Consider the following 57,671-nt stretch of genomic DNA (forward strand, 5'->3'; position numbering starts at 1 on the left):
TCGGCCTGCGCTTCCATGAGTTCTTCAAGCTCCGTGGGCTCCACAGCCGCAGCAGCCGTCATACCGCACACCTCCATATCGATATCAATTCAGCAGTATCGATAGTAGGAATCGCGGCTCATACGCACGTGAGCACATTGTCAAGTGTTTGTAAGGGCACGCTAGCTATGCGGCGGGCAGCTCGATGGTGAATATCGTGTGTTCGGGCGTCGATTCACATGCAACGGTACCGCCGTGTGCCGCGATGATCTCCTTGGCAATAGCAAGGCCCAAACCGGCACCACCGCGATTGGTCGCACGCGCCGCATCCAGGCGATAGAACTTCTCAAAGATCACCTTGAGCTTAGCCGCAGGGATAGGATCGCCCTGATTGATAAAGCGCACGCGCACGCCGCCATCGTCTTGGCGCCTGGCCTCAATCATGATAGTCGAGCCCTCATAGCTATAGGCGACGGCATTTTTCATGATGTTGTTGAACACGCGGGCCATCTTATCGCCATCCACGAGCACCGTCAGGTCCTCGCGAATATCAACCTGGGCTTCCTTATGCTGCTCGTTGAGGATGGGATAGAACTCGTCAGCCACCTGAGCCAGCAGCAACCCCAGATCAACATAGCCGCGCGTGAGCACGATATCGTGGAAGTCAAAGCGCGTGATATCGAAGAACTCTTCGATGAGCGCATCGAGCCGGTGCGCCTTGTCGAGCGCCACGCCCGTAAAGTGTGCACGTTGCTCAACCGGCAGCTCGGGAGCCTCTTGCAGCAGCGAAAGATAGCCCACCACACTGGCAAGCGGGGTGCGTAGGTCATGTGCCAAGTACGTGACCAGATCGTCCTTGCGATGAGACTCGTCACGCAAGGCCTGCTGCACCTTGCGCTCGCGATCGCGCACACGGTTGAGTGCGCCCTCGACCTCCAGGAAGTCGCCGTCGATGTTGTCCCAGGTGTCGGGGTGATCGATCAGGCAATCTTGAATACGAGCGGCCAGCACACAATCGGCATGCTGCTCGCCCTGCTCGTAGCCCTGGCAGTACAGGGCGCGGCCGCAAAAGAACAGCACGCACACGGCAAGCGCCAGCACAAAGCCAAGCATGTTGAATACAAAGCCGGCATCGAACAGCACCGGCCCTTCGATGCCGCCGAGTGCCATGGCGCCAATCGCCAACGTCATGGCCCACGCGGCACCGCCAATCACCACGCAGCGGCGTACGATTTCAAATCGATCGATCAGCAAAAAGCCGACAAGCAGCACCGCCAAGATTCCAGCGATGTTATCGATGCCAATCAGCAGCAGGCTCAGCAAAAAGAGCAGCACCGTTGCAAGCGCGCGGTTGTCGACGACCGACCTCACGTATTCAAAGAGTCGATCGGGCACCTCGAATGCCTGCCTATCGTCTTTTGTCATATCCACTTCCCCACCATCAAAGGCGTTATTCGATTATGTAGCCGACGCCCCAGACGTTTTTGATAAAGCGCGGCTTTTGAGCGTCGTCACCGATCTTTTCGCGCAGGTGGCGAATGTGCACCATCACCGTATTGTTGGAGCCGGGCATAAAATCCTCGTTCCACACCGCGCGGAACAGATCCTCCACGGCCACCACACTGCCGCGATGCTCGACCAGATACAGCAAGATGGAATACTCGATGGGCGTGAGGCGAACCGGCGCACCGTCCACCGTTACGGAACGGGCATCGCGGTTGATCTCTAGGCCGTCGAACTGGATGGTCGGCGACTCGGCCGCCTGCGCACGGCTACCGTAGCTGGTGTAGCGACGAAGCTGAGCGTGCACGCGCGCGATGAGCTCCAGCGGGCGGAACGGCTTAACCACGTAATCGTCCGCGCCAAGCGAAAGGCCCTCGATCTTGTCTTGCTGGGCATCGCGCGCCGTCAGCATGATCACGGGATAGGTATGGCTGGAACGGATCGTGCGCAGCAACTCAAGCCCATCGATATCGGGCAGCATGACATCCAGCAGCGCCAGATCGAACTCCTGCTCCAAGATTGCCTTGGCAGCATCGGCCCCGCTATAGGCGACCTGTACGTCAAAGCCTTCTTTTGTAAGGTAGATACCAACCAAGTCGGCGATGGCCTTTTCGTCATCAACTACCAAAATGCGCTCGTTCATGCGTGCTCCTCTCGCGCTCCATTATGCCCGAGGGGGCGCATGCCACACACAACAAGCGTGGGTGATTAAGTCGGCCTTAAGCACCCTTGTGCCCGTTCGGGCGCGGATGTGGGCCACGCACGCACGCGATGATCGCCGACGCCGGCAAACGATATACTCTAGTTCCAGAAGAGACCATCCCGTCGAAAGCGAAATCCGTGAAGTCCCTCACCTCTTTTGCAAAGCGCTCAGCCCAGCTTGCCGCCGGCTTTGTCTGCGCTATCGCCCTTGCCGCTGGCGTGCCCACCGTCGCCGGCGCCCAAGTACTCACGACCGACAATGTTTGCGGCAAAACCGCCGATGCGCGCGGCATCACGGCCGAAAACCTGCCCGATATCGATGCGACCAATGCCCTCGTCATGGGCAAAGACGGCACCGTCTACTATGCCCGCGGCGCCGATGAGCAGGTCAAGATTGCCTCGATCACCAAGGTCATGACCGCAATCCTAACCGTCGAGAATTGCAAGATGGACGAGAAGGCCACGGTGAGCAACGCCGCAGCCACCGTGGGCAATTCAACAGCCGGCCTACTCGAAGGCGACGAGCTCACCGTGAAGCAGGCACTGCGCGGCCTGATGATTCCCTCGGGCAACGACGCCGCCATCGTGCTCGCCGAATATGTGGGCAAGAAGATCGACCCTAAGACCAAAGACGCCGAGGCAACCTTTGTGAAGGCCATGAACGAGCGCGCTAAGAAGCTCGGCTGCACCGGTACGCTTTTTGAAAACCCGCATGGTCTGGACTTTGATGAGTGGGCTGGCGATATGCACTCAACCGCACACGACGTAGCGCTGATGATGCAGGAGGCCATGAAAAACGACACGATCCGCGAGGTCGTAGCGAGCGAGGATTCCTGGATCGAGGTCACGGGCGCCGACGGCACCGACCATTCGCATTCCATGGACACGCATAACTATTTGCTGGGCCAAGATGGCAACATCGGTGGCAAGACCGGCACCACCGACGACGCGGGCTATTGCTTTACGAGCGCCTACAACCGAGACGGCGACGAGATCTACACCGTCGTTTTGAACTCCACCACCACCGACCAGCGCTTTACCGATACCGCAACCCTTGCCAATTGGTACTACGGTCACAAGGTGACGGTCGCAATCGCCAACACACAGGAAAAGACCGCCAACGGCAACCCGCTTATGGCGCGCATTGGTCAAACCGACTGGACGGATAAGACGATCGACGCCACACTCGCCGATCCCACGGCGCAAGCGACCGTGTTTTCCCTTGCCGGCGAGGTGACCGAAAAGGTTAGCTACGACGATCTTTCGGGCACGGTGCATGTGGGCGACAAGGTGGGCAGCGTCACGCTCAAGCAGGACGGCACCAAGATCGCCGTCATGGACCTGGTTGCCGACGAGGAAGGCGCAGGGCCGAATCCCATTGAATGGCTGCTCGTGAAGCTCGATCGCTTGGGCCGTCGCATCGACAACCGCCCACTCACGGCAGAAAGCGAGACCGTCGCCAAGGCGCCCGAGGTGTAGGGCGCAAGAATAATAAGTCCACTGAAAGGAGGCGTCCGAAAGGATGCCTCCTTTTTTTGAGGGTTCGAATCCCCAGCCGCCATTCTTGATAATAAAAAGGGCCCCAAATGGGACCCTTCTTCAAATTCGTACTGGCGGAGAGCTGGGGATTCGAACCCCAGATGCCCTTTTGGGGCATACTCGCTTAGCAGGCGAGCACCTTCGGCCTCTCGGTCAGCTCTCCGTAACAGCCGTTCTATAGTAACCAAACAGCCAAGGATGAGCAAGAGGAAATTTTCTAATTGCCTAGCAGCCTTTCCTTCTTGAAAGCTTCGCCTACCCCAGCGAGCGGTTGAGGGAGCCGAGCTCGTCGTTGCCCATGGTGCGCCACATTTGGAAGATACAACCGCGCGCCAGGAAAAAGAAACCGTTGTCGACCAGTTGCACAGCGGCATCTGCCAGCTGATTCGTCACGGCGGACACTGGCGGCAGCTCTAGTCCAGCCTTATGGATGGTCTCGACCGCTTCCTCGAACGTCGGAGGCTCGCTGACGCCCATCTCGTTCATAAGGCCCTGCATTTCTTCCAGCGCGCTGCTGCCCGACTCCTCGCCGCGCGGCACCAGACGGTAACAAGCCAGCGCCAGGTCGAGCTGATCGCAATTCCAATAGGCAAACGCCAAGCGATAGAACAGGTAGCCGATTGCAGAACGATCGCTGGCAATACGTAGGCCGTGGCGCGCCACCTCGATAATCTCGTCAAAGCGCTCCAGACGCGCAAGCACGTTGATGAGCGCAAAGTGCGACTGCATGGACGAGCGCGCCAGATCGTAAAGATGGCGCACCTCGGGCAGTGCTCGTTCAAAGTCCTCTTGCTCGGCGTAAAAGCTGCAGATCTCGTGCTGGGCAAAGTACAGCGCATCGGGCGCACGAAGGATTCGCACAGAGCGGTCTTCTTCCAACACCGGTAGCACCATGCGCACCAGCTGGTTATCGCAAAACTGCGTTTGAACCGGACCTGTCGCCAAAAGCTCGGCGACGGCGCACTTAGCCTCCAACTCCTCAACAAGACGGGAAAAGCCTTCAAAAGCACCTGTACGGTCGACTTTTGCCTGCTCGCGCAATTCAACAACACGGGCCACGTATGGGTCGTCGTCCTCTTCCATGACCTCCAGCTCGTCAGCCGTATCGGCAAGCAGCAGATCGCGCAGCGCCGGCGGCAGCATGCGATGGTCATCACGCGGACGAGCATGAACCTCCGCAGGTTCAATCGTCTCCGGAGCGGTTGACTCATATGCCTCAAGCACACGCTTGCACGGCATATCGTCCATGTCTATACTCTCAAGATCCTTGGCGACAGGCACGCAATCGGCCAGATAGGCCGCGCGCCCAAAGAAATACGTTGCAACAACGCGCTCGCCCTGCTCACTGTCGGGAGCAGCAATCTGCACATAGCAGCGCGTGATGCAGGTGCCCGCGGCAAAACACGCTGCCGCAAGCGTGAGCGCCACGCGCGCATCGTGCTCCGCGGCCCAGATCGTGCGCGTGTCCTCGTCCAGCTCGTGCCAGGCGTCATCTTGAGCGTCGTATTCACGTTGCGGCATGGCATCAACGACAGACTGCCCAAACCGAACGAGCATAATCCCCTCGGCAACGTTTGCCCGATAGGTATAGTCGAGCCGCGTGACCACGTTAAGCGCCTCGACAATACGCGCGAAGCGGGTACGCACATCCCACTCACCGCCCGGTTGGCAAGCCACCGTACCCGGTTCGCCCCACGGGTTATCGCTCGAGGCCGTATCGAGCAGTCGGGGAACATCGTTGGTCGTCTTAGCGATATGCCACGCATCGAAGAGCGCGCAGCCCTCAAGGCTCGGCGACGAGGCCGCGGGGACCAATCCAGCCCCGATGCGCTCAAGGATGCCGGAGAGGCGGTTGAGACGGCACTCGATGGCGAGCAGCGTGTCAATTTCGTCCTGCTCCAGCAGACTACGATCAAAATTGAGATAGAAAAGCTTTGAGCGATCGATGCGAGCCAGGCTCATCTCGGACTTAGCGGCGATGGTGCGCAAGCGGGGCAAGTCAATTTCACTCATAAGGGCGGCGGCATAGCGCTCGATACCGCTCGGATTCTCGGCATGGTCAACGCGGTAAAGCAGCGTCTCGATAGCATCAGGGAGCGGTGCCGTGTTAAAGCCCAAAAACACCTCGACCGGCTCGGGCAACTTTACGAGCTTGATCTTGTCGATAACATTTTGCATACCCTCGTCGAGTCCGCCGGCGTCCGCCGTGCTCGCAATGGCATTTTCGGAGTCAGCGAATATCACGTAGCGCAGGAACATCGATGCCATGAACTCGCCGTAAGGAAGGGAGCGGGTCGAATTCCATGTCTCGTGGTCGGACTGCTCGCGCATGGGGCCTTCGGGAGAGCCGACGGTTCGCGCGCACGCGCGCATCGTGCCGTTTGCTCCCCTCACCATAATCTCACCAATACCGGAGTCCGACTCGTCAAGGACCAGTTCCATGTCGGGATCGTTGGGCAGCGGAGCCTCGCTAACGGGGCGGTCCACCTTGTACACCTCACCCGAAACGCTTACGTAGCCCAAAAGCGACACATGGCTTTTGCCAACGAATTCGACGACATAACAAGATTCATGCTGATCCTCGCCAAAGAGTTTCCAGACCACGCCATACGAGCGTCCCGCTGGCTGCTCGGGCATCGCCGGAAAGCGCTTCTTGGGATCGAGAAACCTGAGCTTGTATGTCGGACGCTCTGCCACGAAATATCACCCTGATCGGTCGCTTGAGAAGGAGTGGTCGCGAATAAGTCGCGACATCTACTCGGAATCTTACACGAGTCGACAGGAAATCGTCCCTTTGGACGAAAGCACTCAAGCTGGCGTAAAAGAAAAGCCCCCGTTGCCGGGAGCTTTAATCTCAAATGGTGCGGCGTATAGGATTCCGCGCATCCGCTGCGCGGATCCGCACCGGCTTCGCCCGCCTGCCGGCGTGCTCGCCCGCGGGCTAAAAACGCTCCGCGTTTTCTTTACGCCCGCGCCTCGACCGAGGTTCGAATCAATGCGGTGTTTACGTAAAAGAAAAGCCCCCGTTGCCGGGAGCTTTAATCTCAAATGGTGCGGCGTATAGGATTCGAACCTATGACGTTCTGATTCGTAGTCAGACCCTCTATCCAGCTGAGGTAACGCCGCGACTTGTTGATTATTATGCACAGAGACTGAATAATGGTCAAGCATTTTTTCAAAAAAAGTTATCGAATTTGATTTTTAATCATTTGGAGGGCTTGGCGCGATCTTCGACGCATCGCGATATAAGAAAAGCCCCCGTCGCCGGGAGCTTTAAAGTTCAGTTGGTGCGGCGTATAGGATTCGAACCTATGACGTTCTGATTCGTAGTCAGACCCTCTATCCAGCTGAGGTAACGCCGCAACGCACGGATTATTATGCACGTGACCCCTCGATGGGTCAAGCGACAATTTGGAAAAATTTTACGAAGTGATGATTAAGACGCTCGCGCCTCGACCGAGGTTCGAATCCATGCGGTGTTGCCATAAAAGAAAAGCCCCCGTTGCCGGAGGCTTTGAATTTCAATTGGTGCGGCGTATAGGATTCCGCGCATCCGTTCCGCGGATCCGCGCCGGCTTCGCCCGCCTGCCGGCGTGCTCGCCCGCTCGCTACGGACGCTCCGCGTCCGCTTCACGCTCGCGCCTCGACCGAGGTTCGAATCCCTGTCTGGTCTCCAAAAAAGAAAAGCCCCCGTTGCCGGAGGCTTCAAGTTCAATTGGTGCGGCGTATAGGATTCGAACCTATGACGTTCTGATTCGTAGTCAGACCCTCTATCCAGCTGAGGTAACGCCGCAGCGCAAGATATATAAAACCACTTTAGCTTATTGGAGTCAAGCACAATCTCAAACTTTTTTGTGAAACGCAGTTTTGTCATGCTGCTCCGCATATACCGTCGTTCCCCGTACGATCGATTGGCTTTTCGATCACGTCAAACTTAGCATCAAGTTCCCTCAGGAGCGATCTCACCCGCTGGGCACAATCATAATCGGCAAACGAGATACTCAACATGCGAGCAACCTGGTTAGATGTCCGGACCCCATAGAAATGCTCCAGGGCCACAAGCCCCTCGTGCGCCACAAACGTCTCAACCACATGCGGCGACTCCTCGTAGCACCATTGGGTCAACGGACCCTCGCTCGTCTGTCGAACCACCAGGCCACCCATGCCAGACGGCTCACACGTCACAAGCAGGTACTCCCCGCCCTCGTCGCTCTCAAACAAAACCACCCGATCATCAAACAGCTCCATCGCGTCCCCTTTCTCTCGCTCTTATTTAGCAAAAGCATAGCAGGTAGATGGCTGTATACAGAACAGTTGTTCGTGTGTTTTCTATTGAGCTGTCCGCACAGCATGGTATGGCCGCACACAAAAAGGGCACCCCAAAAAGGAGTGCCCTAGCAAATCGCTTATGCAGCCAATCTACGCGACCGGCTCGATCTTCTCGAGGCCGCCCATGTAGGGACGCAGGACCTCGGGGATCGTGATGGTGCCGTCGGCGTTCTGGTAGTTCTCCAGAATGGCAGCCATGGTACGGCCAGCCGGCAGGCCGGAACCGTTGAGGGTGTGCAGATAGCGCGAACCCTTGAAGTTCTCGGGGTCGCGATACTTGATGTTGGCGCGGCGAGCCTGGAAGTCACCGCAGTTGGAGCAGGAGCTGATCTCCTTGTAGGCGTTGTAGCTCGGCAGCCAGACCTCGATGTCGTAGGTCTGACGGGCAGAGAAGCCCAAGTCGCCGGTGCACAGGCTAATCACGCGATACGGAAGGCCCAGCTGCTGCAGCAGGTACTCGGCCTCGGCGGTCATGCTCTCGAGCTCCTCGTCGGACTCCTCCGGCTTAGCGAACTTGACCATCTCGACCTTGTCGAACTCGTGCTGACGGATGATGCCACGGGTATCGCGACCGGCGGAACCGGCCTCCTCGCGGAAGCAGGGGGTGAAGGCGGTGTAGCGGCGCGGCAGGGTGTCGGCGTCGAGGACCTCACCGGCGTGCAGGTTGGTGAGCACGACCTCGGCGGTGGGGATCAGGAAGTTGTCGCCCGAGACGTGATAGGCGTCGTCCTCGAACTTGGGCAGCTGGCCCGTGCCGAACATGGTCTGACGCTTGACGACGATGGGCGGCCACCACTCCTTAAAACCACGGCTGGTGTGCGTATCGAGGAAGAAGTTGATGAGGGCGCGCTCAAGACGGGCGCCGGCGCCACCGAGAACGGTGAAGCGGCTGCCGGAGAGCTTGTTGCCGCGCTCGAAGTCAAGGATGTCGAGGTCGGTGCCCAGATCCCAGTGCGGCTTAAAGTCGAAGTCGAACTCGCGCGGGGTGCCCCAACGACGGCGCTCGATGTTCTCGTCCTCGTCCTTGCCGTACGGCGTGGCCTCGCAGGGAATGTTGGGCAGGTGAGCCATGAAGTCGTACTGCTCCTGCTCGAGGGCGGTGCGGCGCTCGGCCAGACCGTCAATCTTCTCGTTGACGGCGCGCACGGCCTCCTTGGCGGCCTCGGCCTCGTCCTTCTTGCCCTCCTTCATCAGGGCGCCGATCTTCTTGGACTCGGCATTGCGCGTGGCTTGAAGTTCCTCAACCTCGGTGATGACGGCACGACGCTCGTCGTCGAGCTCAAAGAACTTCTCGCGATCCCAAGACGTCTGGCGGTTAGCCATGGCGACATCGATGGCATCGGGGTTCTCGCGAACAAACTTGATATCAAGCATTAGATCCTCCGGCGATATACATTCCATTTAGGTTGCAACCTTGTACATGTATGGGCAAGTATATACTTATGAGCGTTTACGACCCAACTCAACTACGCAAGAAGGCACCCAATGGACGCAGTTTTTTCCTTTTTGTTTGGCACCCGCACCGGTTTTGCCATCCTTTTCGCCGGCGGCATCCTGCTGTTTGCGATTATTGCCTTTGTAATGGAGAAGCGCACCCATAAGATGTATGTCGACCGCGGCCCCAAGTCCGAGGACGAAGAAGACAGCTTCTGGGACTAACCTGCCAAAAAGGGACAGGTTTATTTTGGTCGGTTTTATCTGGGCAAACGCAAGTGCCCCGCAACTGGAATTGAGCCAGTTGCGGGGCACTTTTCGCTAAAAGGACAAAACCGCAGGAAAAACCTGCCAACATAAACCTGTCCCTTTTTTGGTCGGTTTTACTGGAGGGTTGCGTCGATTGCCTTGACCAGGGCGCTGCGCATGCCGGCGTCCTCGAGTGCAACGACGCCCTTGATGGTGGCACCGCCGGGCGAGCATACGGCATCCTTCATCGCCGCAGGATGCTGGCCAGTTGCAAGCTGCAGCTTTGCCGTACCCAGCACCATCTGGCTCACAATGCGATAAGCATCCGCACGCGGGATACCGTGCTTGACCGCCGCATCGCCCAGGGCCTCGATTGCCATGGCGACAAACGCCGGAGCGCAACCACCCACCGTGCCGCCCACAAACAGCAGGCTCGAATCGAGCTCGACCACCGTGCCAAGCTTTCCGAGCAGACCGAGCACCATGGCACGCTGCTCATCGCTAAGCGTGGAAGCCTTCTCGCAGGCGATAACGCCCTCACCCACCGAGACCGGCGTGTTGGGCACCGTCGAGATGTGAGCGACATCTGGCAGGACCCGTTCCCACTTGGAACTATCCCAGGTCCAGGCGACCGAAAGGACGACCTTGTCGGCAAGCGCATCCTTGAGTGGAGCGAAGACCTTCTCAATCATGTACGGTTTGACCGCAGCGACCACGATATCGGATGCGGCGACAACCTCCGCCGCATCGTGGCAGGCAGCCATGCCCCGCGCCTCGCAACGCTCAACCAGAGCATCGTAGCGGCCCGCGCAGGCGCACATGTCGCCCGCTGCCACACCGGCAACAATCCAGCCATCGGCCATAGCGCTCGCCATATTGCCAAAACCGACAAATCCAATCTTCATATCACACAGTCCTCTCAGATGCGTTCCTCAAAACGAAGGCTATTGTCCCACGGCATTGTTTCGTATTGCCGACCTACTTGTGATACGGCTCGCCACGGCTAATCTTGCAGGCGCGGTAGATCTGCTCCAGCAGCACCACGCGCGCCAGGTTGTGCGGCAAGGTAATGCGTCCAAAGCTGAGCATCTCATCGGCGCGGGCGCGCACGGCATCGCACACGCCGTCCGATCCGCCGATTACAAAAGCGATGTCGCTGTTGCCTCGCAGCATGAGGTCATCAAGACGGGTCGAGAGCTCCTCGCTCGAACGCTCCTTGCCCTCGATAGCCAGCAGAATCACATGTGCCCGCGGTGGCAGAGCAGCAAGAATCGCCGCGCCCTCTTTGTCGCGCGCGGCATCCACGCCGCCCGCCTTGGCCGGATCGATATCGGCAACCTCGCGTATATCTACCTTGGCATAGGCGCCTAGGCGTTTGGTGTATTCGGCGCACGCGTCCTTCCAAAAGCGCTCCTTGAGCTTACCGACGCAAACGACGGTGTATTTCACGCGCGTCTACTCCTTCGAATCGTTTTGAACTTTGCCGGCGGTCAGCATCTGCTCGAACATCGAGGCCGACTGCGAGAAATCGCTCGGCAGCACGACCGTCGAGGTTTTACCCGTGCGAGCGAACTCCGTCATCATCTCGGACCACTGCGTAAACATGAACAGCTGGTTGGCCTCGTCGTTGCCGACACCCGTCTCCTGGATGATTTCGAGCGAATCCTTGATGCCCAGCGCAATGGCCTTGCGCTGGTTGGCAATGCCCTCGCCCGCCTTTTCCATCGCCTCGGCCTCGGCGGTCGCCTCGGTGACACGCTTGATGCGGTCGGCCTCGGCGAGCTCCTGCGCAGCAGCGCGCTTGCGCTGGGCGGCGTTGATGTCGTTCATGGAGTTCTCGACCTCGGTCGGCAGCGCGATCTTGGTGATAAGTGTCGACACGAGAGTGAAGCCGTAGGCGGCCATCTGCTCGGACACGGTGGCGTTGACGTCCTTGGCGATATCGTCTTTTTTGGCAAAGACCTCATCGAGCGTGTAGACGGGAATGGAAGAGCGCAGGGCATCGGTGATGAAGTCACGCATTTGGTCGACGGGCTCCTGCAGCATGTAGTAGCTCTTATAGATGCCCGAATCTGCCGGGCCGGCGCCCATGTCATAGCTCACGTGGTACTGAGCGGAGACCTCAAGACCGATGGTCACGTTGTCCTGGGTCTTAACGTCGATGCCAAAACCGTTTTTCATGGTGCGCAGGCTCACCGTGGCGGCCTTACGGTCGATCACGGGTACCTTCATGTGGAAGCCCGCGTTGACGATACGGTTAAACTTGCCCAGGCGCTCGATGATCACAGCGTGCTGCTGTTCAACGACATAGCAGGCGTTGGGAAGCAGGAGCAGCAAGATGATGATGGGAAGTAGAAGGCTCGTAAGGGCAGCGATGATACCGGATAACAGCATGGTCTCTCCTCTGATAGGCACACGTTGGATCTAGGATACCCGCACGGAGCAGCAACGTAACGCCAACAAGAGGGCCCGTGGGCAAAAAAGACCAAATATGAGTACTGTTACCAGTTTAGTAACAGCGTATTTGGGTCAAAATCGCGTCTTTGAACCCGAAGCGCGGATCCGCACCGGCTTCGCCCGCCTGCCGGCGGACTCGCCAGCTCGCTAAAAACGCTCCGCGTTTTCTTTACGCTCGCTCCTTCGCAGGTTCAAGTCCCCGCGATGGGCACATAACAAAAAAGCCCCCATTGCTGGGAGCTTTTTCAATCAATGGTGCGGGCGAAAGGACTTGAACCTTCATGGGGTTGCCCCCATACGGACCTGAACCGTACGCGTCTGCCAATTCCGCCACGCCCGCGTGCAGGAATTAGAATAACGGAGCGCCACCGTGAACGCAAGAACTATTTTTGAAAAAGTTTGCAGGCATTTTCCCAAGCTGCTCGCGCGATTGTTTCGGCATCCTCACCAGCGCGATCGACACGGTCGTTGACCAGTGCGTTTGCCGTAATGGAGATCATTGCGGGCTCGCATTCAAGACCACGGATGGGCTCCGGAGCCATATACGGGCAATCCGTCTCGAACAAAATTCGATCGAGTGGGGTTGCCGCAAATGCCTCGCGCACATCGTCATTGCGCTTAAAGGTGGCCGCACCGCCATAGGCGATATAGCAGCCCAGCTCCACAAAGCGCTCCATCGTGGCACGATCCTCGCCAAAGCAGTGCAGCACGCAACCGGCCTGAGGCACGCCCACCTCACGAAGCACGTTGTAGGCGTCAACGTGCGAGGCACGCTCATGGTCCGTGTCCTCGTGGCGCAGATGCAGCTCCACCGGCACGTTACGGCACACGGCAAGCTCGAGCTGGCGCGCCATGCAGTCAATCTGCACGTTATGGGATGCCGGCGCGATATCGTCGTCATAGTCCATGTGGTAGTCCAGGCCGATCTCGCCGATACCGACACACAAGGGGTCATCGAGCGCAGCAACAACCTGCGCGTGAACGTCGTCGGTATAGTCTGGCGCGCCATACGGATGCACGCCGGCAAGATATTTAATCTGCGGAATATTCTGCATTGGCAGAATCTCGTGCGTTAGCCAGTCGCTATAGTCCGCCACACTGCGCTTATCGGCAATGGGGTCGAAGATCGTCACCAACAGGTCGACGCCCGCGGCTTTAGCGCGCACGAGCGTCTCGGGCACTTCCTTGCCCCAAAACGAAAGCAGGTGCGCATGAGTGTCAGCAAGCGGCGCCAGCGGCTCCGGACAGGCGACCGTTTTCTTTTTCTTGGTAAACGTCACACGTTCGGCATTAGGCGTCATGGATGAGCTCCTGGGCCAGACGGACAAAGTCGGCAACATCGAGTGTCTCGGCTCGCGTGGTCGGCGCGATACCGCAAACCTCAAAGGCGGCATCGAGCACATCCTTGGCAAAGCCGTTGGCGCTCATGGAATTGCGGATAGTCTTGCGACGCTGAGCAAATGCGGCGTCGATCACACGGGCCACAAACTCGCGATCGAGTCCCTCGGGCACCACGCCTTCAACGCGGTCGATGCGCACGACGGCTGAGTCCACATGCGGCGCCGGCATAAAGCAGCGCGGCGGCACCTCAAAGCGACCCGTCACCTGCGCATACAGGCCGAGCTTTGCCGTATAGCCGCCATAGGTCTTGTTGCCCGGCATCGCGGCAATGCGATCGGCAACCTCCTTTTGAACCATGACGACGGCACGCTTGAGCGCGGGCATCGTCTGGAAGAACTGCAGGATGATCGTCGCCGCCACGTTATAGGGCAAGTTCGCGACAAATACCGTGGGGTCACCGCCGGCAGTCTGCTCAATCTGCTCCGGCGTCACCTTGAGCGCATCGCCCATAATGAAGCGAAAGTTTGCATAGTCGGCAGCATGGGCATCGAGCACCGGCTCGAGCTCGGGATCGGCCTCGATCGACGTGACGCACGCAGCCTCCTGCAGCAACGCAAGTGTCAACGTACCGCAACCCGGACCCACCTCGAGTACGCGCTCGTCACCTGCAAGCTCGGCAAGCTCGCAGATACGCTCGATCACATGATTGTCGATTAGAAAGTTCTGGCCCAGGCGATGCTTGGTCGCAAGGCCAAACTCCTCCAGCAGCTCCCTGGTAGCCGTGGGGTTTGCCAAAGGCGAAGTTGTCATGGTTGCCTCCTTAGCATGGTGGCGACGTCTCGAAGCAAAAGGGCATGGACCGTTGCGGCCATGCCCTTACATCTAAACAGCAAATTGCCGATATGGCGCCCGCGCGGTCTCTACGCCAGACGCGGGAACAGCGGCTCGCCCTTCTCGACGGGAGCGCCGCCGGCAAGCAGGCCCCAAGCGCAAATGCCCTTGAGGTCGTCGCTTGCGGCCTCGTCCTCGCAGGACAGACGGCGCAGGGCCTCGGCAGAAGTCTGGGGCATGAGCGGCATCAGCAGGTGAGCGGCAATGCGGATGGCCTCGAGCAGGTTGTAGATCACAAACGCGAGCTCATCAGCCTTAGCCTCGTCCTTGGCAAGCGCCCAGGGCTCGGAGTCCTCGATGTAATGGTTGGCGGCGTGGATGAGCTCCATGACCTCGTCCTTGGCTCCACCGTAATCGAGCACGTCCATCTTGGCCATATAGCGCTCGACCAGGCCATCGGCAATCTTTGCCAGCGGATTGTCGAACGCATCGAACGATGCGGGCTTGGCGGGCGCGCAGCCGTCAAAGTACTTGCCGCTCATGTTGAGCGAACGCGAGATAAGGTTGCCCCAGCTGTTGGCCAGGTCGGCGTTGTAGACCTGCTCCATGCGATCGAAGCTGATGGCGCCGTCGGTGCCGGGCACCACGTCGGTCATGAAGTAATAGCGATAGCCCTCGACACCCAGCATGTCGATGACGTCCTGCGGAGCGATGGCGTTGCCGCGGCTCTTGGACATCTTCTCGGCCTTGCCGGTCTCGGCGTTGCGCACGGTCAGGAAGCCGTGGGCAAAGACATGCTCGGGCAGGGCCTCGCCGATGGCCATGAGCATGGCGGGCCAAATGACGCAGTGGAAGCGGATGATGTCCTTACCCACGATGTGGAACTGCGCGGGCCAGCGATAGGCCAGCTCGGCACGGGCCTCGTCGGTGTCGACGCCGTAGCCGACAGCCGTCATATAGTTGAGCAGGGCGTCGAACCACACGTAGGTCACGTGGCCCTCATCAAACGGAACCTGAATGCCCCAGTCAAAGCTCGTGCGGCTCACGGAAAGATCGTTGAGGCCGCCCTCGACAAAGCTGCGCACCTCGTTCATGCGGAACGCAGGCTCGACAAAGTCGGGGTGCTCGTCATAGAGCTTGAGCAGCTTGTCCTGGAAGGCGGAGAGCTTAAAGAAATAAGACTCCTCCTGCACGCGCTCAAGCGGACGGTGACAATCGGGGCACAGGTGCTGACCGACGCTGCCGTACTCCTCGTCACCCTTCTGGACCTGCGTATCGGTGAAGTAGGTCTCGTCAGGCACGCAATACCAACCGTCGTAGCTGCCCTTATACAGGTAGCCGGACTCCTTCATGCGCTCCCACAGGTACTGCACGGCATGATGCTGGCGCGGCTCGGTGGTGCGAATGAAGTCGTCGTTGGAGATCTCGAGCTTGCTCCACAGCTCCTTGAAGTGCGGGGCTTGGCTGTCGGTCCACTCCTGCGGCGTCATGTTGTGCTTGGCTGCGGCCTCGGCGACCTTCTCGCCATGCTCGTCCATGCCGGTCAGGAACTTGACGTTGTAGCCGGCAGAGCGGCGATAACGAGCCTGAACATCGGCGATGATGGTGGAATAAGCCGTACCCAGGTGCGGATCGGCGTTGACGTAGTAGATGGGCGTCGTGATAAAGAACGAAGGCTTGCTTTGATCCATGGGGTTTGTCCTCCAGAAAAACGTTGCATACAGGGGATGATTCTAGCGCAAGGGCTGAATATCCTCCATCTATTGCATATCGAGCACCATGGCATAGACATCGCGCTTGCGGCGCGAATACTTCTGAGACAGGCGCTTGGCCACCGCAGACGCGGGCTCCCCCTCCTCGAGCGCGGCGCGGATATCCTCGCGCAGGGCCTCGTCGGGATCCGCTGCCGTGGCGCCGACCGGCACGATACCGGCCTCCTCATCCTCGCTCGGTGGCGCGATGACCAGCGCAATCTCGCCCTTTACCTCGCCGCGAGCACGCAGCTCCTCGGCAAGCTGGTCAGCGGGCCCGCGCAAGACCTCCTCGTGCAGCTTGGTGAGTTCGCGGCAGACGGCAACCTCACGCTGGGGAAAGACCTCCGCCACGGCCTCGAGCGTCGCCACGATGCGATGTGGAGACTCGTAGAAGATGAGTGCGCCGGGCACCACGGCAAGGCGCTGCAAACGGCGCACACGGTCGCCGTGCTTTCGGCCCAAAAAGCCCTCGAAGAAAAAATGCTCGCAAGGAATACCGGACGAAACGAGCGCCGTGACGCAAGCAGAGGGCCCGGGAATAACCTCGACGGGCACATCGGCCTCACGCGCCGCCTCGACCAGCGCCTGGCCGGGATCGGACACACTCGGCATGCCGGCGTCCGAGGCAAAAGCGAGGGTCTCCCCCGCCAGCAGGCGGTCGACCAGGCCGGCGGCGCGGCTGGCGATCACATTCTCGTCGCAACGGACAAGCGGCTTGGAAATGCCCAGGTGCATCAGCAGCTTTGACGTCACACGCGTGTCTTCGCAGCAAATGGCATCGGCGGCGGCAAACGCCTCGCCAACGCGCGGGGACAGGTCGCCCAAGTTACCGATGGGCGTTCCGACCACATAGAGTTTGCCCGTATGGGCGCTGTTCTGCGTCATATCAACCTATTCAATCATGCCGCGCTCGAGCGTACCGAGCGCCGCGCGGGCGTCCCACGCCGCAATGCGCTTCTCGGTCTTCCACGTTTGGAAGAACCAACCGGCAGCCGGTGCAAACGAAGCCAACTGGTTGGCGATAAACACGCGCTCGTAGGCATTGCGGCCCTCGGGCGTAACCGACGAGTTGGCAAAGATTGCCGCACCCGACCATTCGCCCACCAGCACGGGGAACCCCGTCGAAATCGCCTCTTTGAGCTCGCGCTTGTTACGCGAAATCGCCGTCGTCAGTCCGCGGGGGCTCGTGATGTCGAGCGCATGCTCGTCGCGGTAATGGTACAGGTGAAGGTCCATATAGACGTTCTTGTACTTGGCGCCGCGCATAAAATGCTTCCACTCGCTGGGATACCCCGAAGACGAGAAGACGACGATCTTGTCCTCTGGCATATACGAACGGACGAGCTCATAGGCATCGCGATAGAAGTTGCGCAGGTAGTGAGCCGGAATGCCATCCGTCATGGTAAAGAGGCTCTTGCGGACGCTCATCTGCGGCGTGTCCAGCAGCTCGATGCCCAGCAGGCTCTCGGCCTCGCCGTAACGCTCGGCCAAGCGCTCGAGCACGTCGAGCGCGACATGACGGCCGTTGGTGGACGAATGCCACTCGGCAACAGCCTCCGGCGTGGTGGGCGAATCGTTGGAATCGCCCTGGCCACCTGGCACTGTCGCCAGGTCGAGCAGAACACGGATGTTGTACTTGGCGGCCCACTCAATTGCGCGATCGATGTAGTCGACAACCGAGATGTAGGACGCATCGGACTCCTGCGAGCCGAAGGCATACCAGGGCACCGGCAGACGCACGGCATTGAGGCCAATCTGCGCCATGCGGCGAAAATCGTCCTCGCTCACAAACGTTTCGTAATGACGGCGCATGCGCTCGTTATAGGCGGCGGTGCCCATAGCCTCCTGCAGCTCGGCCGCGTTGGATGCACCGGTCGCTGCATACAGCGACGGGGTCACCCAAGGCTCGGGAATAAACCAGCCAGAGAGATTAACGCCGAGTATCCTCTCCATCACTGCCCCCTTCGAATCATGCAGGTCGAGCCTGCATCGTATTGCATAGGAAAAGTATCGTTTTGAGTATACCCGCGCGTGCGGACAGGCGAGCGAACGGTCTGAAAAGTGGCGCAAAAGCGGGAGGAATGTCTGGGATGCGTTTTCCGCAGAGCCCTCGATAAAAGAAAAGGACCCCTTTGCAGGGGTCCTAGTCAATTCAAGGTGGCGGGGAAGGGAATCGCGTCCGCGCGCTGCGCGGACGGACCGCTGCGGCGCTTGCGCGCCTTGCGAGCTGCGCTGGCAAACGCTTACGCGTTTACTCAGCTCCGCGCCCTCACGGGGTTCGATTCCGTGCAGGAGCCATATAAAAGAAAAGGACCCCTTTGCAGAGGTCCTAGTCAATTCAAGGTGGCGGGGAAGGGAATCGAACCCCTGACACGAGGATTTTCAGTCCTCTGCTCTACCAACTGAGCTACCCAGCCATTTGAGGTGTGCCTTGTTTCAAGGCTTGATTAGTATAACCAAGGACGCGTTCCGGTCAACCGAGAATTTTAAAAAAGTTTTTGAGCACAGCCTCGGTTCTATAAATCGGCACGTCAGAGGCATCAGCCGGCAGCAAGAAGTTTTTCACTCAGAGCCGCACGGGCAAACTCACTTGGCGTCATCCCCTCGGCAGCCGCCCGTCGACGAATGGCCTCCTTCATTCCCAGAGGAATCTTGACCGACAGCGTTGCCGTCCCCTCACCTGAGAGTGGGGGCCGTCCATGCACAATCCCACCAACGGTGTGTTCGCCATCCGGAAACTCTCCGCGCTCGTACGACTCGCACCACGCGTCAATCATTTCATCCGTTACAACCTGACCATTAGCGGCCGTATACGTCTTGCCCATCATCGACCCCTTCCGTCAGGTGCTTTTTGGCGTTGGGATGGATCTCGACATCCATGCATCTCCTCCCCATCTTACCCAATTTCGTATGACGAAAGTCCGCTGTCGCCAATTCTTAAGCCGGCACGCGTTGGAGAGCAGGGGTCGAAACAATGATTGAAGGACGCTCTAGTACGGCCCAGGCGCCGGGGCAGGAGCACATACGCCAGGGACGTACGTTTTCGTAGCATACGAGGACATAGCCACGTGCATCGATAAAGGCGATATCGATGGGATAGGCCATAAAACACGTATGGACCGAAGAGCAGCGTGGAAATGCCATGACGAGCGGCAGACCGTTGGCGGCAACCGGACACCGTCCCAGCATGCCGCGCAGGCGCACGGCAAACGACTCCGCCACCGCAAACTCGGCCGACGTCCAGCCCAGCCTATTGAGTGCCCGCGCGTAGGCGATGTAGGACGAGACCGCGGTCACATGACCACCCCCGGACGCCATGGATCGACCGTCACCGCGCGCTCGTGCGACAACGTTGTCGGCGCCCCCAGCGGAACGCCAGCGATGCTGAGAGAAGTCGGCCACGGCTCATAGTGCATGGTGCAGGTGTAGGTCCTAAACGTACCGGATAGGGAGAGCAGGCCCCCATCCGATGCCTCCGCGCCTTGCTCGCTCGACACTTCGATCTGCAAGTCATAGCCTTCCATGGCATTCAGAATTTGAGTCCGGACCGTCGCCGAGGCATCGACAGAGCTTTCGTCGCCCTCCCCGCTCGGCGCCACGGCGTGCGCCAACACGATGTCGGGCACCACGCGGTCGAAGCGCGCGACAGCGCTGGCATAGATCATGACGTTGTATACGATGAGTGCCAGCACCAGCAAAACGGGCGTAACCACTGTTATCTCCACCGTCGCTTGGGCGCGCTCCTCGCGCAGACGCATGCGGATACTCATTACGACCCACCGCCCAGAGCGCCAACCAGCGTGGCGACATCGACGGTGAGCGGGATGGAGCCGCCGCCGGGCAGAGGAATCTCCGCAAGCGTGAACACCGTACCGCTGATGGTGCGTTCGACTTGATATTCCAACGCCTCGCAAAGCGCCTTGGGATCGGTCACGCCCAACGGAATACTTCGCAGTTTGTCTTGCGCTTGAGAGAGACCAGCAATGTCAGACCCCGGGCTCTTAATGACGTTGGCGGAATCAGTCAGCACCGGCTTTCGCAGGCGCAAGTCGCACGGTTCCAAACCCAGCGCCGCCACGGACGCCGAAACGGTATCGCCGAGCCACGATGCGATGGAGCCCAACGCGCCGCTGCCCCCTCCTAGGCCTTTAATCATCTCGTCCATAAGTTCGTCGGCCGAACCTTGGATGTCTCCGTATCCCACAAGCAGCCGTCCCCAGACATCCATGACGCCATCGAGTACGCCGGCAACGCCACCCGAGCGTTCCTTCAATGTCGAGAAAAATCGCGAAAGCACGTTGTTTTGCGCCGTCGCCTCATCGGGCGCCAGCACCGCGGCAGAGATGGCACCGCGATCGCCAAGCCTGACTGCCGTGTTAAACGAAGAGTTGAGCTCATCGGGGCTCGAGATGGCACCCGAAACCGCAAAGGCAACCACGCCGTTGCGACCGGGCGGAGCGATACGCGGACGCTCGCCCAAAAGCGCTTTAATGGCCTGGTCAAACGCATTGCCCGCACGGTCGGCTTCGTCCTCGGTCTGACGCTCGAGCTCGAGCTCCTTGTTGCGACAGTCGACGTAGTCCTCCAGGGCGTCTTTAAACTTGTCAAAGTGATACTCGAAGCCGTTTTCGATAGAGGTTGAAGGCGCCGCAACAGCACCAAGCGACAAAACGCCAAAATGGCATTTGCTGCATTTATCCTGTCCATCGTAATCGGCAACCGAAGCAAATCCGCTCGGCGTCCCTTTCTTATAGTTAGGGCAGGTCGTCCCGTAATGCAGATACGCCTTGTCATCGTTTACGCTAGTCGGCCACACCGCATCGGTATAGAGTTCCGTCGCCCGAACCTCATCAGAGTTGCGCGGCAGCAGCGGAATATAGGAGGAAACCCTGTCTCCGTTCTCGGTTATATATGCCCGATCGACCTCCGCGTTCGCATAGGTATAAAACGCCTTACGCGCCGCAGACTCTGCCTTCATCTCGACACTCGAGCCGCGGGGCTTCTCATTTGTCAGACGCCAATGGTAGTAGTCCTTCGCGCGATCAAGGGCAACTTGAGGCTCCCACGTAACGCTCGATGAGTAATGCGGATTTTGAACACCGGAAAGATCCGTTAGGCTTTTTGCGCGCTCCCACATACAAGAACAGCTGCCGACCGAGCCCTTGTCAGACCCACCACAATCCGCCAGCCAAGCGCGCTCCTTTGCCTTCGCCGTCTCCTCCGAGGCCTTCCGCAGCTCCTCGGCCGCACGCTCTAAATCATCTGATGTGTCTTTAATGGTATCGGTCGAGATCTCTGACCCTTTGAGCGCAGCAAAGTCCGACTCGGATGTCCTGGGCACGGCAAGCGCCGTACCGGTATAGGTCACACTATCGGTATCCTGCGCCGACACCGCCTGCGTGGCACGCGCGGCGATCAGATACGGCAGAGCCGTCTCGATTTTCTGTAAGCCTTCCGATGCGCTTTTGGCAAACTTGTTGCGCGTTTTAATGATCTCGATCCCGGTGTCGACCATATTGCCGGCAACCGGCTCGGCACCCGGGATGAGGATGGCGACCAGGCCCGTCCCGATCGTGGCAAACCCCGCCAGCCCCAGACTCAAGATACTCGCATCAACCACCGTGGCAGCCGTGTGATAGGACGACACTACGTTGGCACCCGCCAGCGCGCCGCTATCGGCCGCCACCTGGGTGTCCCCGGCACGCGACATGCTCCATATCGCCGCGGTCGACGAAAACAACAATGTGAGCACCACTAGGATGACCACGGCAGAAGAAAGCGTGGTATAGGCGCCGTCTTCGATAAACAGATCGACACCGGCTCGACCCATAAAGCCGCCTCGCTTGCAATGGCAGCTCGGACGGCGCGTCAAAACGCGTCTAGACCAGAAACGCTTAATCCCATGTAGCAATCCACGAATCATAATCTCCCTCCAGCCATTCGGGACGCGATTGATACGAGACATCGACCTTGAGCTCAACGTAGCCGCCCTCGGCGGCACCACCCATAGCCTGCGCAAACGCACCGATCACGGGCAACGGCTTGACCTCGCCGGAAACGGACACGGACGAGACGCCACCCGCACCGGCCCGGCCAAGCTCGATATCCCACGACAGCGGCCCGCCGGCATGAAAGATCGAAACGTTGGGCACTGCGGCAAGCCGGCGGCGGGTGAACTCCTTAAGATCGTCGTCCTCCGCCGTCGTCGTGGTCATGAGCCGCGCGGTCTCGGCGGCGGCAGACTCCATGACCGCGCGCGTATAGAGCAGGCACACCGGTTGCAGTGCGAGAAGGATGAGCGTCAGAAACGTCGGCAGCAAAAAAGCGGCCTCGACCGTAGACTGCGCCCGGTCCTCGCACGCGATATCAATACAACGCGATGTCCTTAGCGCCCGCAGCGGCGTCGATAACCGACATCGAGGCAACGCCATGGGATGCCGCCCGCTCGACCAGCGCCGCCAAGCGCCCATCGGTGCCAGCACGCCAAAGTCCCGCAATCGCCAGCACGATCGATAACAGCGCCACCGTGACGATGGCGTATTCCACGGTCGCTTGGGCAACCTCTTCACGCAGAACGCCATGCATTTCACGATCCCTCCTTTGAGTTCGATGCCTGCGGGCTCAGGCGGATCACGCGCAGACGACACGAAGCATCGCCAGTATCCGCGGCAACCGTCACCATATCGACCCAGCCGCGCCCATCGCGCACGATGGCGCCCCATACGTTGCCCCTAATATCGAGATAGCCGCTCAGGGCGAGCTGGGCCGTTGGCACCTCGCGGTAGGCGCGTAACATATCCGCCGCTGCCTCGGTCATCGGTCGGTCCTCGGACCATGCAAGCCGGACCGCAATCGCGTTGTCCTCAGGCGAATCCGTCGCAGTGCCAGACCGCTTGTCGAGCGTCCGCAGAAAGGTTTGCGCCGTGACAGCGACATCCGAATCGTCCGCATCTCGCATCTCATCTTTTTGAGACGCCACCGCCGAATCTGAGCCCGAATCGAAGGCGGCCCCAGGACGCTGCTGCCGCGCGGCGTTAAGCCCCCAAAGCACCGCCGCTATCGCCACGGTCAGGCAAGCAAACACCAGCAGCACCCCGATGGGGCGCTCGCCCTCTACAGGCTGTTGATGCCCTCGCTGATAGCGTTCCATAGATCTTGGACCTTGCCTTTAAATGCAACGATGGCAATAATCGCGATCACCACAAGCACGCCCACCAAAATGGCGTACTCGGTGGTACCCTGCGCGCTCTCCTCCCGCAACAGCTCCTTGGCATGCTGGCGAGCGCGGATCGCCCGGCAAAAAGCCCAGTTCCAAGCCTTGTCAGCAACTTCGACCATCGTGTTCATGTATTCCTCCCTACATCATCCCGCCTGCTCCCAGCAGCGGGCCCAATATGGACAGAAGCAACGCCGGCAAGATGAGCGTGCCGGTGGGAATCAGCAGCTTGACGGGCGCACGCTCGATCTCACGCTCGACCGCGGCGCGATGAGCCGCACGGATCTCGCGACTTTGAGCAGCCAGCGTCTCGGCCAGCGGAGCGCCCAGGGCAAGCGCCTGCCCCACTGTGATGGCAAAGGTCTCGAGCGCCCTCACGTCCAAATCACGCGCGGCAGCCAACAGCTCGGCCTCGCGCGTCCCCACGCCCACCTGCCATGCCATGCAGGCTCGCTCAAGACGGACGGCCAGCACCGACCGACGATTGGCGCAGAAAATCTCGAGCGCCGCGTCAAACGAAAGGCCGGCAGAAAGCCCCAGGCGCACCACGTCGATCATCTCGGACACCTCACCGAGCGACACCCGCGCCGGGCCGCCCGCCCCAATCGCGTCCTTCACTCGCGCGGTCAGAGCATCGACCACCGAGCGACCCGCGGCAGCGACCAGCACCGCCTCGCGCTTGCAGGCCCCTGCGATCTTGCGTGCATCCGCCCGATCCAAACCCGTCGCGACAAATACACTCAGGGCGCATAGGCAAGCCGCAACTGCAACCGGGGCGCTCATAGCTCCACCCGCATAATGCGCCGGATAACCACCAGGGCAACGGCGTTGAGGGCAAGACCCAGCATCACAGCGCCCGCGCCGGCAGGCATCGCAAGACCGCGACGAAAATCTGCCGAAAGCAGCGCCAACACCGCGCACATGCCCGCCGGCATCGCCGCGACCATATGCGCCGACATGCGAGCCTGCGATGTCTTAACATCCAGGCGGCGCTTGAGCTCAATGCGCTCCCCCACCATGCTCGACGCCTCGGACAGTAAGTCGGCAAGCGGAGCACCGGTGCGCTGAGACACCTTAAGCGCCAAGGTCACAAGCGAAAGGCCGGGAGCGTCGATGCGCACGAGCAAGTCATCGAGCGCGTCGGTCGCCGAGATACCGCAATCGATCGCCGCCGCTACCCGCAAAAACTCGGTATGCACCGGCTCTTGCGCATGAGCGCCCACAAAGCGCATGCCCTGGGCAAGAGAGTGCCCCGAGGCAAGCGACATGGAAAGCGCGGTAAACGCCTCGGGCATGGCCTCTTCTGCATCGTGTTGCTCACGCCGGCTCTCAAAGCCATCCCGGGCGGCGCCAACGGCAAACGGAGCAACAAGTCCCAAGGCAAATCCGAGGGGCGATAACGACACTATCGTTAGTAAAACGCAGCAGACACCGCTCGATAGCAGCAGAAACGCCAAACGCCCCGAAGCATCTTCGATCACGAGGCCAAGTCGATGCGCCGGAGCCAGCGATGCCCATGAACGGGCGATCTTTTTCAGCAGATCGTTTTCTACCAGCTCACGCGGCAGCTTCTCTGCCACCGTCTCGAGCGCCTGACGTGCCAGCTCCGACGGCGGTACCTGCGACACACGAGGTTCCGCCCCGCACGCCGTCGCAACAGAAAACCCTGCCAAACCCCCTACGACGAGGGGCACAGCGACCTCCATTCGTCCACCTCCTCTTGTGTGAGCGTCCCCGACCGCAGGCCTTCTGCAATAAACGGCGGCTCGCGGTCAAGCGTCCAGGTGCGCTCGGCGGCATCGAAAGTCACATAGCGCTCGAGCTCTACGCCGCCCGACGCGGCGCGGCGCACCCCCGAATACGAGGAGACGAAACGCCTGCCATCGGCGTGGCGCTCGGACATCACGATGCCGTCGAGCGCCATGGCAATCTGCTCCTCGATGAGCTCGCTCGGCAGATCGATGCCATAACGTGCAAGCAACGTCAGACGCACCACGGTCTCCTGTTCTGAACCCGCATGAAGTGTGGTGAGCGACCCGTCGTGGCCCGTGTTCATGGCCTGCAGCATGTCGCAGCACTCAGCACCGCGCACCTCGCCCACCACGATGCGGTCGGGGCGCATGCGCAGGGCATTAGTTACCAGGTCGCGGATCGTCACCGCGCCCTCGCCCTCAATTGAAGCCTCGCGCGCCTCTAGGCGCACCACGTGCGGATGATGCGCAAACTTGAGCTCGGCAGAGTCCTCGATCGTCACGATGCGCTCGCCGGTGGAAATCTCGCATGACAACGCGTTGAGCAGGGTGGTCTTACCAGATCCCGTGCCTCCCGCAACCGCCAGGTCCTGTCGCAGCGACACCGCGCACGACAGCAGCTGCGCATACCAAAGCGGCAGCGACCCCAGCCCCACAAGCTCGTCCAGCGAGCAGATGCGGTCCGAGAACTTTCGGATGGTGAGAATCGGTCCGTCAATCGCCACAGGCGGGATCACCGCGTTGACGCGATAGCCCGTTTTGAGGCGGGCGTTGACGATGGGGCTGCGCTCGTCGATACGACGGCCAAGTGGCGAGATGATGCGGTCGATAAGCACACGGATCTGCTCATCATCCTCAAACGCATGCTCGATGGGGTACAAGACGCCGCCACGTTCAAAGAAAGCCGAGCGGCAGCCGTTGATCATGATCTCGGTAACGGTATCGTCCTCGATGAGCGGCTGCAACGGCCCCAAGCCCACCACGTCATCCAAAATCTCGTCGATGATGGTCTCGCGCTCGGGCGTCGCGAGATCGGTCGGCTCCTCAACATTGAGCGCCGCCTCCACCGCGGGACGCAATTCCGAGCGGGCAAGTGCCGGGTCGATATAGGCGCTGATACGCGCCACTTCGTCGTAACCCATGCGGTCCATCACGGCGCGCTTGGTGCGTCGTTTCACCGCGCGGCGACGCCCCGCATCTACAGGCGCTGCCGCCGCTGCAGCGCCGGCAGCCTTAATCCTCGTTTGCAGGCTCATCGCTGATCACCCTCGCGCGACCAGGGAAGGCGAATACGCGGGCGTTCAGTGCGCGCTGCACGGTCGGCGACCATATCGCTCCAAGGGCCGACGGCGCACCCCAGTTCCACGAGCATCTTGCGCGTGGCCTCGCGCACGCTGGTCGCAAAAGCGCTCGTCTGACCCACTGCCTCGTCAGCGCGTCCAAACGCCATGAGCGCGGCGAGATCCTGCCCGCCATCGGCGATACGAATCTTGGAGCTCAACGCACAGGCAATCTCAAAGCGCATGGCGACGTCCTCGTCTGCCCCGCGCGCACCGAACCGGTTGAACACGGCGCTCATGCGCGTGCGCGGCACACCTACTCGACTTGCCAGTTCAATGACGCGCGACGCCGATGTCGCGGACGACACCGCCGCATCGCCAACGACCAGGCAACGGTCGCTCGTTACCACCGCAGCCGCCACGGCGTCGCCCCAAAAGACCGAGGTATCGATAAAGACCACGTCGGATTCGCGACACAGAACATCAAGCAGTAGCTCCACCGGACGTGCCATGAGCTCGGCTTGCTCGGGAGCCGCAACGGGACCCCAGAGCGTAACGCCCGGCGCCACGCGCATCGAAGCGGCTACGATATCCGGCTCGGTGAGCGCGCCCGCCGCCGACGGCTCGATAAGTGTCGCCATATCGCGCGGGGCATCGACGCCTAACAAGTCGTAAAGGTTTCCAAACATCAGGTCCAGGTCGAGCACGGCGGCACGCAAGCCCAACAGCGACGATGTGTGTGCCATGGTGGCAACGATCGTCGACTTGCCGCAACCGCCCGAACCCGAAATGGCGCAGATGACCGGAGCTCGATGCGGCGGAGCGGCAGCGTCTGCCGGCGGCATCGGAGGCGGCGGGGCGGGCGTCGGTGACAGCGTCCCCGTCTCCCCCGCCGCAACCACACGCTGCGTCCAAGCCGGCATGTCAGCCTGTTCGGTCTGCGAAGCAAGCTCGTTCTGCGCAATCTGCTCATGCTGCATCAGCGACAACTCGCCGCACCCGGCAAAGCCCTCAACTTCGTCGAGCTCATCCACCAGATGCACGCCGTGCACGTATCCCATATCTACAGCCGGGGAGTCGCCAGCATGCTGCGCCGGCCCTCCAGCGTCATCGCATACAAGGGGGTTCCGGGGGCGCCGACCATGCTCGGCTTCCGCTTTTCCATAATCATCAACACGCGGGCCTCTTGTAGCGCGAGGCGCCCCGGGTTCCCTATCAACAAAAGCATCGGGCTCAATCGTCATGCGCCGATCGGAATCAACCGCTCCCTCGCCCGCGCGCCCGTTGCCGCATATACTGTGCGCAGCGATGACCTCGGTCGCCCCCGCGCGAAACAACCCCTCGATATCCGACGGATCGAGCGCTTCTATCAACACGACCACGCGACTCACGCGGCCTTCGGCCGTCAGGCGCGCAACAGTCTTGCGCACATCTTCGGCATCAAACAGAGACGCCGCGATGATGGCAGCCCCGCGGCGCGACGGAAACGCCCGCGCCATGGAAACCAGCCCGTCCAGATCACCCACGCGAAGCACCTGTGCGCCCGCATCACGACCCTCGACTTCCCGCTGCAACAGCCCGTAATCGCCGCACGCGCAGCACGCAAGCCAGATCGCCTTCATCACTCGTCGCCTCCGCTCTTTTTACCGCGCGCCGTGGCGGGAATCGTCAAGCTGACCGTTCCCTTGCCCGAGGCACCCAACAGTTCCTTGACGTCTTCGGGGTCAGCCGCCAGCGTCACCCATTCGATCTTGCCCTCGCGCGTGGCACCGGAATCCTCACTGGTATCGATCACGTGCGCGCCGCACAGCCGATCGGTTACGCCGTCTTTTTGCACATACACATCCACGTAGCTGCCCACGCCCGTAGCACCGCCGACCGAGTGCTCGGCATCGACCGCCACCGAAACGGCAACCTTGCCCTTAGGCACCTCGAGCTTGTGATTCTCGGCCTTGGTGTAGACATTGCAGATCACGGCGTTTTTGGGAATACGCGAAGTCGTCACGTCGCCGCGCACCTGGCGCAGCTCGGTCGCCGCGTCACGCGGCAGCAGGCTCGTCAGCCATTCCTGGGTTATGACATTGGTCTCATCGAGGGTCTCGCCCACATCGATATCGCGCGCCGCGACGCATACCTCGACGCGATCGCCACCGTACTTGGCCAAGGTCTCAGCCTGGACCTGTTCGGCTTGCGAGCGGATCGACGAGCCGTAAACCATGCAGAGCAGAGCAGCGAGCACGCCCGCGACCAGACTGATGGCGATGCGCTTGCTCTTGTTCACGGCCGCTCCTCTCATGGCAGTGCCGGGCGAATGCCCGTACCACCATTGTCTGGGCGGTCAGAGTGCAAAGCGGCGCAATCGCGATCTTGGTTTTCGATGTCAAACCAATCGCTGACCAAAAACTGACCAGCCCGTCAAGCTCGTGGCAAGGTTTTGGTCAGCACGTCAGCAAACTGCATGTTTCGAGGCTTTTCCACAGCAAAAAAGCCGTCTCCCGAACAGTTGGGAGACGGCAGTCATAGGAAAAATCAATTACAGATGGACATCGGGATCGAGCATTTGAGCACTCACGCGCATGGATGACGCCAGGTTTTGGAACGTTTCCAAACGCAGACTGTCGATCTGCCCGGCGTCCTCGGCCTCGCGAACGGCGCAACCCGGCTCATGGGTATGCGTGCAATCGCCAAACCGGCACGCGCGCGATGCCTCGACAATCTCGGGGAAGGCGCGCGCCAGACCCCGCTCGTGACCCACGAGCGGTAAGCTGCGCAGGCCCGGGGCATCGGCGATCACGCCGGCGTCGCCCGGCAGCGCTACCATCACGCGCGCGACGGTAGTGTGACGGCCCTGGTCGTCGCGTTCGCGCACACCGCCGGTCGCCAACGTATCGTGGCCCAGCAGCGCATTGAGCAGCGTCGACTTGCCGGCACCCGACTCGCCCAGAATCATGGCGCAGCTCCCGGCAGGCACGCAGGCACGGACCTCGTCCAGGCCGCGGCCCTCGGCAGAGGACGTCACGATCACGCGCACGTCCGGACCCACCAGGCGGCGCACGCGGTCTAGATCGCGCTCGAGCTCCCCGGCATCGCAGCGGTCAGCTTTGGTGAGTACCACCACCGGTTCGGCATCGCAGTCGAGCGCCAACACCAGCGAGCGCGCCACGCGGTCGAGCAGCACCTCGCCGGCACCGAGCGCCTGCACGATTAGCACGCTATCCACGTTGGAGCAGAGCACCTGGCGCTCTCCGCGGGCACGGCCGCGCCAACGCTCAAAGCTCGTACGGCGCGGCAGCACGCACTCAATCACGCCCATATCGTGCCCGGGAGCGCGGCGCACCGCCACACGATCTCCCACGGCAGGCAGCAGGACCTCGTCCTCGCCGCGTGACTTGGCAAACCCCACGGCATGCTCGGCACGAAACGTGTCATCGGCAGTCGCCACCAGTGGAAACCCGCGATCCAAGCGCACCACGGTGCCAAGCTGCATCTGCTCGGGTTCCTCAGCATGTGCGCAGAAATCATCAAAGGCAGCCTGCTGAGCTTCATCGACCGGCAGGTCATCGAACGCCGGAACGTCCTGCAGCGCGTCGAGTCCCGGCACGCTTGCCAGCAGCTCCTCAGCAGGTGCGGGAGCCTCGGTCGCGAGCTTCCGACGACGATCGCGCTTAGCCCGCGCCCCCGTCGTCTTTTTCTTCGCCTTAGCCCTAGCCTTGCCCACAAGCGCCTCCCAGCACCATAAATCACAACTGAGCAGGTATTTTCCCACAAAAAAGAGTCGGTCGAGCAAACGCTCGACCGGCTCACACACTTTCCCTCAGCTCATGGTCCCGAGAGGTTATCCGAAGGCCCGACGCCGGGAGGGGTTTCTTCTGAGCGATCCCGCAGCGCGAAGCGCGAGGACCAGCGAAGAAGAAAACACGCAGGGGCGGGCCCGGACAGGTTAACTTACTCCTTCTCGACCGCGCGCATGATCGCCTTGTAGATCTCCATCAGCGGGATGATCAGGAAGGCAAGGCCCAGCGCGGCAAGAACGCCCTTGAGCTCAAGCGTCACGGGGCCAAAGAACATCTCGGCAAGCGTCGGCTGCACGGTCACGATCACCGTCAGCACCAGTGCCAGCGCGGCGGAAGCCCACAGCCACTTGTTCTGCTTCTTCATGGTGAACAGCGACGCACGACGGCTGCGCATATTGAAGCAGTGGAAAATCTCGACCATGTTGAGCGTGATGAACGCCATCATCACGCCTTCCTCGTCGGCATTGCCGGCGATCATATCGGCGATGTGGATGTAGCCCATGTCAAAGTACACGCCCACAAAGAAGCTCGCCAGCACCAGCACGGTGATGATTAAGCCCTGGACCACGCAGTCCAGACCCATGTTGCCAGCAAAGACGCCGTCCTTGGCGTTGCGCGGCTTGCGCTTCATGATGTCGCCCTCGGCATCCTCCATGCCCAACGCGAGCGCAGGGAAGCAGTCGGTAACCAGGTTCACCCACAGCAGCTGCACCGGCTGGAAGATGGTAAAGCCGATGAGCGTGGCGATAAACACCGAGAAGACCTCGGCAAGGTTGGCCGAAAGCAGGAACTGGATGACCTTGCGGATGTTGTCGTAGATGCGACGGCCCTCTTCGCAGGCACCGATGATGGTGGCGAAATTGTCGTCGGCAAGCACCATGTCGGCGACGTTCTTGGTGACATCGGTACCGGTGATGCCCATGCCCACGCCGATGTCGGCGCGCTTGATGGACGGGGCGTCGTTGACGCCATCGCCCGTCATGGCCACGATCTGGTCACGCGACTTCCAGGCCTCGACGATGCGGGTCTTGTGCTCGGGCTGGACGCGGGCGTACACGCCGTAGTCCTCGATGTGCGCGTCGAGCTCCTCGTCGCTCATGCGATCGAGGTCGGCACCGGTGATGGCATGGCTGCGATCGGTGACGATGCCCAGCTGCTTGGCGATGGCCACGGCGGTGTCGATGTGGTCGCCCGTGATCATGACGGTGCGGATACCGGCGTCGTGGGCCTCGCGGATGGCTTCGGCGACCTCGGGGCGGACCGGGTCGATCATGCCGGACAGGCCGCAGAAGACCAAGTCGTGCTCGAGCGCAGCGGGGCTGCAGTCGCTCGGGACCTCGGTGTAGGTGCGGCTTGCCAGCGCCAGCACGCGCAGAGCCTCGTCGGCCATGGCCTTGTTGGCGGCCACGAGCTCGGCGCGACGCTCCTCGGTCAGCGGGACGACCTTTTCGCCCTCGTAGATATGGGTGCACAGGCCGATCACCACGTCGGGCGCGCCCTTGGTGTACTGCTCGTACTCGCCATCCAAGGTCTCGACGATCACGGACATCATCTTGCGGCCCGAGTCGAACGGGGCCTCGCCCACGCGCGGATGCTCGGCAGTCAGGCCGGTGAGGCCAGCCTTGCCGGCGTCGTTGACGAGCGCGCACTCGGTCGGCTCGCCCACGGCCTCGCCCAGCTCCTCGTCCCACTGAGCATCGGAGCACAGCGCCATGCCGGCCAGGAACTTCTCCTTGGGCGCAGCGAGCTCGTGCTTGACGACGGTCATCTTGTTCTGGGTAAGGGTACCGGTCTTGTCGGAGCAGATGGTCTGTGTGCAGCCAAGGGTCTCGACAGCAGAGAGCTTGCGGATAATCGCCTGGCGCTTGGCCATCTTGGTCACGCCAAGCGAAAGGACGATGGTCACAACGGCAACAAGGCCCTCGGGGATGGCGGCGACGGCGAGCGAGACGGCAACCATAAAGGTGTCGAGCAGGGCAGTCGGATCGGTAAGGACGTTGCCCACGCCGTGGCGGAGGATGTCAACGCCAAAGATGACGACGCAGATGACGATCACCATGATGGTGAGGATGCGGCTGAGCTCGGCGAGCTTCACCTGCAGCGGCGTGAGCTCTTCCTTGGCCTCGGCCAGGGCGCCGGCGATCTTGCCCATCTCGGTGTTCATGCCGGTGCCGACCACGACGGCGCGACCACGGCCGTACACGACGGTGGAGCCCATATAGCACATGTTCTTACGGTCGCCGAGCGGCACGTCGTCGGTGCCGGCGGCGAGCTCGATCACGTTGGCATGCTTCTCGACGGGCACGGACTCGCCGGTGAGCGCGGCCTCTTCGATCTTCATCGTGGCGCTCTCGAGCACGCGGCAGTCGGCCGGAACGGAGTCGCCCGCCTCGAGCATGATCACGTCGCCGGGCACGAGCTCGGCGCTCGGCAGGTGCACGAGTTTGCCGTCGCGCAGCACCTTGGACTGCGCCGCGCTCATCTCCTGCAGGGCCTCGAGGGCCTCCTCGCTCTTGGCTTCCTGGACCACGCCCAGCACCGAGTTGATGATAACGACGAACATGATAATGGCGACGTCGGCAAAGTCGGGCTCGCCCTTGACCATGCCCGTGAGCGCGCTGATAACGGCGGCAACGATCAGCATGATGACCATGGGGTCGGCCATCTGCTCAAAGAAACGCTTCCACAGCGGCGTCTTCTCGGCTTCCTCGAGCTTGTTAGGGCCTGTCTTGGCGAGGCGCGATGACGCCTCGTCGCTGCTCAGGCCGAGGTTCTCATCGACACCTTGGTCGCTGAGCACCTCCGCCGCGGCGGACAGGTATTCCTTTTGCATATAGAGTCCCCTCCTGGGATTCGGGCCACTCAGCAGATTGATGCCCGATCATAATTCCCAGGAGAAGGGCAAGGGCTCATCAAGGCTGCCGTGCTGAGCGGCAGTTGATAGTGGAGCTATGGTACCCCAAAGCGGCGCGTCTAGCCAAAACAATCGGTTTGGAAATATGGTCCGCACGCAACGGTGCAGACCGTGTGATGCTCAACATTGGTAAAACGTTTTTTCTTCGGCACATCGCCAAACTGACATATCTCCCAGATAGCAGCGGTTGGAGTGGTTGGTAAAGATTTTTCATATACCGTTTTTCCCGCAAAAAATGAACTTCCATTTCGGCATACGGTCGATTTTTTGGGGTATTCGGTCGGCATTTCGTTATAATCATCTCGGTTTTATTTCTTATGGTTTATCTATCAGCGCAAGACGATGTCAGATGGAGGTCTGAATGTACAAGCGCACTAAGATTGTATGCACCATGGGTCCCGCCTGCGATAGCGACGAGACCATCCGCGAGATGATCAAGGCGGGCATGAACGTCGCCCGTTTTAACTTCTCGCACGGCTCCTACGACGAGCACCACGGTCGCATCGAGCGCGTCCGCCGTATTTCCAAGGAGCTCGGTCTGCCTGTCGGCATCCTGCTCGACACCAAGGGCCCCGAGGTCCGCACCGGCCTTCTGGTCGACGGCAAGAAGGTTGCCGTCAAGACCGGCGATAAGATCGTCGTCACCGCTCAGCCCACGTCCGAGGATTTCCATGGCACCGCTGAGCACATCTCCCTCGACTACCTGGCTCTGCCTTCCGAGGTCGAGAAGGGCTCCCTCATCCTGATCGATGACGGCCTGGTTGCCCTCGAGGTCGAGTCCGTCGACGGCCAGGACATGACCTGCGTCGTCAAGAATGACGGCCTGATCGGCGAGCGCAAGGGCGTCAACATGCCCAACGTCAACATCTCGCTGCCCGCCATCACCGAGCGCGATCGTCAGGACATCCTCTTTGGCCTGACCGAGAACATCGACTACATCGCCGCTTCCTTCATCCGTGACGGCGAGTCCGTCCGTGGCATCCGCAAGCTTTGCCGCGAGAACGGCGGCGAGCACGTGACGATCTTCCCGAAGATCGAGTGCGCCCTGGGCGTCGAGAACTTTGACGAGATCCTCGAGGCTTCCGACGGCATCATGGTCGCCCGTGGCGACCTGGGCATCGAGATCAAGCCCGAGCTCGTTCCCCACATCCAGAAGGAGATCATCGCCAAGTGCAACGCGGCCTACAAGCCCGTCATCACCGCTACGCAGATGCTCGACTCCATGCAGCAGAACCCGCGCCCGACGCGCGCCGAGGTTGCCGACGTTGCTAACGCCATCTACGACGGCACCGACGCCGTCATGCTCTCTGGCGAGTCCGCTGCCGGTAAGTACCCGGTCGAGGCCGTCAAGATGCAGGCCAGCATTGCTCTCGAGACCGAGAAGTACCTCCCGGCCCACGCTCCGCTCGAGGTTCCGGCCGATGCTCACGGCACCCGCGTTGTCAACAACGTTGTGGGTATGTCCGCTGTGAACATGGCCACCACCGTTGGCGCCAAGTGCATCACCGTGCCGACGACCACCGGTCGTACTGCTCGCCTGATCTCGCACTTCCGTCCCAACATGCCGATCTGCGCGTTCTCCCGCCACGAGTGGGCCGTCCAGCAGATGATTATGTACTGGGGCGTTATCCCGCATCAGGCCGAGATTACCCAGGGCACCGTCAACGGCACGATCGTCAAGGCGATCGAGACCGCTAAGGAGCTCGGCTACGTCGAGGCTGGCGATTTGACCGTCGCTACCGCCGGCGATCCCCGCATGAGCGTCCAGCTCGAGGACAAGGTCTCCTCGACCAACGTCGCTTACGTCGCTCAGGTGCGTTAAGTCGTACTTGCAAGCATGTTTGCATTGCAAAGGGCCCGGAAGGCTTCGCCTTCCGGGCCCTTTTTCTGTGTCAATGCCGGCGCACGGCAAAACATGCACTCATTTCTTTACTAAAAGGGCGAAATCCACCTTTCGAGGCCCAATAAATAAAGTCCCAAGCGCTAAAAGTGTTCGCCCAGCGGCAAACCCACACCTTAACCGACGCTGCTAAATCGTTTTAGCAAAAGCCGGATCGACCTGGTTTTCGGAAGTATGCGGCAAATTCTGAGACCTCCGAGCACACCCCGTTTTTTCGCAACAAAATGCCTGATAAACTAGCCTCAAAAGCCAGGTCTGCTCACAGGGTTCAGATTTTGCCGCATACTTCCGAATTGACGCTGGCATCGCACGGTCCAAAAGCACATTTCGACCAGGAGGATATCATGGACCTGACGCTATGCGGTCAATCCGCTTTTTACTATCACCGTATCCCGCCGCAGGTATTAGGCCTTTACCCCGCCATTAGCCTTGGCAATATGGATCGCAGATGTTGCGGCCTCGGAAGTCATGCAGTTGTAAAAGAACTGCTTCACACACCGCTTCACAGGCTTGTATTCACTCGGGCACAATCCGGGTCGCGAAGCCTGTTTAAATCGCACCTCCTGACCCAAGAGCCGCCTCCTGGGTCGTTTAGGCAGACTGAGCATGGGTTTGATGTCACTTCACCGGAGTTCACGCTGCTCAGCCTTGCCACGCAGGTCTCACGCAGCCAGTTACTCATGGCTTGCTACGAGATGTGCGGCTCCTTTGCAGTGTTTAAGCCCTGCGAGCGAACGCGACAACAACTCGATGAAGCTATTTCGCTTAAGCTCATTCCGCCCAACTGCGGCTGGGAGCTAGTTAACGACACCAAGGGCAATGACACCAACTTGTGGAAGCGCACGCCGCTTCTTACCGCAACGGATATCGCCGCGTTCGCCAAGCAAGCCGCAGGCCTGCGCGGCGTCAAACAACTGCGTTGGGCGGCCGAGCACATGACGGGGCAGACCGCCTCGCCCTTCGAAGTCCAGACGTCCATACTCATCTCGCTCCCCCGCGACGAGGGCGGCTTGGGCATCGACATCACCAATAACGCGCGCATCCCGCTCAGCGAAGCTGCACGTTCGCTGTATAACAAAACCTGCTGTTACGCCGATATCCTCATCGAAAGCGCCACCGACAGCATGGGCGTCATTCTGGAATGTCAAGGCCGCTCAGCCCACGACAGCGAAGCCGCGAGCCTCTCCGATGCCGAACGCGCCACCGCACTCACGAGCATGGGCTACGACGTCATCCAAATCACCTATGACCAGATTAAGGATAAGAAAAGCTTCGACCACATAACCGAGCTCATCCATAAAAAGGCTGGGCTTCCCTACACCCCAAAGACCAAACAGGAGCGTACTGCCGAAGATACCCTGCGGCAAGAGCTATTTGTCGATTGGGTTGAGCTATTCACTGTCAAGCCGGCCAGCTAGCAGCTAGCGATCAGGGGCAACGCGGGCACACCGGGTGATGCAATTCGAGCGGCAAAGCCCACCTCGGTCAGCTCGCTGACCTCGGTAAACGTTGCATCGAAAAACTCCTCAGTTAGCAGGCGGTATGGCGGATGATCGGGCTCGCCGGGGTTTTCGCGCACAATCTCGTGCATAACGCCGATGGTCTTGAGCACATGCTCCTTATGGATGGGATACTGCCCAAAACGCGTCGCCGCAGTATACAGGCGATCGGTCGCGCGCGGAATCGAAACAATGCCGAGTGTCTTGCCAAACCAGTCAAAGTCGCCTTGCTTTTTAATGCGGAACTCCTCACACGGCTTGCCGCCGTGCGCCTCCAGATACTGATTCACGCGTGTATTCCATACGGCATCGGCCACCAGATGCGACCAGACGCCCAGCGTTAAATCGAGCAGCGACTGCGCCACATCTTCGGACGCAAGCGAGAACTCACAGGCGCCGGGACCGACAACCGGCTCGGCATCCCTGTAGCGCTGAGGATAGTGCACGCGGTTCAGTCGCTCGCGCTCCTCGACAATCGAGGTCGCCGCGGCTGGCGCACCGGTGGGCGAACTTTTAAGCAGCGGCGTCACATAGGTATCCCAGAACTCGTGCTCGCGTGGTTTGGGGATAGGCTCGGGCTTAGCAAAGTGCGTGATGCGGTACGGGATGGGATCGGCAATGCCGGGAACCATGTAGCCCACAAAGATGTCCGGAACCACGCAGCCAAACAAAAAGGCATTGCGGTCGCGCACGCTATCGGCAAGCACGCTAGCACGTGTCAGCAAGCGCTCCGTTTGAGCGATATGAATGTTCCAGCTTGGCATAGCCACCCCCATAAAAAACCTGGATAACTATACCATCACGGCAAAGCCGCGCGGGCGGCTACGCATCCTCTACGCAGCAACTATTCCGCAGCACCGCTCTCGGTTCCATACGACGGCGAAGGCGCCTCGACCACATGGTGATATCGATCGATATAGATGGCACGGGCCCCCAAGCGGCGCACCAAATCTTGATGGTGCGTACTCATCAAAACCGTCTTACCGGCAGCAACGTAGGCCAGCAAAAAGTTGACTACGATGTCGCACGAGTCCTCATCGAGCCCGTTGGTGGGCTCATCGAGCACTAGGATATCGGGGTTCATCGATACGACTGCCGCCAGCGCAACGCGCTTCTTTTGCCCGCCCGAAAGCTGATAGGGCGAGGCATCGACCAGATCGGCAACCTGGAACAGCTCCATGGCATCGCGGACGCGGCGCTCGAGCTCGTCTGTCGGCAGCCCCATCTGCGCGGGACCAAAAGCAACTTCCTCGCCCACCGTGGCACAGAACAGCTGGGCGTCGGCATTCTGGAACACAAAGCCCACGCGCTGATGAAAACGCTGAGCGGCTGCGGAATCCTTGAGATATGCCGCATCGACCACGCGCCCATCGAACAGGTACGCACCCGCGTCCGTGAGCTCAAGGCCGTTAATAAGGCGCATGATCGTCGTCTTGCCACAACCGTTAGGACCAAGCAGGGCAACGAGTTCACCACGATCGACCTGCAGCGAAACGCCGTCGACCACCGTATGCCCCGTATATGAGAACACCACGTTGCGCAGCTCGATGAGCGGCGCGGCCTCGCCGCCCGCACCGTTCGTGCCCGCCGCACTATTCATATCGATCGTCAAAACGTCGCCCTTCCCTATTTGCATCCCCAGCAAGAACCAGCAGCGCCTACAGCACGGCGCACAACACTGCCAGCAGTGCCACGCCGGCCGCATAGACCGCATCGCGCCAGCCAAACCCGGCGCGCGCGGGCGCCGGATACGCACCGGCAAAGCCGCGGCAAAGCATAGCCTCGTCCATCGCGTGGCTGCATTCCATCGCCTTGATAAACGTCATGCCCATGATACCCGCCAGCGAGTCGGTGCGCGAAAAACCCGCAGGCGCACGACCCACGCTGCGCAGCATGACCGATTCGCACAGATCGTGCGCCGTGCGTCCCAGCACCTCGATGTGTTTGAGCGCCATATCAAACGTAAAGATAACTTCGTCGGGTAGATGCAGCATCTTGAGCGCCGCCGACATGCGGCTCCAGGTAAGCGTCCATGAAACGCCCAGCACCAGCGACACATTAATGAAGGTCTTGAGCGCGATCTTGAGCATGGCGCCCGTGGCAGACGCGCCCAGCAGCAGGGCAGGCAGTGCCAAAACCACCGCAAGCCCCGTGGCGCCGAGCGCCGGTACAAAGGTTGCCCGCAGCCCGCGTACGGGGCGCACGGCAACGAGCACCAGCGCGATGGCCGCCATCAACATGAGGTACAGCGGGCTCTGCGTCAGACACACGCACAGGACGCAAACGAACATCCCCACCAGGCGCACCGGAGCCGAAACGCAAGAAAGGGCGCGGTCGACCATCGACCCGCCCTCGTGCGCGCCTCCACCCAGGCGAACCCGCTCAAGCAGGCTCGCCAGGTGCAGGACATTCTTTTGCATCACACGATGCCGAGCCCCCGCGGGCTCGTAACGCTCCTCGGCCGCAAGCCAACTAGGCAGCTCGGCTATTGCCATGAGCACCGCTTTCCTTGACCGTCAGCGAGACCAGGCGGAATGTGATGGTGAGCACCGCCACGCCAATCACGCCCGAAAGAATATACATCGCAGCCTGGCCGGCAAAGCCAAGGCCCTGCTCCTCGGAATAGGCCTGCAGATAATCGACCGTGGGCAGGGCATCGGCAAAGGTCGGGGTATCGAGGCCGACCGAAGCCTGCAGGCTGTCGTCGCCAGCCTCCTGAACGGCAGTCGCGGCGCCCTCGGCGTCCCACTCGCCCCATGCGTCACCCGTGGCCAGCAGGCCCAGCGGCGTGGCCACAACAAGCACGGCGACCAGGATGAGCGTGGGGACCAGCGAGGTCTTCTTAGCGGCAGCGCTCTCGGCAGCAAGCTGGCCATCGACGGCCTCGGGCCCGACGATAACGCTCGGCGCCGTCTTCTTAATGAAACCATAGATGGCGGCCGTCGCCACGCCCTCGACCACGCCGGCAACCAGCATATGCGGGATCAACATGGCAGGAATAGCCACGGACAGCGGGAAGGGGCAGTACAGCGGAGCGCCCGAAGCGTTGGTGAAGAGCATCGGCTGAATACCAAACTCGATTGCCGCGCACAGGGCCGCCAGGCACAGGCCGACCCAGCCGCTCACGATGGCCGAAACCGAGGTGCCCCAGCTCTTGTCGTGCAGACGGCTGTTGAGCGCACGGAACACGATAGCAGCGGTAAACGGCAGCACAAAGGCCATGTTAAAGCAGTTGGCGCCAAACGACAAAACGCCGCCGTCGCCAAACAGCAGCGCCTGCAGCGCCAGCGCGACCGAGACAGCGATAGCCGCGGCCTCGGGGCCCAGCAGCAGTGCGATGAGTGCGCCGCCGACGGCGTGACCAGTGGTGCCGCCAGGCAGCGGCACGTTGAACATCATGAGCAAGAAGGAGAATGCGGCGCAAATACCCAGAAAGGCCATGTGCTCGCGATCGAGCGTGGCGCGCACCTTCTTAATGCAGTGAACCCAAACGGGAACCATCGCCACCGCCATGACGGCATCGGTCTGCGGGGACAGGTAGTTGTCTGGAATGTGCATATACGCCTCCCGGTTGCCGGCGCATGGGATTGCAGCGCCGCCTGAAACATTTCATCAGTGTTACGAGCTAGATGATTCGTAACACGCCGCAGGCTATGATAGCAAAACGGCGCGCCGCCACAAAAGCAGCACGCCGTTTTGTAATGCGCGTGTCATATATGCAGGGTCAGCGATGCCTTATTCCGAACACCGCGGTCGCGCAGAGCTCCGCAGCAACCGCCATCAGGCCCTACGCCCCCCATCGCAAGCCCTAGCCGCGGACCTCGCCGTTTACGCCCTTGCACACCTTGGTGACGATCTTCTGGTGCGCCTTCTCGACCTCTTCGCTGGTAAGCGTGTGGTCGTCGGAGCGATACGTAAGCGCAAAGGCCATGGACTTCTTGCCCGCACCGATGCGGACCGGATCGCGGTAGACATCGAACAGGCGCACGCCCTCGAGCAGCTTGCCGCCGGCACTGGTAATGCGACGCTCAAGATCCTCGCAGGTCACAGTGTTGTCGACCACAATGGCAAGGTCATGCTCAACAGCCGGGTACTGCGAGAACTCGCGATAGTTCTCCTGGTTGCGGGCGCCCTTGATCAGCTTGTCCAAATCGAGCTCAAAGGCAACGACGACCTCATCGATGCCCATCGCCTCGCGCGCCTCGGGGTGAATCTCGCCGACCCAGCCCAGCACGGTTCCGCCGGACAGAACCTCGGCCGCACGACCCGGCTGCAAGAAAGCGTAGCCCTCGCCCTCGACGGGACGGAAGCGAACCTTCTCGATGCGCAGCTGGGCGAGCAGCTCCTCGACAATGCCCTTGCCAAAGAAGAAGCGCAGCTTGCGGTACTTCATGTTCCAGGACTGCTCGCTCCACTGGCCCGAGAGCACACCCGCCACGGACTTGGTCTCCTTGGGCAGGCTGGCGTTCTCGCGACCGTGGAACAGGCTGCCGACCTCGTACAGATGCACGTTAGGCGTGCCGTGGGCCTCGTTGTAGGCCACAGACTGCAGCAGACCCGGCAGCAGCGAGCGGCGCATCTCGGTCTGCTCGGCCACCAGCGGGTTCATGAGAACCACGGGGCAGCCGCGGCCCTCGGTGGACATACCGATCTTCTCCAGGTCGCCCGGGGCGGCAAAGCCAAAGGTCGTGGTCTCGTTGAGGCCACAGGCGCGCAGGATCTCGCCGACCTTGCGGGTGAGCTTCTGCTCGCGGGTCAGGCCGCCGATGTGGTTCTTGGCAGCCGGGATGGTCGCCGTCACGCGGCCCATGCCCCACAGGCGCAGGACCTCCTCGATCAGGTCGATCTCACGCGGCAGGTCGGGACGGAAGCTCGGCGGCGTGACCATGAAGTCCTCGCCGTCGCGCTCGACGGTGCAGCCCAGACGGGTGAGCGAACGCTCGATAAAGTCGGGCTCGATGTCGGCACCGCAGATGGCATGCACGCGGGCCAGGCGCAGCCTAATGCTGTCGATGGTCTTGGGCGCGGGGAACACGTCCACATAGCCGGGGGCGACCTCGCCGCCGGCGATCTCCTCGATAAGCGCGCACGTCACATTGGCGACGTCCACGCAGCCGGTCTCGTCGACCTGGCGCTCAAAGCGAATGGAGGCGTCGGAGATCAGCGACAGATCGCGGCTGGTGTGCGAGGTGCGACCGGCGTTGAAGCAGGCGCTCTCGACCATCACGTCGACGGTGTCGTCCTCGATCTCGGAATCCATGCCGCCCATAACGCCGGCCAACGCCACGGGGCGCTCGCCGTCGGTGATAAGGCCCATGCCGGCGTCGAGCACGCGCTCTTCGCCATCGAGCGTCGTGAATTTCTCATCCTGCTGGGCGGCGCGAACCACCACGCGACGGTGGCCATCGCGCTCGGCAAAGGTGTCCAGGTCAAAGGCGTGCAGCGGCTGACCGGTGAGCATCATCACGTAGTTGGTGATGTCGACGATGTTGTTGTGCGGACGCACGCCCAGGGCGTTAAGGCGCTTGACCATCCAGTCGGGCGACGGGCCGACCTTCACGTTGCGCACGATGCGGGCGACATAGCGGTCGCACAGGCCCTCGTCGGCAATCTCGACGGAAAGCTCGTCGTCGGTCGCGCGGCCAGTCTCCGCCTTGATGGCGGGCAGCTCAACGTGGAAATCGCGATCGAAAATGGCGCCGGTCTCGCGGGCCATGCCGATCATGGACAGGCAGTCGGGGCGGTTGGGCGTGATCTCGCAGTCGAGCACGGTATCGCTCGAGCCCACATACTCGGCAAACGGCATGCCGCAGGGCGTATCCTCGGGCAGGATCATAATGCCGGAGTGGTCGCCGCCCAGGCCGAGCTCGCGTGCGGAGCAGTTCATGCCCATGGACACGACGCCGCGAAGCTTGCTCTTCTTGATCTTGACGTCGCCGGGCAGAACTGCGCCGATCATGGCCGTGACGATGTGGTCGCCGGCCTCGAAGTTCTGCGCGCCGCAGACGATCTGCAGCGGAGCGGGATTGCCGTCAGCGTCGAGGTTCTTGTCACCCACGTCGACCGAGCACACATACATATGGTCGCTATCGGGGTGCGGGGTCTTGGTGAGCACCTTGGAGGTCACCACGTGGTCGAAGGATTCTCCCACGGTGTCAATCGCCTCGACCTCGGTGCCGGTACGGATATATTCGTCCGAAAGAGTCTTGGGATCCTCCGGAATATCGATCATGGTCTTGAGCCAGTCGTAAGAAACACGCATCTAGCTCTCCTTTCATACTGAAAGCCTGCGAAGAGATGCAGGTGGAAACTTCAACTTTGTGAACATTCCTTACAAAGCGAGGGTTGTCCAAGTGCCGCAGATTGCCTTGAAAGAGGAGGGCCGCGTACTTAGGTACGCAACCGACGATTGAAAGGCAAGGTGCGGTGCTTGGGAAAGCCGCCGGGCCTAGAACTGATTTAAGAAGCGCATATCGCCTGTCATGAGCGTTCTGAGGTCGGGCAGGTCGTAGCGCAGGGCCGCGACGCGCTCGGCGCCAATGCCAAAGGCGAAGCCGGTGTACTTCTCGGGGTCGATGCCGCAGTTGATGAGGACGTTGGGGTCGACCATGCCGCAGCCCAGGATCTCGATCCAGCCGCTGTGCTTGCAGAAGTTGCAGCCCTTACCGCCGCACACGTGGCAGCTCACGTCCACCTCGCAGGAAGGCTCGGTGAAGGGGAAGAAGTGCGGGCGGTAGCGCGTCTTGCGGTCCTCGCCAAACATGCACTTAACAAAGTAGTCGAGCGTGCCCTTCAGGTCGCCGAAGGTGATGCCCTCGTCGACGACCAGGCCCTCGATCTGGTTGAACTGCGGCAGGTGGCAGGCATCGGCCGTGTCGGGACGGTAGACGGTGCCCGGGCAGATCATGTAGATGGGCGGCTTCTGCGACTCCATAGTGTGGATCTGCACGCCCGAAGTCTGGGTGCGCAGCAGCACGTCGGACTCGCCGTGGGCGTGAGCCTCGGGGTGCGCGACGCTGCCGGGGTTGTTGTCGACCACGTAGAAGGTATCGCGGGCCGAGCGGCTCGGGTGATCCATGGGAGCGTTGAGCGCGGTGAAGTTGTAGTAAGAGGTGTCGACCATGGGGCCGGACTCGACGGTGTAGCCGATGCCGCAGAAGATGTCCTCGGCCTCCTCGATGATTTGCTTGATCAGGTGCTGGTGGCCGATCTGCGGACGGATGCCCGGCAGCGTGATGTCGACGGCGTCGTGCTCGAGTGCGCGCTTGAGGGCGGCGGCCTTCATCTCGGTGTTTCGCTCGTCGAGCATGCCCTCGATCAGCTGGCGCATCTCGTTGGCGCGCTTGCCCATCACGGGACGATCCTCGGGGGCGAGCTTGCCCATCATGCGCATCAAGCCGGTGATACGACCCTTGCGACCGAGCAGCTCAACACGCGCAGCCTCGAGCTTGGCGGCGTCATCGGCGCCTGCGACGAGCTCCTTGGCCTCTTCCTCGAGTTTGACCAGATCATCAATCAGACTCATGTCTTCCCTTTCGTCTCTCGCGCATCCACTTGCCGCGGCGGCTGGAGCCACCCGGAGCTGCGGATGTGCGGCCCGGTTCGGTAACAAAAAAACCGCCCTCGGGCATGTGCATTGCCCAAGGACGGTTGAATTCCGCGGTACCACCTTGTTTGACCCGGCGGATGTCTGGCCCGCCGCGCCCACTCTGTGCCCCTTGTCGCGAGGCTCACGGCTTCCCTACTGGGGCTTCGCCGCCGCTGGCCGCGTGCCCGTTGAGGTCGCTGCTCGGGAGTGAACGCTTGGCCCTTGTCACCGCAGGAAGGCTCGCAGCCCATGACCTTCCCTCTCTTGCCGGCGACGCGGCGGGCAAAACCCTCTCCGTCAACGCATTGGGCTATAGGATAACACATTCTGCGTGTGCATCGCCGCGTTCCGTTTTGTTCGCACTGGGTACAAGGCAGGTAGCTGTGCAAACTGGCCGCGCGCCCACCCGAAGCGCTCGGCTCACGAGATCAAGGATATGGTATGGGAAAGAAACTCGATAAGAAGGCCGAGCCTGCAGCGGGCAAGACATCCAAAGGCATGAAGGTCGATAAGGCCGTCAAAAAATTCCGCAAGCTCGAAGGCAAGCTGTGGACTCGTGAGTACCTGCTCAAGATTGCCGAGTTTGACGGCGCGACCATTGCCCCCGCCAACGGCGCAGCAGCGCGTGCCGACGCCATGGGCACGCTTGCCGGCGAGCATCACAAGCTGCTGACCAGCGAGAAGTCCGTTGAGCTCGTACGCTCGTTAGCGCGCGAGACCGTCGCCGGCGGCAAAATCGACGACCCTCAGCTGCTCGACGAGATCCGTGTGCTCGGCCGCGATCAACGTGAGGCCAGTGCCATCCCCACCGAAGAAGCCGAGGCCTGGACCAGGCTCACCTGCGAGGCGGACGCCGTGTGGCGCAAGGCCAAGGCAGCCAACGACTGGGCGAGCTTTGAGACCTATGTGGATAGAATCGTCGCCCAACTTAAGCATCAGGCCGAGCTCATGGACCCCAAGCGCGATCCATACGACGTTTGGCTCGACCAGTACGAGCGCGGCCTTTCCGCCAAGAGCTTCGACGCGTTTTGCGACGAGGTCAAGGCCACGGTCGTGCCGCTCGTGCACGCCATCGGCGAGCGCGGCCAGCAGCCGGCTGCCGACTTTTTGCACGCCCACGTGCCCGAGGCTGCCCAGCGCGCCATGAGCTTCGACCTTATGAAGCTTGTCGGCCTGGACCTGGACGACACCACGCTTGCCTTTACCGAGCATCCGTTTAGCGAGGGCTTTGCCGTGGGTGATGCGCGCATCGCGACGCACATCTACGAGGACGACTGCATCTCCAACGTCTACAGCATCATCCACGAGGCGGGGCACACCATGTACGAGCTGGGCGTCAATCCCGCCTACGCGCGCACCTGCCTGGAGGGCGGCACCTCCATGGGCATCCACGAGAGCCAGAGCCGCTTTTTCGAGAACACCGTGGGTCGCAGCCGCGCCTTTATGGGCCCGCTGCTCGAGGTGCTGCGTCGTCACGCGCCCGAGGTCTACGGCGACGTCGACGAAGACACGCTCTACCGCGCCGTGAACATCGCGCAGCCGTCGTTGATCCGCACCGAGGCCGACGAGCTCACCTATCCGCTGCATATTATGGTGCGCTACCAGATTGAGCGTATGCTGTTTGCCGGCGAGGCTGCGGCCAAGGACATCCCCGCGCTTTGGAACCGCTTTATGGACGAGTACCTGGGCATTCCCGTTCCCGACGACACGCACGGCTGCCTGCAGGATACGCATTGGAGCGGCGGTTCGTTTGGCTACTTCCCCACGTATGCGCTGGGTAGCGCCTACGATGCCATGTTTGTGCCGGCCATGTGCCGCGACGGCGTCGACCTTACCGGTGCCTGCGCGAGCGGCGATCTGGCGCCCGTCCGCGCCTGGCTGGGCGAGCACATTTGGCAGTGGGGCCGCGCCAAAGACGCGCCGGAACTCATCAAGGGCGCCTGCGGCATGGCCTTTGACGCCCGCTACTACTGCAGCTACCTGCAGGACAAGTTCACCACACTGTACGAGCTGTAAGGATTGACCAGCACGCCATCGCCAACGCCAACTATGTTGACGCCAATGTCTTGGCAACGTCAGCGAAAACGACCCTAAGCGAGCAAGGTGACGTGAAATGAAAGGGCGCTGACCTTCTGGTCGCGCCCTTGAAATTGAACGTCAGATTGCCGCTTAGGGGCGTTTGCAGCGTCGAGCAGTTACGCGGTTTGGTAAAACCGCGTAACTACAGAGCCTCGAGCGCGTTGGCAATGCGCTTCATGGCGGCATCGGCGGATGCTTGGTCGGGTGCCTCGGCCAGCACGCGGATAACCGACTCGGTTCCACTCTTGCGTACGAGCACGCGGCCCTCGCCTGCCAGCGCAGCCTCGGCCTCGGCGATGGCGTTCTGCACGCCCATGTTCTCGAGCGCGGCGTCCTTGTCCGCCACGCGCACGGCCACCTGCGCCTGCGGCAGCAGCTTGCACGGAGCCGTGAGCTGCGAGAGCGTCTCGCGCTCGGCACGAATCACTTCCATCACGCGCAGCGAGGTCATAATGCCGTCGCCCGTGCGCTCGATATCGCCAAAGATCGTATGGCCCGTCTGCTCGCCGCCTAGGCTGTAACCGCCCTCGCGCATCTTGGCATACACGTGACGGTCGCCCACACCGCTGGTCACGGCACTTAGGCCGGCAAGCTCCAACGACTTGATCAGGCCAAAGTTGCTGGCAATCGTCGGAACCACGGTACCGCCCGAAAGGCGACCGTGCTTGTTCAGGTACACGCCGCACACGTACAGGATCTGGTCGCCATCGACCACGCGCCCGCGCTCGTCCACGGCCAGGCAGCGGTCGGCATCGCCGTCATAGGCAAAGCCCACGTCCAGGCCCTGCTCCACCACGTGGCGCTGCAGACGCTCCATATGCGTGGAGCCGCAGTCGACGTTGATGTTAAAACCATCGGGCGCGGCATTGATCACGCGCACGTCGGCGCCCAGCGCGTCGAACACCGGCTTGGCCACCGAGGACGCCGAGCCGTTGGCGCAGTCGATGCCGATCTTGACGCCCTGCAGCGAAAAGTTCGCGCTGGCGATGAGCGAGGCAATGTAGCGGTTGCGGCCCTGCATGTAGTCCACCGTGGCGCCGATGTGGTTGCCCGTGGCCAGCGGCACCTCGCTCTTGCCATCGACGCAGTCCTCGATGAGCTCCAGTACGTCCTCGTCCATCTTAAAACCGTCGCTATTGACGAGCTTAATGCCGTTATCGCAAAACGGGTTGTGGCTCGCGCTGATCATGATGCCGCAATCGAAGCAGCCTTCCACGGTCTGATGCGCTACGCCCGGCGTGGGGATCACGTGCAGCATATAGGCGTCCGCACCGCTCGCGACCAGGCCACTCACCAGCGCCGCCTCGAACATATAACTCGAGCGACGCGTGTCCTTACCCACGATGACGCGCGCCTTGCGCTCGCGGTTGGCGCCGTAATACCAGCCCACAAAACGGCCAATCCTATAAGCGTGCTCTACCGTCAGCCCAACGTTAGCCTCACCGCGAAAGCCGTCGGTGCCAAAGTACTTCATGCGCTCTCCTTACAAAATAGGGGCGAACAGATTGCCTGTCCGCCCCAAAATGGTACTCGATTATCTGCGCTACCAGAAAAACCCTACGCCGACGCGCTGTCGCGAGCCGCCTGGCATGTAGGAGTCTGACGCAGCGTAAGCGGCTTGTCCCCCGCCTCGGCTGACGTGGTCAGCGTATATGTGATCGTCGTCGTCTCGCCAGCATGCAGGTCAACGGTGCCCGAATAGAAGGGGATTCCATGCCACGTAGCGGCGCCAAGACCAAACTGGGTGCCCTCGACGGTCAGGCCAGTAATGTTGCCGCCCGTCGGGGCAAACAACGAGACATTCAGACGTTCGTCGTCGCGCGCGGCATCAGGCGCGCTCGCCGCGACGTAGTCGGGCAGCTTGCCGGCCTCCTCCTGCGTCATGATGTTCGTCAGGGTAACGGTGATGCGATACGAGCATGTGCCGTCACCGTTCTTGATGCCCTGGCCAATCTGCGTATCGGCATTCAGGTACCAGTCGAGCTTGGAGAAGCTCAGGTTGTTAAAGTAGACACCAGCAACGGGATCTTCACTCGGGTCATCCGGATCGGGCAGCGAGGCGTCGATGTTCATCTCCTTGATAGCGTTCTGCTCGTCATCGTTTTTCATCCACGCGATCAGGCGGCCCTCTTCGGCACCGCGCTCAACGGCGCTGACAAGCTTCGTAACATCGACATCGCCGATACCGCCAAGGATCTTGTCGAAGGCGGCGCTGGCAACAGCCGCAAAGATACCGTCCGACTCCTCGACCGGATAGTTCCAGTACACATCGTGCATGAGGACCTTTGCGGCGTTGGTGCCGTCGACAACCGTTCCGTCGGGCAGCGACACGTTACCGACCAGGCCCAGCAGATACCGCAGGAACACCGGGTCGATACCCACGACGCCGTCAACGTCCTGGCCATATTGAGATTTCCACAGGGCTGCGACACGCTGCGAGTTGCGGGGCCAATCAGGCGAATAGGTATTGCCCGAGTTGTACAGGTTACTGTGGTTGCCGAACAGCGCCTCATCCTCTTCGTCGACGCTCTCGACTGCCTCATCCTCGCTGAGTCCAATGCGGGGAACAAACTCGCCAATCGACATCTGGCCGTCGGTGACCGAAATCAGGCCCTGCGAACCGCCAAAGCCGCCGCAGGCACGAATCTCGACGTTGTTCATGGCGTACACAAGGTAGTTGCGCGTCTGGCCGTTGGCGCCGAGCATCTGGGGAAGGACGGGGGCGACCTTCTCCGCCGCGTCAACCGCGCCGTTGAGGGTGGCAAAGCCGTCCTTGGCCTTATCGACCAGCTCGGTCACCTGGGAAATATGAGTATCGCCAATGCCCTGGACCTTCTCGTTGGCGCTCTTGAACACCTTTGAGCTATCGGAAAGCGAATCGGCAACGGCCTGCAGCGCGGACACGTTAATCATGCCGTCCTGAAACAACTTGCCGGGCGTGGCCTGCGAAAGGTTGTCGGCCATGGGAACCAGCGCGTTGCTCGAGACATCGGACAGGGCGTCGATCATGGTGCGGGCCGCATTGATGTCGCCGCCATACACCGGAATAAACGAAGCCGCCGTCCACAGCGGGCTCGAGGTCTCCGCCTTCATGCTGTCGCAGAGCTCATCGATCTTCTTCGCGTCGTCAGGCAGCGTCGAAAAATCGCCCGACGTGACCTTGTCCTTAAGGCCACCGACGATCTCGACAGCCTCCTTCGCTTCGCTCTTTACGGTCTTTGCCGAGTTAAGCAGCATAAAGCCGCTTGCGCCAAGCGCAACGAGAAGCACCGCGACCACAGCGGCAACAATGGCGCCGGTGTGACGCTTTTTGCGCTCGCCCTTGCGATGGCGATGACGGACCAGACCGTCAGAGGTCGAACTCGACGAAGCGTCGCTACCGTAGTTCAAGCCAAAATCGTAATAATCTTCCTTGGAACCCGAGCCCGCAAACTCGGCACCGCTATCATCCAGGCGGGCGAACGTGCCAGTCTCGGAGGCACCGGTGTAAATCGTACCAAGGTTACCCGTAAGCCCCGCGCCACCGGCAGAGGGAGTATTGTTGGCGGCCTTGCCGGCATTAACGTTGCCGGCGGCATTTGCGGCGTTGGCAGCACCTGCGTTGTTCGCAGGTACCGAAGGAGCCCCGCTCGGCTGCGACGCGGAGGTTGCACCGCCCGCAAAGACATTCCCTCTTGCACGGCCGGTCTTTTTTGCCTTTTGAGACTGCTCGTACAGAGCGGTAAACATCGCCGTCTCGCCCGGGGACACGCGCTTACCGGAACCGCCCTGTCCAGCGCCGCCCGGCGTGCCGGCCTTACCAGCCCCGTTCGGACGCGGCGGAACTGCAGGACGGCCGCTATCGCTGCCCTTAAAGTGATTACCAGCCATAAAGAAATCCTCGCAATTGAGTCGCAATGAAAAAGTCCATAACGTTACTAGTTTATGGCATTTTGAGCATCGACAGCTAAACTCCAGACACGGACATCAATTGGCGAAAATGCGGCACAACACCTTTTCCGTCCTGGCGGCGGCGCCAGCTACACCGTCAAAAACACCATCGCGATAATCATGGCAAAGCCCGCCAGGTCGGTGGGCAAAAACACCGTTCCCAGCATAAGGGCGCTGGTGATGGTGGCCGAAACCGGCTCCATGGTTCCAAGGAGGCTCGCGCGCACCGAGCCAATCTCCTTAACGCCCTGCATGTAGAACATATAGGCGAAGAACGACCCCACCACAATAAATATCGCGAGCGCGCCGACACCCGAGGGGCCGAGCGCCGGCATATGCGCCCACGGCTGGGTAAAGATACTCATCACGATTCCCGCCGAAAGCATGGCCGAGCCCGTGACGACCGGGCTACCGTATTTGTTGAGGATTCCGGCAGGGATGATTGCTATGCAGGCACCGCCCACTGCGCACAAAAGGCCCGCGAGCAGGCCCATTGGCGAGATACTGAGCGTACTAGGGTCGCCGCCCGTGGCAATTAAAAACGTTCCGCCTAAGGCGAGCAAAATGCCAAGCGCCTCGCGCGTGCGCGGCAGTCGATGCGCGGTGACGCAGGCATACCCCATGACGACCACCAGCTGCAGACACTGAAAGACGGTCGCGGTGCCCGCGTTGGTCAGGCGCACGGCTGACAGATAGCAAAGCTGGTTGAACAGCAGGCCAAAAATCGTAAATAGGATGAGCTGCTTGCGATCGGCAGGGGTAGTCCACAGCTTGATCAAGCGGTCGCGGTCTTTTCTGAGCACGACGAACATAAAGAGCAGGCCAGCGATAACTTGGCGCACGCTCATCAGCCAAAACGTCTCGATATGGCACACGTCAAAGAGGTAGCTGGCGCTGGTGCCGGAAAAGCCCCAAAACGTACCGCCGGCAAACGCGGCGAGTGTACCCAGGGCCATCTTGCGCGTCTGGGCATCGTTGAGGCGGTCGCGCCATGCGCGGCGGGTGCTGCGGCTCAGCTCGTCAGTTCCCTCGGGCACGACAAAATCGGCCGCCGCCGTCATCGGCACCGAAGCCTTTTCGCGTGCGTGCTGCGCTGCGCGCTCCTGTTCCATTCCACTCCCCCGAAATCAATTGGCAACAAAGCGCTCAAACTGTAGCACGAATATCGGCATGAAAAAGCAGACGATTCGGAACATCTATAGGCATCCAAATTGCAGGGACGAAAGGCACAGACGCGCTATGCCGAGCGGTTGGAATCGTCGAGGACGTCGGGGTCGGCTTCCGCACTATCCTGGGCACGATCGTCATCGCCTGGGTCCTTGGCGTCGTCCTGACCCTCCTGCTCGCGACGCCGCTTTTCGCGAATCTGCTCCACGGCAGCACGCAGGGCGGCCTCGTCCTCGGCACGCGCCACCTCTTGCGTGGCCTTAACCATATGGCGAATTTCGAGCACCAGCAGCGCGATCAACGGCACCACGATAAACGGAAAGAACAGCAGCGGATTGGTGAGCAGCGACACCACAACGCCCAGGCCTGCCGAGACAAAGACCACGCGGCCCACAACATCGGCGGCGGGCACGGGTGCGGCGTCCTCGACCGGATTGGCGTCACCCTTGGTGTGGTAGACCGGCGAGCCGTCGGACGCGGCCTGCACGGATACGATGCGGTGCGTGTTGAGCGAACCCTCCAGCACGTCATCGGACGAATGGAAGGTGATGATATCGCCCACCTGGTAGGCCTGGCTGTTGTCGGTATCGACGACGATAAACGAGTGCACGGGAATCGCCGGCTCCATCGAGCCGGTCAGCGTACGCATAAAGCCGTAGCCCATGATGGTGGGAATCTCGCCGGCGGGCGTGAACACCGTGCGCAGCAACACCACAAAGGCGACCAGGATCACCACGGTCGCCAGCACGTTGATCACCCGGAGCACGTGCTTCATCACTTGTCGGCGTCCTTTGTGGAAGTCTCGGGGTCGACAGCGACCTCGGCCTCGATGGCATCCGCCGCAGAAGCGCCATCCTCGTCAGGCGCGGCGGTCACACCCTCGCCAGCCTCGCCGCGCAGGCGGGCCAGCAGATAGCGCGACAGGCTGTTGCCCTCGGCACGGCGCTCGGCGCGGGCGCGATCGCGTTCGGCCTGCTCCAGCTCGTGCGTCAGGGAGTCCAGGCGCTGCTGCATCTCCGCGCGGGCGGCCTCGAGCTCGCGCTCGTGCGCGGCCTTTGCGGCGGCGAGCTCCTGCTCAATACGCTCCCCCGCCGCAAGCTCGGCGGCGGCGATACGCGCGTCGGCGTCGGCACGGGCCTCCTCGGCAGCACGCGTCGCGGCATCGCGCTCGGCAGTGGCGGCGGCGACCTTCTCGTTGGCATCCACCGCAGCCTGCTCAACGGCAGAATCGGCGGCTGCACGGGCGGCATCGATCGCGGCGTCTGCCGCCCGCTGAGCGGCGGAAACCTTCTCATCGGCCGCGGCAACGGTGTCGGCAAGCGCCTGCTCCGCTGCGGCCGCGGCGACGTCTGCCGCCTCCTGCGCGGCGCGGGCATCGCGCTCGGCTGTCAGCTGCACTTCCTCAATCTGCAGCTTGGCGGCGTCCAACTTGGCATGCAGCTCGGCCATCTCCTTGGCAGAGGCCTCGCGCACGGCGGCGAGCTCGGCCGCAGCAGTGTCCTTGGTGGCCTGCAGCTCGGCAGCGTCGGCCGCCGTCTTGGCGGCCAGGGCCGCAGTAGTATCGCTCTTAACCTGCGCGACCTGCTCGGAAGCCGCCTGCTCGGCGGCAGCAACCTTGGCGTCCGCGTCTGCCCGGGCGGCAGCCACCTCGGCATCGGCCTCGGCGCGCATCTGCTCAAGCTGCGCCGCCGCGGTCTCACGCGCCTCGACAGCGTCGGCCTCGGCAGCCTTCTTGCCCGCCTCGACATCCTCCAGCGAACCTTGCAGCTCCTCAACATCAGCCTCGGCCATCTGCGCGCGTTGCGTCAGCGCCAGCTCGCGCGTCTTGGCCTCGTCCAGCTCGTCGGCCAAATCATCGCGCTCGTCGGTCAACGCGTGCGCCTGCACCTTCCAAGACTTGACCTGCCCCTGCAGCTCCTCGATCTGCTCGCGCGCCTCGGCCAGCGCCTGCTCGGCATCGAGCTGGGCCTGCGTGACCTCCTCCACAAACACGCGCCGGACCTCGACGTCGGGCAGGTCGGGGCTATCGACCTGCTCCTCCTTAATCTCCTTAATAAACTTGGGCGCCACCGGCGCGTGTTGCACGCTCTCGAGCTCCTGCAGGTTGCGCTCGTCATCGGTCAAGCTCTTAAAGACGGTGTAGTTGTTAATGAGGTTGGTGTACATCTGCACCATGTACTCGTCATCGAACGCCAGTGACTGCTGCTGCACGTCGATGTTGTAGCCCACCTTGTCGTAGCGCTCCATAAACTGCCACAGCTGGTAGCACTTGCGGTAGTTGGGGTCCTTCATGATGAGGTTGGTGCGCTGGATGGGGCTGCGGACCGCACTGCAACCGTTCATAATCTGGCAGAACGACGCGCCACGCAGCGCCATGACCAGACGGCGCACGCGGTCGATGCGCATAAAGACGTCCATGTTGTCGGCGTCGTTCTCGGCAAAGCTCTGGCGGTTTTTGACCGTCATCTCGACGTTGTACTCGATCTCTTCGTACGCATCGTCGATCTTGCTGTGCATCTTAAAGCGGTTGCGGATCTCGTTGCCCGTAGACCAAAAGATCACGTCGGTGCGCTTGTCCACAAACGTCAGCAGGCGCTGAATCAGGTGGTAGATAAAGCGATTCTCGTACAGGTCGTAGGTCTCGACGGTATTGACGTTGAGGATGCGCGTGGGATGGACGCCACCATCGTCGCTCGGCGCCAGGAACTGCGTGTTCTGGCTCAGGTGACGGACGCTGTCGGCGCTGATCTTTTTGGCGAGCGAGACCGGCACCACCTCTTCCTCGGTGGTGATAAAGCGGCGCGGCTTTTCGATAATGGTATTGATGGCGTCGAGCGAGTCCTCGATCATGCTGATCCATTCCTCGTCCACCACCTTGACGAGCTCCTCGCGCTGCTGCTCGATCGTGGTGCCCGATGCCTGCGCCATCTCAAACAGATAGCGGAAGTAGCGGCTGTCCTCCTGGATGGGCTCCATCTGCTCAGAGAAGCTGGTATAGAGGTCCTGAATGGTCTCGGACATGGGTTACTCCATAGGTTGGATCGATCGGAAAGGGACGGGGCGACATCACGCCGCCCCGCACTTACGCCATTAGTAGAAGTTCTGGATCCGCTGCAGGTACATGACGGAATCGGGCAGGCCGCCCTCGCCAAAGGTCTTCTCGATGTACTCGATCAGGCCCCTCATCTCGTCGCGCACAAAGCTCACGTTCATGGACTCAAACTTCTTGAGCACCTTGCGGGCGATGATGTAGTCCATGCCGCCCAGCTCGGTGCCGCCGCACGCCACGTACACGGGGATAAAGTCGTACATCTGCTTGATGATACGGTTACCAAAGGCCAGCTTAAAGCGGGTCTGCAGGTACTGATCCAGCTTGTGCATCTTCTGGAGCAGCTCCTCGTCGATCACGTACTCGACCTTGGCCTTTTGGAACAGATACTGCAGGTGGTCGGCCGTCACGTGCACGCGCTCGTGCGGCTCGCATTCAAACGCGTCGGCGCGCTCGTTGAGCTCGATGGGGATCGCACGGTCGTACACCTTGTCCGTGATGGTAAAGGTGGAGTCGTCGTTGTTGGCCGTGCCGATAAACCACAGGCTGTCGGGAATGGTGAGCTTGCCGTCGTGCAGACCCCTGGGATCGGCGGCCCACTGGGTGGGCACCAGGTCGAGCACCCACTCGTCGTGGCTGGGCATCTCGAGCACCGACAGGATCTCGGCAAAGTAGTACTCCACGCGGGCGAGGTTCATCTCGTCGAGCACGATCATGGACGGGTCCTGGCGAAGGCCTGCCTCGTACACGGCGCGCAGGAACTCGGTCTCGTTAAAGCGCTTGGAAAACTCGTTAAAGTAGCCCAGCACCTCGGTGCGGTCGCGAAAGCTCGGCTGTACCGACACGATGGTCGCGGGATTGTCCAGGTAGCGGCTAAAGCTGTAGGGCAGCGACGTCTTACCGGTACCCGAGATGCCCTCCAGGATCAGCAGCTTGGAGGCGGCCATGCCGGCCACAAAGCGGCGGATGATTTCGGGCGTGTAGTAGAGCTTCATCTGGCTGCATGCAAACGCGCGGAAGCTGTCGACAAAGTCCTCGAGCGAGATGGCATCGTCGTAGGCCGGCGACTCCCAGTCGCGGTACTTAAGGTCCACGAGGGACAGCTTGGGAAAGCGGTTGGCCTGGGCGATCTCTTTTTCCTCGGCAAGGGTCTTGGCCTCGACGGTGGCCTTGGCCATGGCGGCCGCGGCATCCTTGACGCCCGCGCCATCGAGCGCGAGCGACGCGTTGCCCGACATGACGGCCGTCGCCGCGGCGCCCTCGCCCGCAGGCGCACCGGCGCCCGCAGCGGCGCCCACCACGTTGCCCACCGTCGGCAGGTGGTCGTCGGCCAGGGCCGAGGCGCCCACGTACGGAATCTGCTTGGTACCGCCCATGGCATTGACCTTGAGCGCCAGCAGCTTGTTCTTCTCGTCCATCAGGTCGAGCACCTGCTTGTTCAGGCGGCCGATCTCGCGATAGAGCGCCTTGTTGGACGTGTCGTCGCGATGCAGGCGGCGGTTGATGCGGTAGCGGTGGACCAGGATGGCCACGATCAGCACGGGGACCGCGATGAGCATGGCAAACAGAATGACCGCGCCGATCTTGCCCACCAGGTCAAACGTGGTGAAGTAGGTCATAAAGATGTTGAAGTACTCAACCCAGCCAAACACCAGCAGGTTAAGGATGGAGCTCACAACGGCAACGACGTTGTAGACAACCTTTGCCAGCAGCTCCCAGGCAAATCCCAGAAACTCACTCACCGTCGGTATCCTCCTGCTTGGTCGCGTTCATCGCCGCCTCGGCCTCGGCCTTCAGACGACGGGCTTCCTCGAGCTTGGCCTCGGCCTGGGCGAGCTGCTCGGCGGCGTTATCGGCGGCAACGGTGGCGGTGTCACCCTTGCCCTCGGCATCCACGATGGCAGCCGCGGCGGCCAGGCGGTCTTCCTCGGCCATGGCGCGCTTAAGGTTCATGCCCACCACGATAAGGTGATACACCTGGTAGATAAAGAACAGCAGCATGGGCAGGACAATCACGATGAGGAAGCCCATGGAGCTGGACAGGAAGTCCATGACCTTGCCCATCTGCGGCAACGCGAACAGGTACTTACCAACGATGTCTCCGTCGCTGATGATGTGCGTATCGGCCACGTCGTTGTTATCGCCCTTGGTGGTAAAGCTGCGCATGCCGTTGACCTCGTCGATGGCGGCGATGCGGTGCGTGTTGAGCGCGTACTCGTTGTCGATGATGGTGTGGAACGTCACGATGTCGCCCACCTCGAGCTTAGAGGTGTCGCACTTTTGGATGACGATGAGGTCGCCCTTGTTAAACGTGGGCGCCATGGAGTCGGACTGCACGGCGAGCGGGGTGAAGCCGGCGATGTCCGAGACGCTGCCGTCCTCGCGCGTGGCGAGCGTGGTGAACGCGTACAGGGCCGCTACCAAGATGATGATCCACATGACGACGCTCAGTGCGATGGATGCGGCTTTTTTAACAGATTGCATGATGTCCCTTACTACCGTGTCTGACTAGGTCGTGCGCGGCCCGGTGGCCGCCGTGCATATCTACTGTTCCTCGATGCCCTCGAAGCGCATCGAAACCGAATAGTTAGCCCCCTTTAGCATATTAGTGCAATTTGGGTCCGTTCCCTCGAGCCATATGCGAACGGTTACCGGCTTGTCCGTTTCTTTTATCAGGTCGAACATGTCGCTGGCAGCGGTCGCCTCGCCCGAGCCGAGCCCAAAGACGGCAGCCGCGCCGGACGAACCCCCGCCCCCATTGGGGTTGTAGACCCAGGTGTGGCCGTCGGCGGTAAAGCTCATGCGCATGGCGCTGGCCATGCCCTGCGTGTCGGAGCTAAACCGCGTGCCGGACGCGCCGCCGTCGCCATCCTGCCCGGTCAGGCGAACGCGCAGGTCCGTACTGCTCATAAAGTGCAGCGTGAACTCCAGGTAGGCACCGGTGGCGGGATCGGCAGTGGAACCGTCTTCGAAGGTAAAGGTCTGATAGTCGCTCGTGGTGACGGGCTTGAGCTTGGACGCATCGATGTCCACGCCCTTTTCGCTGGCGATGCGCTCCGAGATCTGATCGAAGCCCAGGCTGTGCACGTATTCGTCGAACGTGGCACGCTCGTCCAGGTCAAAGCGCAGCGAGCCGTCGGCATTGGCGTCGATCATGAGCATGCGGGTCTTGGCGCTATCGGCGATGGAGAACCAGGCGAACGTTGCCATGGCTATCGCCACCAGCGCAAACAGCACCAGCACCACGGTGGTGGTGAGCTTGCGGCGCAGGTCGATATCGGTGGGCGCGGCGGCGGTGGCGGGCCGGGGTGCGCCGACGGTGGCTGAGCGGCGGTCGCCGGTGGTCGGTCGGCGATCGCCTGGCGTAACACGTGCCATTATGCCTC

At 61.2% G+C, this 57,671-nt stretch carries 49 protein-coding genes and 6 tRNA genes (2 of these 55 running past the window's edge); 5 read left to right on the top strand and 50 right to left on the bottom strand.

Going from position 1 to position 57,671, the window contains the following annotated elements:
• From pstB to DW136_RS00435, 3 genes are all read right to left on the bottom strand, one after another.
• Positions 1-62, bottom strand: partial view of a phosphate ABC transporter ATP-binding protein PstB gene (gene pstB / locus DW136_RS00425; RefSeq protein WP_199412220.1) — the 5' end (the start) only. It extends 814 nt beyond the left edge of the window; 62 of the gene's 876 nt are visible here — the first part of the coding sequence; the start codon lies at positions 60-62; the stop codon falls past the left edge of the window.
• A gap of 103 nt (positions 63-165) precedes the next feature.
• Positions 166-1,404, bottom strand: a complete 1,239-nt coding sequence (locus DW136_RS00430) for a sensor histidine kinase KdpD (protein WP_117716624.1) — start codon at positions 1,402-1,404, stop codon at positions 166-168.
• A gap of 25 nt (positions 1,405-1,429) precedes the next feature.
• Positions 1,430-2,125: a response regulator transcription factor gene (locus tag DW136_RS00435; RefSeq protein ID WP_117716623.1), complete on the bottom strand. Its 696-nt coding sequence runs from the start codon at positions 2,123-2,125 to the stop codon at positions 1,430-1,432.
• Positions 2,126-2,322: 197 nt separating this feature from the next.
• On the opposite strand from DW136_RS00435, the gene DW136_RS00440 reads away from it, so the two are divergent.
• The gene (locus DW136_RS00440; protein WP_158551276.1) at positions 2,323-3,663 is read left to right on the top strand and encodes a D-alanyl-D-alanine carboxypeptidase family protein; all 1,341 of its coding nucleotides are present in this window, start codon (positions 2,323-2,325) and stop codon (positions 3,661-3,663) included.
• 132 nt (positions 3,664-3,795) lie between these two features.
• On the opposite strand, the gene DW136_RS00445 is transcribed toward DW136_RS00440, so the two are convergent.
• The 7 genes from DW136_RS00445 to serS all read right to left on the bottom strand — a co-directional run bounded on the left by DW136_RS00445 (position 3,796) and on the right by serS (position 9,426).
• Positions 3,796-3,886, bottom strand: a tRNA-Ser gene (locus DW136_RS00445).
• A 92-nt stretch (positions 3,887-3,978) separates the two neighbouring features.
• A complete protein-coding gene (locus DW136_RS00450) occupies positions 3,979-6,420 on the bottom strand; it encodes a lipopolysaccharide assembly protein LapB (protein WP_117637376.1) in 2,442 nt (813 codons plus the stop codon).
• Between the two features lie 352 nt (positions 6,421-6,772).
• Positions 6,773-6,849 (bottom strand) — tRNA-Arg (locus tag DW136_RS00455).
• Positions 6,850-7,008: 159 nt separating this feature from the next.
• Positions 7,009-7,085 (bottom strand) — tRNA-Arg (locus DW136_RS00460).
• Positions 7,086-7,439: 354 nt separating this feature from the next.
• Positions 7,440-7,516 (bottom strand) — tRNA-Arg (locus DW136_RS00465).
• A 77-nt stretch (positions 7,517-7,593) separates the two neighbouring features.
• Positions 7,594-7,971, bottom strand: coding sequence for a hypothetical protein (locus DW136_RS00470; protein WP_117583806.1), 378 nt, complete (start codon positions 7,969-7,971; stop codon positions 7,594-7,596).
• Positions 7,972-8,142: 171 nt separating this feature from the next.
• Complete coding sequence (gene serS, locus DW136_RS00475) at positions 8,143-9,426, bottom strand: serine--tRNA ligase (RefSeq protein ID WP_055285929.1); 1,284 nt, start codon at positions 9,424-9,426, stop codon at positions 8,143-8,145.
• 111 nt (positions 9,427-9,537) lie between these two features.
• Between serS and DW136_RS10025 the strand changes: the two genes are divergently transcribed.
• On the top strand, positions 9,538-9,711 hold the full coding sequence (locus DW136_RS10025) for a DUF6724 family protein (RefSeq protein WP_168170424.1): 174 nt from the start codon (positions 9,538-9,540) through the stop codon (positions 9,709-9,711).
• Between the two features lie 158 nt (positions 9,712-9,869).
• Here the strand turns inward: DW136_RS10025 and proC are convergent, their stop codons facing one another.
• The 25 genes from proC to DW136_RS00600 all read right to left on the bottom strand — a co-directional run bounded on the left by proC (position 9,870) and on the right by DW136_RS00600 (position 32,992).
• Positions 9,870-10,640 carry a pyrroline-5-carboxylate reductase gene (gene proC / locus DW136_RS00480; protein ID WP_118288830.1) on the bottom strand — a complete coding sequence of 257 codons (771 nt, stop codon included), beginning with the start codon at positions 10,638-10,640 and terminating at the stop codon, positions 9,870-9,872.
• Between the two features lie 73 nt (positions 10,641-10,713).
• Positions 10,714-11,184 (bottom strand): 23S rRNA (pseudouridine(1915)-N(3))-methyltransferase RlmH, encoded by a 471-nt coding sequence (gene rlmH / locus DW136_RS00485; RefSeq protein WP_118288831.1) that lies wholly within the window; start codon positions 11,182-11,184, stop codon positions 10,714-10,716.
• Between the two features lie 6 nt (positions 11,185-11,190).
• Positions 11,191-12,129: an SPFH domain-containing protein gene (locus tag DW136_RS00490; protein ID WP_117848150.1), complete on the bottom strand. Its 939-nt coding sequence runs from the start codon at positions 12,127-12,129 to the stop codon at positions 11,191-11,193.
• 316 nt (positions 12,130-12,445) lie between these two features.
• A tRNA-Leu gene (locus DW136_RS00495) sits at positions 12,446-12,532 on the bottom strand.
• 43 nt (positions 12,533-12,575) lie between these two features.
• Positions 12,576-13,493, bottom strand: coding sequence for a TatD family hydrolase (locus DW136_RS00500; RefSeq protein WP_118288832.1), 918 nt, complete (start codon positions 13,491-13,493; stop codon positions 12,576-12,578).
• Positions 13,483-14,343, bottom strand: coding sequence for a 16S rRNA (adenine(1518)-N(6)/adenine(1519)-N(6))-dimethyltransferase RsmA (rsmA, locus tag DW136_RS00505; protein WP_118288833.1), 861 nt, complete (start codon positions 14,341-14,343; stop codon positions 13,483-13,485). The genes DW136_RS00500 and rsmA overlap by 11 nt, the downstream gene beginning before the upstream one ends.
• 110 nt (positions 14,344-14,453) lie before the next feature.
• Entirely contained in the window at positions 14,454-16,055 is a 1,602-nt protein-coding gene (gene metG, locus DW136_RS00510; RefSeq protein WP_118288834.1) for a methionine--tRNA ligase, read from the bottom strand.
• A 69-nt stretch (positions 16,056-16,124) separates the two neighbouring features.
• The gene (gene rsmI / locus DW136_RS00515) at positions 16,125-17,003 is read right to left on the bottom strand and encodes a 16S rRNA (cytidine(1402)-2'-O)-methyltransferase (protein WP_117583812.1); all 879 of its coding nucleotides are present in this window, start codon (positions 17,001-17,003) and stop codon (positions 16,125-16,127) included.
• Between the two features lie 6 nt (positions 17,004-17,009).
• Positions 17,010-18,071: a glycoside hydrolase family 5 protein gene (locus DW136_RS00520; RefSeq protein ID WP_118288835.1), complete on the bottom strand. Its 1,062-nt coding sequence runs from the start codon at positions 18,069-18,071 to the stop codon at positions 17,010-17,012.
• A 391-nt stretch (positions 18,072-18,462) separates the two neighbouring features.
• Positions 18,463-18,535, bottom strand: a tRNA-Phe gene (locus DW136_RS00525).
• A 123-nt stretch (positions 18,536-18,658) separates the two neighbouring features.
• Positions 18,659-18,943, bottom strand: coding sequence for a ribbon-helix-helix domain-containing protein (locus DW136_RS00530; protein WP_035137167.1), 285 nt, complete (start codon positions 18,941-18,943; stop codon positions 18,659-18,661).
• Between the two features lie 112 nt (positions 18,944-19,055).
• Positions 19,056-19,415: a DUF192 domain-containing protein gene (locus DW136_RS00535; RefSeq protein WP_233546501.1), complete on the bottom strand. Its 360-nt coding sequence runs from the start codon at positions 19,413-19,415 to the stop codon at positions 19,056-19,058.
• On the bottom strand, positions 19,412-19,888 hold the full coding sequence (locus tag DW136_RS00540; protein ID WP_118066122.1) for a hypothetical protein: 477 nt from the start codon (positions 19,886-19,888) through the stop codon (positions 19,412-19,414). Before DW136_RS00540 ends, DW136_RS00535 begins: the two co-directional genes overlap by 4 nt.
• Positions 19,888-21,948 (bottom strand): hypothetical protein, encoded by a 2,061-nt coding sequence (locus tag DW136_RS00545; protein ID WP_118288837.1) that lies wholly within the window; start codon positions 21,946-21,948, stop codon positions 19,888-19,890. The genes DW136_RS00540 and DW136_RS00545 overlap by 1 nt, the downstream gene beginning before the upstream one ends.
• 64 nt (positions 21,949-22,012) lie before the next feature.
• Positions 22,013-22,549, bottom strand: a complete 537-nt coding sequence (locus DW136_RS00550) for a TadE/TadG family type IV pilus assembly protein (RefSeq protein ID WP_089572690.1) — start codon at positions 22,547-22,549, stop codon at positions 22,013-22,015.
• Positions 22,485-22,703, bottom strand: coding sequence for a hypothetical protein (locus DW136_RS00555; protein ID WP_006235089.1), 219 nt, complete (start codon positions 22,701-22,703; stop codon positions 22,485-22,487). Before DW136_RS00555 ends, DW136_RS00550 begins: the two co-directional genes overlap by 65 nt.
• Before the next feature lies 1 nt (position 22,704).
• Positions 22,705-23,268, bottom strand: coding sequence for a hypothetical protein (locus DW136_RS00560; protein ID WP_118288838.1), 564 nt, complete (start codon positions 23,266-23,268; stop codon positions 22,705-22,707).
• On the bottom strand, positions 23,232-23,465 hold the full coding sequence (locus DW136_RS00565) for a Flp family type IVb pilin (protein ID WP_118288839.1): 234 nt from the start codon (positions 23,463-23,465) through the stop codon (positions 23,232-23,234). Before DW136_RS00565 ends, DW136_RS00560 begins: the two co-directional genes overlap by 37 nt.
• Positions 23,466-23,475: 10 nt before the next feature.
• Positions 23,476-24,117 carry a type II secretion system F family protein gene (locus DW136_RS00570; protein WP_118288840.1) on the bottom strand — a complete coding sequence of 214 codons (642 nt, stop codon included), beginning with the start codon at positions 24,115-24,117 and terminating at the stop codon, positions 23,476-23,478.
• Positions 24,114-24,962: a type II secretion system F family protein gene (locus tag DW136_RS00575; RefSeq protein WP_233546502.1), complete on the bottom strand. Its 849-nt coding sequence runs from the start codon at positions 24,960-24,962 to the stop codon at positions 24,114-24,116. The genes DW136_RS00570 and DW136_RS00575 overlap by 4 nt, the downstream gene beginning before the upstream one ends.
• A 50-nt stretch (positions 24,963-25,012) precedes the next feature.
• Entirely contained in the window at positions 25,013-26,341 is a 1,329-nt protein-coding gene (locus tag DW136_RS00580) for a CpaF family protein (RefSeq protein WP_006235095.1), read from the bottom strand.
• The gene (locus DW136_RS00585) at positions 26,338-27,987 is read right to left on the bottom strand and encodes a P-loop NTPase (protein ID WP_118288842.1); all 1,650 of its coding nucleotides are present in this window, start codon (positions 27,985-27,987) and stop codon (positions 26,338-26,340) included. Before DW136_RS00585 ends, DW136_RS00580 begins: the two co-directional genes overlap by 4 nt.
• A complete protein-coding gene (gene cpaB, locus DW136_RS00590) occupies positions 27,987-28,646 on the bottom strand; it encodes a Flp pilus assembly protein CpaB (protein ID WP_233541324.1) in 660 nt (219 codons plus the stop codon). The genes DW136_RS00585 and cpaB overlap by 1 nt, the downstream gene beginning before the upstream one ends.
• A 252-nt stretch (positions 28,647-28,898) precedes the next feature.
• A complete protein-coding gene (rsgA, locus tag DW136_RS00595; protein ID WP_199576922.1) occupies positions 28,899-29,852 on the bottom strand; it encodes a ribosome small subunit-dependent GTPase A in 954 nt (317 codons plus the stop codon).
• Between the two features lie 458 nt (positions 29,853-30,310).
• The gene (locus DW136_RS00600) at positions 30,311-32,992 is read right to left on the bottom strand and encodes a cation-translocating P-type ATPase (protein WP_118288844.1); all 2,682 of its coding nucleotides are present in this window, start codon (positions 32,990-32,992) and stop codon (positions 30,311-30,313) included.
• A 442-nt stretch (positions 32,993-33,434) separates the two neighbouring features.
• Here DW136_RS00600 and pyk point away from each other — a divergent pair, with 442 nt between their 5' ends.
• The gene (gene pyk / locus DW136_RS00605; protein WP_089572705.1) at positions 33,435-34,895 is read left to right on the top strand and encodes a pyruvate kinase; all 1,461 of its coding nucleotides are present in this window, start codon (positions 33,435-33,437) and stop codon (positions 34,893-34,895) included.
• 422 nt (positions 34,896-35,317) lie between these two features.
• On the top strand, positions 35,318-36,391 hold the full coding sequence (locus DW136_RS00610) for a hypothetical protein (RefSeq protein ID WP_147351622.1): 1,074 nt from the start codon (positions 35,318-35,320) through the stop codon (positions 36,389-36,391).
• On the opposite strand, the gene DW136_RS00615 is transcribed toward DW136_RS00610, so the two are convergent.
• From DW136_RS00615 to pheS, 6 genes are all read right to left on the bottom strand, one after another.
• Complete coding sequence (locus DW136_RS00615) at positions 36,388-37,236, bottom strand: hypothetical protein (protein WP_118288846.1); 849 nt, start codon at positions 37,234-37,236, stop codon at positions 36,388-36,390. The two genes, DW136_RS00610 and DW136_RS00615, sit on opposite strands and share 4 nt — an antisense overlap.
• Positions 37,237-37,316: 80 nt before the next feature.
• Entirely contained in the window at positions 37,317-38,084 is a 768-nt protein-coding gene (locus DW136_RS00620) for an energy-coupling factor ABC transporter ATP-binding protein (RefSeq protein WP_233546503.1), read from the bottom strand.
• A 46-nt stretch (positions 38,085-38,130) separates the two neighbouring features.
• Positions 38,131-38,967, bottom strand: a complete 837-nt coding sequence (locus DW136_RS00625; RefSeq protein WP_118288848.1) for an energy-coupling factor transporter transmembrane protein EcfT — start codon at positions 38,965-38,967, stop codon at positions 38,131-38,133.
• Positions 38,945-40,030: a cobalt transporter CbiM gene (cbiM, locus tag DW136_RS00630; protein WP_118288849.1), complete on the bottom strand. Its 1,086-nt coding sequence runs from the start codon at positions 40,028-40,030 to the stop codon at positions 38,945-38,947. Before cbiM ends, DW136_RS00625 begins: the two co-directional genes overlap by 23 nt.
• Before the next feature lie 250 nt (positions 40,031-40,280).
• Positions 40,281-42,734 carry a phenylalanine--tRNA ligase subunit beta gene (gene pheT, locus DW136_RS00635; protein WP_118288850.1) on the bottom strand — a complete coding sequence of 818 codons (2,454 nt, stop codon included), beginning with the start codon at positions 42,732-42,734 and terminating at the stop codon, positions 40,281-40,283.
• Between the two features lie 186 nt (positions 42,735-42,920).
• Complete coding sequence (gene pheS / locus DW136_RS00640; protein ID WP_055250566.1) at positions 42,921-43,997, bottom strand: phenylalanine--tRNA ligase subunit alpha; 1,077 nt, start codon at positions 43,995-43,997, stop codon at positions 42,921-42,923.
• A gap of 504 nt (positions 43,998-44,501) precedes the next feature.
• Between pheS and DW136_RS00645 the strand changes: the two genes are divergently transcribed.
• Positions 44,502-46,076 carry a carboxypeptidase M32 gene (locus tag DW136_RS00645; RefSeq protein ID WP_117583829.1) on the top strand — a complete coding sequence of 525 codons (1,575 nt, stop codon included), beginning with the start codon at positions 44,502-44,504 and terminating at the stop codon, positions 46,074-46,076.
• Between the two features lie 205 nt (positions 46,077-46,281).
• Here DW136_RS00645 and glmM read toward each other — a convergent pair whose 3' ends face one another.
• The 9 genes from glmM to DW136_RS00690 all read right to left on the bottom strand — a co-directional run.
• A complete protein-coding gene (gene glmM, locus DW136_RS00650; protein ID WP_118288851.1) occupies positions 46,282-47,613 on the bottom strand; it encodes a phosphoglucosamine mutase in 1,332 nt (443 codons plus the stop codon).
• Positions 47,614-47,696: 83 nt separating this feature from the next.
• A complete protein-coding gene (locus tag DW136_RS00655) occupies positions 47,697-50,009 on the bottom strand; it encodes a DUF4012 domain-containing protein (RefSeq protein ID WP_118288852.1) in 2,313 nt (770 codons plus the stop codon).
• Positions 50,010-50,158: 149 nt separating this feature from the next.
• Positions 50,159-51,181 carry a DMT family transporter gene (locus DW136_RS00660; protein WP_199580124.1) on the bottom strand — a complete coding sequence of 341 codons (1,023 nt, stop codon included), beginning with the start codon at positions 51,179-51,181 and terminating at the stop codon, positions 50,159-50,161.
• A gap of 125 nt (positions 51,182-51,306) precedes the next feature.
• Entirely contained in the window at positions 51,307-52,011 is a 705-nt protein-coding gene (locus DW136_RS00665; protein WP_118288853.1) for a signal peptidase I, read from the bottom strand.
• On the bottom strand, positions 52,011-54,257 hold the full coding sequence (locus DW136_RS00670) for a DUF2357 domain-containing protein (RefSeq protein WP_118288854.1): 2,247 nt from the start codon (positions 54,255-54,257) through the stop codon (positions 52,011-52,013). Before DW136_RS00670 ends, DW136_RS00665 begins: the two co-directional genes overlap by 1 nt.
• 69 nt (positions 54,258-54,326) lie before the next feature.
• A complete protein-coding gene (locus tag DW136_RS00675) occupies positions 54,327-56,027 on the bottom strand; it encodes a hypothetical protein (protein WP_118288855.1) in 1,701 nt (566 codons plus the stop codon).
• Positions 56,020-56,769: a signal peptidase I gene (locus DW136_RS00680; protein WP_117765496.1), complete on the bottom strand. Its 750-nt coding sequence runs from the start codon at positions 56,767-56,769 to the stop codon at positions 56,020-56,022. The genes DW136_RS00675 and DW136_RS00680 overlap by 8 nt, the downstream gene beginning before the upstream one ends.
• A 60-nt stretch (positions 56,770-56,829) precedes the next feature.
• Entirely contained in the window at positions 56,830-57,663 is an 834-nt protein-coding gene (locus tag DW136_RS00685; protein WP_118288856.1) for a hypothetical protein, read from the bottom strand.
• Positions 57,663-57,671, bottom strand: the end of a protein-coding gene (locus tag DW136_RS00690) for a hypothetical protein (protein ID WP_118288857.1). The gene runs 981 nt beyond the window's last position; 9 of the gene's 990 nt are visible here — the last part of the coding sequence; its start codon lies off the right edge, out of view; its stop codon occupies positions 57,663-57,665. The genes DW136_RS00685 and DW136_RS00690 overlap by 1 nt, the downstream gene beginning before the upstream one ends.

It is taken from the genome of Collinsella sp. AM12-1 (genome assembly GCF_003472325.1).
Classification (GTDB): domain Bacteria; phylum Actinomycetota; class Coriobacteriia; order Coriobacteriales; family Coriobacteriaceae; genus Collinsella.

What these genes read in the sequence shown, in the direction of transcription:
- DW136_RS00430 (WP_117716624.1), bottom strand. Translation starts at nt 1,404, where the DNA reads ATGACAAAAGACGATAGGCAGGCATTCGAGGTGCCCGATCGACTCTTT.
- DW136_RS00435 (WP_117716623.1), bottom strand. Translation starts at nt 2,125, where the DNA reads ATGAACGAGCGCATTTTGGTAGTTGATGACGAAAAGGCCATCGCCGAC.
- DW136_RS00470 (WP_117583806.1), bottom strand. Translation starts at nt 7,971, where the DNA reads ATGGAGCTGTTTGATGATCGGGTGGTTTTGTTTGAGAGCGACGAGGGC.
- serS (WP_055285929.1), bottom strand. Translation starts at nt 9,426, where the DNA reads ATGCTTGATATCAAGTTTGTTCGCGAGAACCCCGATGCCATCGATGTC.
- DW136_RS10025 (WP_168170424.1), top strand. Translation starts at nt 9,538, where the DNA reads ATGGACGCAGTTTTTTCCTTTTTGTTTGGCACCCGCACCGGTTTTGCC.
- proC (WP_118288830.1), bottom strand. Translation starts at nt 10,640, where the DNA reads ATGAAGATTGGATTTGTCGGTTTTGGCAATATGGCGAGCGCTATGGCC.
- DW136_RS00490 (WP_117848150.1), bottom strand. Translation starts at nt 12,129, where the DNA reads ATGCTGTTATCCGGTATCATCGCTGCCCTTACGAGCCTTCTACTTCCC.
- DW136_RS00500 (WP_118288832.1), bottom strand. Translation starts at nt 13,493, where the DNA reads ATGACGCCTAATGCCGAACGTGTGACGTTTACCAAGAAAAAGAAAACG.
- rsmA (WP_118288833.1), bottom strand. Translation starts at nt 14,343, where the DNA reads ATGACAACTTCGCCTTTGGCAAACCCCACGGCTACCAGGGAGCTGCTG.
- metG (WP_118288834.1), bottom strand. Translation starts at nt 16,055, where the DNA reads ATGGATCAAAGCAAGCCTTCGTTCTTTATCACGACGCCCATCTACTAC.
- rsmI (WP_117583812.1), bottom strand. Translation starts at nt 17,003, where the DNA reads ATGACGCAGAACAGCGCCCATACGGGCAAACTCTATGTGGTCGGAACG.
- DW136_RS00520 (WP_118288835.1), bottom strand. Translation starts at nt 18,071, where the DNA reads ATGGAGAGGATACTCGGCGTTAATCTCTCTGGCTGGTTTATTCCCGAG.
- DW136_RS00530 (WP_035137167.1), bottom strand. Translation starts at nt 18,943, where the DNA reads ATGGGCAAGACGTATACGGCCGCTAATGGTCAGGTTGTAACGGATGAA.
- DW136_RS00540 (WP_118066122.1), bottom strand. Translation starts at nt 19,888, where the DNA reads ATGAGTATCCGCATGCGTCTGCGCGAGGAGCGCGCCCAAGCGACGGTG.
- DW136_RS00545 (WP_118288837.1), bottom strand. Translation starts at nt 21,948, where the DNA reads ATGGGTCGAGCCGGTGTCGATCTGTTTATCGAAGACGGCGCCTATACC.
- DW136_RS00550 (WP_089572690.1), bottom strand. Translation starts at nt 22,549, where the DNA reads ATGGCGTTGCCTCGATGTCGGTTATCGACGCCGCTGCGGGCGCTAAGG.
- DW136_RS00555 (WP_006235089.1), bottom strand. Translation starts at nt 22,703, where the DNA reads ATGCATGGCGTTCTGCGTGAAGAGGTTGCCCAAGCGACCGTGGAATAC.
- DW136_RS00560 (WP_118288838.1), bottom strand. Translation starts at nt 23,268, where the DNA reads ATGGAACGCTATCAGCGAGGGCATCAACAGCCTGTAGAGGGCGAGCGC.
- DW136_RS00565 (WP_118288839.1), bottom strand. Translation starts at nt 23,465, where the DNA reads ATGAACACGATGGTCGAAGTTGCTGACAAGGCTTGGAACTGGGCTTTT.
- DW136_RS00570 (WP_118288840.1), bottom strand. Translation starts at nt 24,117, where the DNA reads ATGAGCGCCCCGGTTGCAGTTGCGGCTTGCCTATGCGCCCTGAGTGTA.
- DW136_RS00580 (WP_006235095.1), bottom strand. Translation starts at nt 26,341, where the DNA reads ATGAGCCTGCAAACGAGGATTAAGGCTGCCGGCGCTGCAGCGGCGGCA.
- DW136_RS00585 (WP_118288842.1), bottom strand. Translation starts at nt 27,987, where the DNA reads ATGAAGGCGATCTGGCTTGCGTGCTGCGCGTGCGGCGATTACGGGCTG.
- rsgA (WP_199576922.1), bottom strand. Translation starts at nt 29,852, where the DNA reads ATGCAGCTTGGCACCGTGGTGCGCTTGGATCGCGGGTTTCCACTGGTG.
- DW136_RS00600 (WP_118288844.1), bottom strand. Translation starts at nt 32,992, where the DNA reads ATGCAAAAGGAATACCTGTCCGCCGCGGCGGAGGTGCTCAGCGACCAA.
- pyk (WP_089572705.1), top strand. Translation starts at nt 33,435, where the DNA reads ATGTACAAGCGCACTAAGATTGTATGCACCATGGGTCCCGCCTGCGAT.
- DW136_RS00610 (WP_147351622.1), top strand. Translation starts at nt 35,318, where the DNA reads ATGGACCTGACGCTATGCGGTCAATCCGCTTTTTACTATCACCGTATC.
- DW136_RS00615 (WP_118288846.1), bottom strand. Translation starts at nt 37,236, where the DNA reads ATGCCAAGCTGGAACATTCATATCGCTCAAACGGAGCGCTTGCTGACA.
- DW136_RS00625 (WP_118288848.1), bottom strand. Translation starts at nt 38,967, where the DNA reads ATGGCAATAGCCGAGCTGCCTAGTTGGCTTGCGGCCGAGGAGCGTTAC.
- cbiM (WP_118288849.1), bottom strand. Translation starts at nt 40,030, where the DNA reads ATGCACATTCCAGACAACTACCTGTCCCCGCAGACCGATGCCGTCATG.
- pheT (WP_118288850.1), bottom strand. Translation starts at nt 42,734, where the DNA reads ATGCGTGTTTCTTACGACTGGCTCAAGACCATGATCGATATTCCGGAG.
- pheS (WP_055250566.1), bottom strand. Translation starts at nt 43,997, where the DNA reads ATGAGTCTGATTGATGATCTGGTCAAACTCGAGGAAGAGGCCAAGGAG.
- DW136_RS00645 (WP_117583829.1), top strand. Translation starts at nt 44,502, where the DNA reads ATGGGAAAGAAACTCGATAAGAAGGCCGAGCCTGCAGCGGGCAAGACA.
- glmM (WP_118288851.1), bottom strand. Translation starts at nt 47,613, where the DNA reads ATGAAGTACTTTGGCACCGACGGCTTTCGCGGTGAGGCTAACGTTGGG.
- DW136_RS00655 (WP_118288852.1), bottom strand. Translation starts at nt 50,009, where the DNA reads ATGGCTGGTAATCACTTTAAGGGCAGCGATAGCGGCCGTCCTGCAGTT.
- DW136_RS00660 (WP_199580124.1), bottom strand. Translation starts at nt 51,181, where the DNA reads ATGGAACAGGAGCGCGCAGCGCAGCACGCACGCGAAAAGGCTTCGGTG.
- DW136_RS00665 (WP_118288853.1), bottom strand. Translation starts at nt 52,011, where the DNA reads ATGAAGCACGTGCTCCGGGTGATCAACGTGCTGGCGACCGTGGTGATC.
- DW136_RS00670 (WP_118288854.1), bottom strand. Translation starts at nt 54,257, where the DNA reads ATGTCCGAGACCATTCAGGACCTCTATACCAGCTTCTCTGAGCAGATG.
- DW136_RS00680 (WP_117765496.1), bottom strand. Translation starts at nt 56,769, where the DNA reads ATGCAATCTGTTAAAAAAGCCGCATCCATCGCACTGAGCGTCGTCATG.
- DW136_RS00685 (WP_118288856.1), bottom strand. Translation starts at nt 57,663, where the DNA reads ATGGCACGTGTTACGCCAGGCGATCGCCGACCGACCACCGGCGACCGC.